General features: G+C 39.8%; 49 protein-coding genes (2 of these 49 only partly in view). 25 read left to right on the forward strand and 24 right to left on the reverse strand.

What is annotated here, in order from left to right:
- Positions 1 to 78 carry the final stretch of a MiaE family protein gene (locus ACPZ3T_RS08765; protein WP_490275275.1) on the forward strand. Its footprint begins 522 nt before the window's first position, so only the last 78 of its 600 coding nucleotides appear in the window; its start codon lies beyond the left edge, outside the window; it ends in the stop codon at positions 76 to 78.
- 18 nt (positions 79 to 96) lie between these two features.
- Positions 97 to 504, forward strand: coding sequence for a VOC family protein (locus ACPZ3T_RS08770; protein WP_490275277.1), 408 nt, complete (start codon positions 97 to 99; stop codon positions 502 to 504).
- 76 nt (positions 505 to 580) lie between these two features.
- Here the strand turns inward: ACPZ3T_RS08770 and ACPZ3T_RS08775 are convergent, their stop codons facing one another.
- Complete coding sequence (locus ACPZ3T_RS08775) at positions 581 to 865, reverse strand: HigA family addiction module antitoxin (protein ID WP_490275279.1); 285 nt, start codon at positions 863 to 865, stop codon at positions 581 to 583.
- 11 nt (positions 866 to 876) lie between these two features.
- Positions 877 to 1,176 (reverse strand): type II toxin-antitoxin system RelE/ParE family toxin, encoded by a 300-nt coding sequence (locus tag ACPZ3T_RS08780; RefSeq protein WP_490275281.1) that lies wholly within the window; start codon positions 1,174 to 1,176, stop codon positions 877 to 879.
- Positions 1,177 to 1,441: 265 nt separating this feature from the next.
- Here ACPZ3T_RS08780 and ACPZ3T_RS08785 point away from each other — a divergent pair, with 265 nt between their 5' ends.
- From ACPZ3T_RS08785 to ACPZ3T_RS08795, 3 genes are all read left to right on the forward strand, one after another.
- The gene (locus ACPZ3T_RS08785; protein ID WP_490275283.1) at positions 1,442 to 1,927 is read left to right on the forward strand and encodes a GNAT family N-acetyltransferase; all 486 of its coding nucleotides are present in this window, start codon (positions 1,442 to 1,444) and stop codon (positions 1,925 to 1,927) included.
- Positions 1,928 to 2,026: 99 nt separating this feature from the next.
- Positions 2,027 to 2,698 carry a ComF family protein gene (locus tag ACPZ3T_RS08790; protein WP_490275285.1) on the forward strand — a complete coding sequence of 224 codons (672 nt, stop codon included), beginning with the start codon at positions 2,027 to 2,029 and terminating at the stop codon, positions 2,696 to 2,698.
- A 69-nt stretch (positions 2,699 to 2,767) separates the two neighbouring features.
- Complete coding sequence (locus tag ACPZ3T_RS08795; RefSeq protein ID WP_490275287.1) at positions 2,768 to 3,229, forward strand: PPC domain-containing protein; 462 nt, start codon at positions 2,768 to 2,770, stop codon at positions 3,227 to 3,229.
- Positions 3,230 to 3,310: 81 nt separating this feature from the next.
- Here ACPZ3T_RS08795 and cobS read toward each other — a convergent pair whose 3' ends face one another.
- From cobS to argS, 4 genes are all read right to left on the reverse strand, one after another.
- Positions 3,311 to 4,084 (reverse strand): adenosylcobinamide-GDP ribazoletransferase, encoded by a 774-nt coding sequence (cobS, locus tag ACPZ3T_RS08800; RefSeq protein ID WP_490275289.1) that lies wholly within the window; start codon positions 4,082 to 4,084, stop codon positions 3,311 to 3,313.
- A gap of 17 nt (positions 4,085 to 4,101) precedes the next feature.
- Complete coding sequence (locus ACPZ3T_RS08805) at positions 4,102 to 4,293, reverse strand: hypothetical protein (RefSeq protein ID WP_490275291.1); 192 nt, start codon at positions 4,291 to 4,293, stop codon at positions 4,102 to 4,104.
- A gap of 83 nt (positions 4,294 to 4,376) precedes the next feature.
- The gene (locus ACPZ3T_RS08810) at positions 4,377 to 5,012 is read right to left on the reverse strand and encodes a DUF4351 domain-containing protein (RefSeq protein ID WP_490275293.1); all 636 of its coding nucleotides are present in this window, start codon (positions 5,010 to 5,012) and stop codon (positions 4,377 to 4,379) included.
- A 265-nt stretch (positions 5,013 to 5,277) separates the two neighbouring features.
- Positions 5,278 to 7,044 carry an arginine--tRNA ligase gene (argS, locus tag ACPZ3T_RS08815; RefSeq protein ID WP_490275295.1) on the reverse strand — a complete coding sequence of 589 codons (1,767 nt, stop codon included), beginning with the start codon at positions 7,042 to 7,044 and terminating at the stop codon, positions 5,278 to 5,280.
- A 157-nt stretch (positions 7,045 to 7,201) separates the two neighbouring features.
- Here argS and ACPZ3T_RS08820 point away from each other — a divergent pair, with 157 nt between their 5' ends.
- Both ACPZ3T_RS08820 and ACPZ3T_RS08825 read left to right on the forward strand, forming a co-directional pair.
- Positions 7,202 to 7,426: a hypothetical protein gene (locus tag ACPZ3T_RS08820; RefSeq protein ID WP_490275297.1), complete on the forward strand. Its 225-nt coding sequence runs from the start codon at positions 7,202 to 7,204 to the stop codon at positions 7,424 to 7,426.
- 475 nt (positions 7,427 to 7,901) lie between these two features.
- Complete coding sequence (locus ACPZ3T_RS08825) at positions 7,902 to 8,756, forward strand: hypothetical protein (RefSeq protein ID WP_490275298.1); 855 nt, start codon at positions 7,902 to 7,904, stop codon at positions 8,754 to 8,756.
- Positions 8,757 to 9,007: 251 nt separating this feature from the next.
- Here the strand turns inward: ACPZ3T_RS08825 and ACPZ3T_RS08830 are convergent, their stop codons facing one another.
- Positions 9,008 to 11,977: a PAS domain-containing protein gene (locus ACPZ3T_RS08830; protein ID WP_490275300.1), complete on the reverse strand. Its 2,970-nt coding sequence runs from the start codon at positions 11,975 to 11,977 to the stop codon at positions 9,008 to 9,010.
- 840 nt (positions 11,978 to 12,817) lie between these two features.
- Here ACPZ3T_RS08830 and gvpA (ACPZ3T_RS08835) point away from each other — a divergent pair.
- The 4 genes from gvpA (ACPZ3T_RS08835) to ACPZ3T_RS08850 all read left to right on the forward strand — a co-directional run bounded on the left by gvpA (ACPZ3T_RS08835) (position 12,818) and on the right by ACPZ3T_RS08850 (position 16,141).
- Positions 12,818 to 13,033: a gas vesicle structural protein GvpA gene (gene gvpA, locus ACPZ3T_RS08835; RefSeq protein WP_010996411.1), complete on the forward strand. Its 216-nt coding sequence runs from the start codon at positions 12,818 to 12,820 to the stop codon at positions 13,031 to 13,033.
- Between the two features lie 103 nt (positions 13,034 to 13,136).
- Positions 13,137 to 13,352 (forward strand): gas vesicle structural protein GvpA, encoded by a 216-nt coding sequence (gene gvpA / locus ACPZ3T_RS08840; protein WP_010996411.1) that lies wholly within the window; start codon positions 13,137 to 13,139, stop codon positions 13,350 to 13,352.
- 1,200 nt (positions 13,353 to 14,552) lie between these two features.
- Positions 14,553 to 15,752, forward strand: coding sequence for a GAF domain-containing protein (locus tag ACPZ3T_RS08845; protein ID WP_490275302.1), 1,200 nt, complete (start codon positions 14,553 to 14,555; stop codon positions 15,750 to 15,752).
- Entirely contained in the window at positions 15,749 to 16,141 is a 393-nt protein-coding gene (locus ACPZ3T_RS08850; RefSeq protein ID WP_490275304.1) for a response regulator, read from the forward strand. Before ACPZ3T_RS08845 ends, ACPZ3T_RS08850 begins: the two co-directional genes overlap by 4 nt.
- On the opposite strand, the gene ACPZ3T_RS08855 is transcribed toward ACPZ3T_RS08850, so the two are convergent.
- The 6 genes from ACPZ3T_RS08855 to cysT form a co-directional block, all read right to left on the reverse strand.
- Positions 16,134 to 17,939: a WD40 repeat domain-containing protein gene (locus ACPZ3T_RS08855; protein ID WP_490275306.1), complete on the reverse strand. Its 1,806-nt coding sequence runs from the start codon at positions 17,937 to 17,939 to the stop codon at positions 16,134 to 16,136. The two genes, ACPZ3T_RS08850 and ACPZ3T_RS08855, sit on opposite strands and share 8 nt — an antisense overlap.
- Positions 17,940 to 18,078: 139 nt before the next feature.
- Positions 18,079 to 19,017: a TRAFAC clade GTPase domain-containing protein gene (locus ACPZ3T_RS08860; RefSeq protein ID WP_490275308.1), complete on the reverse strand. Its 939-nt coding sequence runs from the start codon at positions 19,015 to 19,017 to the stop codon at positions 18,079 to 18,081.
- 66 nt (positions 19,018 to 19,083) lie between these two features.
- A complete protein-coding gene (locus tag ACPZ3T_RS08865; RefSeq protein ID WP_490275310.1) occupies positions 19,084 to 20,031 on the reverse strand; it encodes a phosphatase PAP2 family protein in 948 nt (315 codons plus the stop codon).
- A 289-nt stretch (positions 20,032 to 20,320) separates the two neighbouring features.
- Positions 20,321 to 22,987, reverse strand: a complete 2,667-nt coding sequence (locus ACPZ3T_RS08870; RefSeq protein ID WP_490275312.1) for a DUF4114 domain-containing protein — start codon at positions 22,985 to 22,987, stop codon at positions 20,321 to 20,323.
- Positions 22,988 to 23,964: 977 nt separating this feature from the next.
- Positions 23,965 to 24,822, reverse strand: coding sequence for a sulfate ABC transporter permease subunit CysW (cysW, locus tag ACPZ3T_RS08875; RefSeq protein ID WP_490275314.1), 858 nt, complete (start codon positions 24,820 to 24,822; stop codon positions 23,965 to 23,967).
- Positions 24,809 to 25,678, reverse strand: a complete 870-nt coding sequence (gene cysT, locus ACPZ3T_RS08880) for a sulfate ABC transporter permease subunit CysT (RefSeq protein ID WP_490275316.1) — start codon at positions 25,676 to 25,678, stop codon at positions 24,809 to 24,811. Before cysT ends, cysW begins: the two co-directional genes overlap by 14 nt.
- Positions 25,679 to 25,758: 80 nt before the next feature.
- Here cysT and ACPZ3T_RS08885 point away from each other — a divergent pair, with 80 nt between their 5' ends.
- Complete coding sequence (locus ACPZ3T_RS08885) at positions 25,759 to 25,896, forward strand: histidine kinase (RefSeq protein ID WP_490275318.1); 138 nt, start codon at positions 25,759 to 25,761, stop codon at positions 25,894 to 25,896.
- On the opposite strand, the gene ACPZ3T_RS08890 is transcribed toward ACPZ3T_RS08885, so the two are convergent.
- The 7 genes from ACPZ3T_RS08890 to ACPZ3T_RS08920 form a co-directional block, all read right to left on the reverse strand.
- Positions 25,886 to 27,031, reverse strand: coding sequence for a sulfate ABC transporter substrate-binding protein (locus ACPZ3T_RS08890; protein WP_490275320.1), 1,146 nt, complete (start codon positions 27,029 to 27,031; stop codon positions 25,886 to 25,888). The two genes, ACPZ3T_RS08885 and ACPZ3T_RS08890, sit on opposite strands and share 11 nt — an antisense overlap.
- Positions 27,032 to 27,057: 26 nt before the next feature.
- A complete protein-coding gene (locus ACPZ3T_RS08895) occupies positions 27,058 to 27,186 on the reverse strand; it encodes a hypothetical protein (protein WP_490275322.1) in 129 nt (42 codons plus the stop codon).
- A 91-nt stretch (positions 27,187 to 27,277) separates the two neighbouring features.
- On the reverse strand, positions 27,278 to 30,520 hold the full coding sequence (locus ACPZ3T_RS08900) for a PAS domain S-box protein (protein ID WP_490275324.1): 3,243 nt from the start codon (positions 30,518 to 30,520) through the stop codon (positions 27,278 to 27,280).
- 223 nt (positions 30,521 to 30,743) lie between these two features.
- Positions 30,744 to 31,517, reverse strand: coding sequence for a class II glutamine amidotransferase (locus ACPZ3T_RS08905; RefSeq protein ID WP_490275326.1), 774 nt, complete (start codon positions 31,515 to 31,517; stop codon positions 30,744 to 30,746).
- A gap of 720 nt (positions 31,518 to 32,237) precedes the next feature.
- Positions 32,238 to 32,741, reverse strand: a complete 504-nt coding sequence (locus tag ACPZ3T_RS08910; RefSeq protein WP_490275328.1) for a 2TM domain-containing protein — start codon at positions 32,739 to 32,741, stop codon at positions 32,238 to 32,240.
- Positions 32,742 to 32,956: 215 nt separating this feature from the next.
- Positions 32,957 to 33,754, reverse strand: a complete 798-nt coding sequence (locus ACPZ3T_RS08915) for a creatininase family protein (protein ID WP_490275330.1) — start codon at positions 33,752 to 33,754, stop codon at positions 32,957 to 32,959.
- Between the two features lie 7 nt (positions 33,755 to 33,761).
- Positions 33,762 to 33,941 (reverse strand): hypothetical protein, encoded by a 180-nt coding sequence (locus tag ACPZ3T_RS08920; RefSeq protein ID WP_490275332.1) that lies wholly within the window; start codon positions 33,939 to 33,941, stop codon positions 33,762 to 33,764.
- A 63-nt stretch (positions 33,942 to 34,004) separates the two neighbouring features.
- On the opposite strand from ACPZ3T_RS08920, the gene ACPZ3T_RS08925 reads away from it, so the two are divergent.
- Positions 34,005 to 34,712, forward strand: coding sequence for an ROK family protein (locus ACPZ3T_RS08925; RefSeq protein WP_490275334.1), 708 nt, complete (start codon positions 34,005 to 34,007; stop codon positions 34,710 to 34,712).
- Positions 34,713 to 34,817: 105 nt separating this feature from the next.
- Here ACPZ3T_RS08925 and ACPZ3T_RS08930 read toward each other — a convergent pair whose 3' ends face one another.
- Complete coding sequence (locus tag ACPZ3T_RS08930; protein ID WP_490275336.1) at positions 34,818 to 36,155, reverse strand: hypothetical protein; 1,338 nt, start codon at positions 36,153 to 36,155, stop codon at positions 34,818 to 34,820.
- A 512-nt stretch (positions 36,156 to 36,667) separates the two neighbouring features.
- Between ACPZ3T_RS08930 and ACPZ3T_RS08935 the strand changes: the two genes are divergently transcribed.
- The 6 genes from ACPZ3T_RS08935 (at position 36,668) to ACPZ3T_RS08960 (ending at position 45,570) form a co-directional block, all read left to right on the forward strand.
- Entirely contained in the window at positions 36,668 to 37,972 is a 1,305-nt protein-coding gene (locus ACPZ3T_RS08935; protein ID WP_490275338.1) for an acetyl ornithine aminotransferase family protein, read from the forward strand.
- 56 nt (positions 37,973 to 38,028) lie between these two features.
- A complete protein-coding gene (locus ACPZ3T_RS08940; RefSeq protein ID WP_490277163.1) occupies positions 38,029 to 38,931 on the forward strand; it encodes a DUF1338 domain-containing protein in 903 nt (300 codons plus the stop codon).
- A gap of 389 nt (positions 38,932 to 39,320) precedes the next feature.
- Positions 39,321 to 40,700 carry an aromatic ring-hydroxylating dioxygenase subunit alpha gene (locus ACPZ3T_RS08945; protein WP_490275340.1) on the forward strand — a complete coding sequence of 460 codons (1,380 nt, stop codon included), beginning with the start codon at positions 39,321 to 39,323 and terminating at the stop codon, positions 40,698 to 40,700.
- A 241-nt stretch (positions 40,701 to 40,941) separates the two neighbouring features.
- Positions 40,942 to 41,691, forward strand: a complete 750-nt coding sequence (locus ACPZ3T_RS08950) for a dienelactone hydrolase family protein (protein ID WP_490275342.1) — start codon at positions 40,942 to 40,944, stop codon at positions 41,689 to 41,691.
- A 475-nt stretch (positions 41,692 to 42,166) separates the two neighbouring features.
- Positions 42,167 to 44,371, forward strand: coding sequence for an NHL repeat-containing protein (locus ACPZ3T_RS08955; RefSeq protein WP_490275344.1), 2,205 nt, complete (start codon positions 42,167 to 42,169; stop codon positions 44,369 to 44,371).
- A 107-nt stretch (positions 44,372 to 44,478) separates the two neighbouring features.
- On the forward strand, positions 44,479 to 45,570 hold the full coding sequence (locus ACPZ3T_RS08960) for a glycosyltransferase family 4 protein (protein ID WP_490275346.1): 1,092 nt from the start codon (positions 44,479 to 44,481) through the stop codon (positions 45,568 to 45,570).
- Between the two features lie 213 nt (positions 45,571 to 45,783).
- Here ACPZ3T_RS08960 and ACPZ3T_RS08965 read toward each other — a convergent pair whose 3' ends face one another.
- The gene (locus ACPZ3T_RS08965; RefSeq protein ID WP_490275348.1) at positions 45,784 to 48,333 is read right to left on the reverse strand and encodes a CHAT domain-containing protein; all 2,550 of its coding nucleotides are present in this window, start codon (positions 48,331 to 48,333) and stop codon (positions 45,784 to 45,786) included.
- Between the two features lie 273 nt (positions 48,334 to 48,606).
- Here ACPZ3T_RS08965 and ACPZ3T_RS08970 point away from each other — a divergent pair, with 273 nt between their 5' ends.
- Positions 48,607 to 48,951: a hypothetical protein gene (locus ACPZ3T_RS08970; protein ID WP_490275350.1), complete on the forward strand. Its 345-nt coding sequence runs from the start codon at positions 48,607 to 48,609 to the stop codon at positions 48,949 to 48,951.
- Between the two features lie 230 nt (positions 48,952 to 49,181).
- On the forward strand, positions 49,182 to 49,931 hold the full coding sequence (locus tag ACPZ3T_RS08975) for a helix-turn-helix transcriptional regulator (RefSeq protein ID WP_490275352.1): 750 nt from the start codon (positions 49,182 to 49,184) through the stop codon (positions 49,929 to 49,931).
- A 10-nt stretch (positions 49,932 to 49,941) separates the two neighbouring features.
- Here the strand turns inward: ACPZ3T_RS08975 and ACPZ3T_RS08980 are convergent, their stop codons facing one another.
- Both ACPZ3T_RS08980 and ACPZ3T_RS08985 read right to left on the reverse strand, forming a co-directional pair.
- Entirely contained in the window at positions 49,942 to 51,249 is a 1,308-nt protein-coding gene (locus tag ACPZ3T_RS08980; protein WP_490275354.1) for a TonB-dependent receptor plug domain-containing protein, read from the reverse strand.
- A 177-nt stretch (positions 51,250 to 51,426) separates the two neighbouring features.
- Positions 51,427 to 52,413 carry a helix-turn-helix transcriptional regulator gene (locus tag ACPZ3T_RS08985; RefSeq protein WP_490275356.1) on the reverse strand — a complete coding sequence of 329 codons (987 nt, stop codon included), beginning with the start codon at positions 52,411 to 52,413 and terminating at the stop codon, positions 51,427 to 51,429.
- 245 nt (positions 52,414 to 52,658) lie between these two features.
- Here ACPZ3T_RS08985 and ACPZ3T_RS08990 point away from each other — a divergent pair, with 245 nt between their 5' ends.
- The 4 genes from ACPZ3T_RS08990 to ACPZ3T_RS09005 all read left to right on the forward strand — a co-directional run.
- Positions 52,659 to 52,832 (forward strand): hypothetical protein, encoded by a 174-nt coding sequence (locus ACPZ3T_RS08990; RefSeq protein WP_490275358.1) that lies wholly within the window; start codon positions 52,659 to 52,661, stop codon positions 52,830 to 52,832.
- 176 nt (positions 52,833 to 53,008) lie between these two features.
- The gene (locus ACPZ3T_RS08995) at positions 53,009 to 54,004 is read left to right on the forward strand and encodes a helix-turn-helix transcriptional regulator (protein WP_490275360.1); all 996 of its coding nucleotides are present in this window, start codon (positions 53,009 to 53,011) and stop codon (positions 54,002 to 54,004) included.
- A gap of 174 nt (positions 54,005 to 54,178) precedes the next feature.
- Positions 54,179 to 56,824, forward strand: a complete 2,646-nt coding sequence (locus ACPZ3T_RS09000; protein ID WP_490275362.1) for a TonB-dependent receptor domain-containing protein — start codon at positions 54,179 to 54,181, stop codon at positions 56,822 to 56,824.
- A gap of 294 nt (positions 56,825 to 57,118) precedes the next feature.
- Positions 57,119 to 57,671: the 5' portion of an iron-siderophore ABC transporter substrate-binding protein gene (locus ACPZ3T_RS09005; RefSeq protein ID WP_490275364.1), read on the forward strand. 440 nt of this gene lie beyond the right edge of the window; the window shows 553 of its 993 coding nt (coding positions 1-553); its start codon is at positions 57,119 to 57,121; the stop codon falls past the right edge of the window.

Raw genomic sequence — 57,671 nt, forward strand, 5'->3', positions numbered from 1 at the left:
CAACGGCTAGATGAATTATCAATAGTTGAAAGTGAATTACTCGCAAATTTACATCCACAACCTAGAATCCATAGTTAGTAGAATCACACTTTATTTATGTTGCTACAGTTAACACATATTAGGTTACTTGTTTCCAATTACAGAGAATGTTTTTTGTTCTACCGTGATGCCCTAGGTTTTGTGATTGATTGGGGTGATGAAAATAGCGGTTATGCTGAGTTACACACGGGAGACTATATTAAACTGGCTTTATTTAGAAAAGAGTTAATGGCGGAAGCAGTACCGAGTGCTTATCAAGCTTCAGCTATGGAATGTCAAAATAAAATGGCTTTGGTGTTTGCTGTCGATAATGTTGATGAGTTATATTATCATCTCAAACAAAACAATGCCATGATTGTAACTCAACCAATGGATCGTCCAGAATGGGGATTAAGAACAGCCCATTTTCGTGATCCTGATGGTAATTTGATTGAAATTTTTAGTAATATGAGTAACTTAAATTAGGCTTTTGTTGTTGAGTCGTTGAAACACAGAGGTACGCAGAGAATTTGCAGTGATTTCAGAGGATAAATTAATAAACTCAGACACGAGGAGAGATAGTTTGCTGAATTTCCTTTCCCACTCTTTGTTCAGCTAACCTTAATTCATAATTTTTCTGGAGATTGAGCCAAAATTCTCCACCAGTTCCAAAATATTGCCCTAGTCGTAATGCTGTGTCTGCTGTTATTCCTCGTCTGCCATTAATGATTTCGGTAATTCTATTTTTGGGAACATGGAGGACACGAGCTAAATCACTAGCTGTCATACTAAGTTCAGCAATTTCATCAGCTAGAATCTCACCGGGATGAATTGGTGGGCGTGACATTTAACTCTCCTTTAGTGATAATCTATAATCTCTATGTTGAATGGTTTCAAAAAATCATCAGGCCAATTAAAACAAATTCTCCATTGTTCATTGATGCGAATACTGTATTGACCTTTTCTATCACCTGCTAATGATTCAAAACGATTACTAGGTAATTGCATCAAAGCTTCTTTATTAGGGGCGGCTTCTAAAATATCCAGTCTTTTTTGTGCTTGTCTCTCAAAAGATTGAAACTCTTTAACTCTTTCTCCTAGCGCAAATCTCTCCGTTCTTTTATCCTTGTATTTAGGGTATTCATCTGACGGAGACATAGTTAAATCATCATAAAACAGTAGTTTTGTTATGGGTTACGTAACTTATAACAATTAAAAGTAATATTAGCACAAAGAATTTATCGGATGGCATTTGGTTGTAAATATCATGCCCAAAACTCAAGTCGCTGACTCTTAAGCATAGAGAAAATTCATGCCTTCAGGGTGTCAGGTGAGTTAAAATCAGCTAGAGAAGCTATATGCTGGGTAAAATTCGGGAATCAATCCAGAGACTTTTCTGTACACACCTGACCCACACACAGTAATGCACAGCTACTACAAAGATTTCTTAATTCGTAACTGGCAAAAAAGCGATCGCACTAAAGCCGCCGCCATTATTAGTTACGTGTTATCAGAATACGGTTTGGGTTGGGAACCTAAAGGGGCTGACCGTGATGTACTAGAAGTAGAAGAATGCTACTTAAGTACAGGCGGCGAGTTTTGGGTAATTGAACACCAAAGCCAAATAGTTGGTACGGGGGCATACTATCCCACCCATCGGGGAAAAAAAGCGGTAGAAATAAGGAAAATGTATCTTTTACCGAGTGTTAGGGGTTTGGGATTGGGGAAATATTTGTTACAACAGTTAGAAGCAGCGATCGCTAACCGTGGTTTTGAGCAAATTTGGATTGAAACCGCTAGCGTGTTGGTAGAAGCAGTCAAATTATATGAAAACAACGGCTATCAGTCAGCTACAGGCTTGGAAACACCACGGTGCGATCGCGTTTATGTGAAATATCTAGATAGGTGACAGGTGACGGTGAGGAGAGGGGTATAGGGGTGTAGGGGTATAGGGGTGTAGGGGTTTTGAATTATACCCCTGCCTATCTATCAATGAGGCTCTCAAATTATGCTTAAAGGCTTGCTAGATTTATTTTTGCAGTCTAACTGTCCTTTGTGTCAGCGTGCTACATCCGGGGTGTTTTGCGAAAACTGCACTCGACAATTACAAAAATGCCATCACCCACAGCCTCAAGCTTTATGGAAACCGCCAATACCCGTATTTAGTTGGGGGGTGTATGGTGGAGTGATCAAAAGAGCGATCGCTGTGATGAAATATGATCATCAACCCCAAATTGCTCGTCCTTTGGGACAATGGCTAGGGGAAACTTGGCTATTACATTCCCTGCATCAAAATCAACGAATTTTAGTAGTGCCAATTCCCATGCACGCCAGCAAGCAAAAACAACGGGGTTACAATCAAGCAGCATTAATTGCTCAGAGCTTTTGTCAAACAACTGGATTACAATTAAAATCAAACGGCTTAATCAGAGTCCGTGAAACTCAAGCACAGTTTGGTTTATCCGTATCAGACCGAGAGAAAAACTTGGCTGAAGCCTTTGCTATTGGTGCAGATTTTCCCAAAATCCATCAAAACGCGTCAATATTATTAATAGATGATATTTACACAACTGGCGCAACTGCTAAGTCGGCTGTGCAAACACTCCGTAAATCAGGAATTACCGTCTTAGGATTAGCCGCCGTTGCTACTCCTCTCAAAGACACAAGTATTAAAAATTAATGCTCAAGTTATCTCTGGAAAATCTATAATTAACCAAATTGCCCCGTGATTTTGGGAACATCACCTACTATGCTTAGTCGAAATATTATTAAAAACTTCAGTAGAATCATCGTATTGCCTGCAACATTATTTGTAATTGGTATCAGCACAAATACAAGTTTTGCTCAAAATAATAAACTTTACAGTCCTATTCTCTTAACCGATTTTAAAGAGATTAGTGATACCCTTTCAGAAAAAGATATTCCCACTGGTCAAGGTGGATTTGCTCGTGATTACGCAGTCAAGCTAAATAAGGGTGATAATTTAGCAATTGATTTAACTTCAGATAGTTTTGATAGCATTATCACACTGTTAGCTCCCGATGGTTCAACACTAGCAGAAAATGATGATGGCCCTGATGGTACTAGTAATTCTTTATTATTTACCCGCATCAACGAAACAGGGACATTTATTATTCGTGTCCGCTCCTTTGGCGAAACTGGAGTTGGGCCTTTCAAACTCAAAGTCACAAAATTACAACCAATGAAATAAACCGCAAAAAATCATCGCTCGTGGCGAACTCTCTGCGTAACTTTGTGTTTAAATTTCTCCCCTCAATTCGCCACGACTTAATTATAAAAATGTCACTGCACAAAGCAATAAAGCCTCAGTCCACTCTACAACTGCACCATAAGTATCCCCTGTGTGTCCGCCTAATTTATGGTTAAACCAAGCACCTGTACAAAAAGCGATCGCACTCCCCAATACCACCATCGTTAGTGGTAAAACTAAACTGTATCCATCTAGAACCCAAACCAAACCACTCACAGCCAACATTAACAACAACCCTGGTAGTAAATCTTGGTAAGAACGAATAGCTTGTTTGTGGAATGCACCTTTACCCGTGGGTTTTAAGTAAGGATAACAGCAAATTGCTAGCTGTTGTCCCCAACGTCCCCAACCACAAGCAGCCATCAAGACTAACCACCGATTGTCTGTGATATCTGTTAAGGCTGTGGTTTTTAATAATATTAAGGCGATCGCTACCATTGCCCCAAATGCACCAGTAGCACTATCCGCCATCACTTCTAATCTGCGTTCGGGATTTCCCACAGCCAACCCATCAGCCGTATCCATCGCCCCATCTAAATGCAACCCACCAGTGATAGCCATCCACACACAGACTATTAAAGCACTACGAGTCAGGATAGGTACACCCAAATAATTCATCCCCACATCGAAACAGCCCAAAATTCCGCCAATTATTAATCCCACAAAAGGCGCAAATCGGGATACATTATGAAATTCTAAACCCTGGATATAAGGCAGAGGAATAGTTGTATAAAATATAACACTTGCTAATAAGTTAAAGATAATTTTCTTCCACCAATCGAATAACTTAAACATCTTTATTGATTATTGACTTACCCCAATCTTTGCCGTAACCACAAAGCCAATAAAGGCATCGCTAACTTATAACCTTTAGGACTTACGCAACTGGCATATTTTTTCCATAGGGGAGGCAAAAAGCGGTGTGGATTTTTCTTCCCACCGAACTTCAGAGCGGCGGCTTCCGCCGCTCTGAGTTCTCGCTTTATTGTCGTTGCGTGACGCAATGAGAAGATTTGAACGTAGTCATCAAACTTATAGCGTCACGCACCCACCACCGATTGTGACACTTGCGTAAGTCCTAATATTTTTATCTATTTTCTAACCAAGCTTCTAAATCAGCAGTAGTCCTAAAATCCAGTAACGCTTCCCCTAAATCTTCCAATTCAGCAGTTGATAAACGTTGAATCCGTTCTTGCAATTGAGGATTCACTTCACCTAATCGGCGGTTAAGTTGGCGTAGGATTAGCGTCAATTCTCCCTGCTGTATACCTTGCTGTATACCTTGTCTCATCCAACTGGTAACGATTTGCATCACTCTTTCCTCCTGCTGTGGTTCAATACTAGCAAGTTGTTCTTGAAATATGCGTTCTTCTACTGCATTCAAATTGAGATAGGTATCAATAAAGCCGGAAATTAACTGGATTTGTGCGGGGTTTAGTCCCAAATTCGCTAACAACTGTAGGGAGCTTAACTTGACTGTAGGACGTTCTTGAACATCCATCTGCATTTTAGCCATCAAAGCACTCGCTACAGGATTATTCTGATTGACGAAATCTTGCCATCTTAATTGATTTAACTGCACAACTTCATAATTAAATTCCAGCACCTTTTTGTTGGGGAAATCAAGGCGATAAGAATTAGGTTGTAGTGTTTTTGGCGAGTCATGAGAATAAATCACTATGGGATAGATAGGAAGAGCATATTTTTCATGCAGCCGTGCCAAATAGTTTCTTAATGAAGATGCACTTTATTCTGTACTGTAGAGACGTTGCATGCAACGTCTCTACATCATTTATTTGGCGCAACTTCATAGAGAATTGGTATAACATCTTTGCTGATATCAACATCTAGTCTGGCTCAAACAACAATCCAGTAGGGTGCGTTAAAGCAACGCGTAACGCACCGTGTGATTATGATGCGTTACGGCAATTTATAAATAGGCTCTTAGGGATGGGTAAAATACTGTGCAGCTTCAATGTAAATTGATATTACATCCTTTCTAATACTTGAATCCCCAATAAAGATAAACCTAACTTTAAAGTTCTCGCCGTTAAATCACACAAAACTAAACGAGATGTCCGCAGTGGTTCTTCTGCATTTAATACAGGGACTCCTTGATTGCGGTCATAAAACACATTAAACTTCTTACTTAATTCATAGAGATATTCACATAAACGATTAGGTAATAAATCTTCTTCAACAGTGCTAATAACTTCACCTAATTGCAATAAGAATTTAGCTAGTGCAAATTCTGTTTCATGTTGCAAGATAACTTTGGCGTTATCACCTAATTCTTCAAAGTTAATCTCTCCTTTGCGGCTAATTCCTTGAATCCGCGCATAGGCATACAACATATAAGGAGCAGTATTACCTTTTAAATCCAGCATTTTATCATAGCTGAAAATATAGTTACTCGTGCGGTTTTGACTTAAATCAGCATACTTCACCGCACTAATACCAACTACCTCCGCTACTTTGTCAATAAATTCTGCTGTTTCTTCCCGTTGTTCTGCTGTTAATCTTGTTTCTAAATCAGCACGAGCGCGAGCAACTGCTTCATCTAATAAATCCCGCAATCTGACAGTATCTCCCGAACGGGTTTTGAATTTCTTGCCATCTTCACCTAATACCAAGCCAAAGGGAACATGAACTAATTCCACATCATCAGGAATCCATCCGGCTTTACGTGCTACTTGGAAGAATTGAGCAAAATGATTGGCTTGTCCCGCATCGGTAACGTAAATAATCCGTTTAGCTTGATCATTTTGAATGCGGTAATTTAATGCCGCTAAATCTGTTGTAGCATAGTTATAACCACCATCTGATTTCTGCACAATTAAAGGTAAAGGTTCACCCTCTCTATTAGTAAAACCATCCAAGAAAACACATTTTGCACCTTGGTTTTCTACTAATAAACCTGATTGTTCTAAACCTTCTACTACTTGGGGAAGTAAAGGGTTATAAAAAGATTCACCACGCTCAGTTAATTTAATATTCAACAAATCATAGATCACCTGAAATTCTTGGCGTGATTGTTCACATAACAATTTCCAAGCGTGGAGGGTATCTTCTGCGCCTGCTTGTAATCTGACAACTTCCTGGCGGGCTGTTTCTTGGAAGGTTTCATCCCCATCAAATCGCTGTTTAGCTTGACGGTAAAAACTTACTAAATCACCGATATCTAAAGCATTGGCAGTAGTTAAAGCTTCTGGGTAGACTTCCCGCAGATAAGCAATTAACATTCCAAATTGTGTACCCCAATCACCGACATGATTTAATCTCAAGACATCATGTCCGCGAAATTCCAGAATCCGGGCGATGGAATCACCGATAATGGTAGAACGCAAGTGTCCGACGTGCATTTCTTTGGCAATATTCGGACTAGAAAAATCGACAATTTCCCGTTCGGGGTGTTTAGCTGGGGGGACTCCTAAGCGGGTATCTGCGTGAATAGCGTTTAGTTGCGCTTCTAGATATGCTGTTTTTAGCTTCAGATTAATAAAACCAGGCCCCGCTATTTCTGGAGTTTCACAGATTTGGGAGATATCTAATTTTTCCACAATAGCAGAGGCGATCGCTCTTGGTTGCTGTCCTAATTTTTTACTCAGGGATAAAGCAACATTGGCTTGATAATCCCCAAATTTGGGATTGCTAGCAGGAACTAAAATCGGATCTACTCCGGCGTACTCATCGCCAAAAGCAGCCATCAAAGCCTGTTGCAGTTTTAGTTTTAGTTGTTCTTGTGTAGCGTTCATATCTAGATGTGATCTGTTTAAGAGGGCTAAGGGCTGCCTACTGGACTTTCTTCCAGGCTTGATCATTTTACCTTTAAAATCTAATCAGGTAATCTTACTAAAAAACTCCACCCACAAGGGTATGGAGTTTTTAGGCATTGGGAATTGGGCATAGGGCATGGGGAAGAAGCTACCAATGCCCCATGCCCTTGCCCCAAGAGGCGGGGCGGCTGTCCCTCTCCACCCGCAAGAGGATGGAGTTTCCCGCCGCTTTCAATACAACTTATCATTTACACCCGACTTTAGCGGGAAACTTGGTAGCCTCGCATCTTTAGATCGAGGTGGAAAAGTGACTTGTGCAACTTTAGTTGCAGTCAAAAAAAATGGTAAAATAACAGAGTGAGTAAGGTAATACTCCTGCACGTTGAAGCTTCTTAGTACGGCGAACTCCCGGCATCTTCGGAATCGCATTGAGTCGATATCCCAAGAATGTAAGTAATGGCAAGTAGCTGAGTGTACCGCAACATTGGCTTAGTGGAGAACCCCGGAAAGCATTTAATTAATTGAATAACGTAGCTGCAAGACTCATGGGTGTCGTATGTTCAGTGATGTCGAGCAGGTAGTGGGACTTTTGACTGTCCCTTCTAAGTGCTTCTTGGAGAATCCCCCGACTTTTTGCTTAAACGAGCGTAGCGAAGTTTAAGCGGTCGGGGGAGTGTCAATCTCAGTAGAAAGAGGTAAGATTTTTAAGATTTCATGTGGCAACCTGATCTTTTTAACCATAAAATCGAAGACAAGGTAAAGTTCAGTAGAACAGCAGCCTTAATCGATGACTCAGTTAAAATAATCAGGGTTCAAAAGCCATCAATATATATAAAATGGTAGATCGGATCAACGATATCGCCTGGCAAGCTCATCAAGGTAGCGTTGCAGCGATTATTCAACTATTAAACGATAACCTCACTAAATCAGGTGTGAGAATCAGGGCTGTTTTTGCCGATGGTGTCTTACAACTGTTGTGTGAAGCCGCTAAAGTAGAGCTACTTGAGCAATCTAGCCTAGTAGCACAAATCCACCAAATCCTTGAATCTATTGCACCGCGTAATATTCGCCGAGTCAATATTAATAGTCGTATCGTTCGGGAACAACAATTATTATGGTTGACAGAAATTGAGCGGGAAAATCAAGTACTCTGGTCACAGGAAATTACCCTCACTCAACCAAGTGTCGTGCAGCAAATCATTAAAGATTTTCAAGCATCTAAAGAACTCGGACAACATAATTTACCTGAATTTTCATCACTAACTCATAAAGATAAATCGAGAAAATCACCCAAAATTAAATGGCAGTTAGCATTAGGTTTATGCTTATTGCTCCCCTTGGGTTGGATTATGTATACCCAATTTGGTGAACAACTGAAAAACTTAGTCAAGCTAGACAATAACACTAATTTTGCTAACGTTAATAGTAATTCGACACCATCAGCAGACAATAAATCTGATGATTCATTTGCCGCAGCTGTGCGAATTGCCAATCAAGCCTCTGCTGCTGGTAAAACAGCAACCACCTCAACCCAATGGTTAGAGCTAGCAGCTATGTGGCAAAGAGCCTCTGATTTAATGGCAGCAGTGCCATCAGATCACAGTCGCTATCAAGAAGCGAAAATACGCACACAATTGTATAAAAAATATAGTGAAACAGCACAACAAGAAGCAGCTAAAAGTAAGTTGTAAGTTATGCAAACTACAAGACTGTCATAGCAAGTGAAAATAAAATATACTTCCGATAATTTAAATAACACACAATAGTTTTGTGTGTAAAAATCCTATATATTTAAGTACATCTGCTTTGGCAGTAGAAATATGAGTATATAAAATTTATTTATGAATTATTTTACTTGTAGTAAAGGACACCAAAGCGCAGCCGGATCTAAATTTTGTTCCACCTGTGGGGAAGCCTTACGAGATTGGGGCTTGGTAAACCGCTATATTTTGACTGGTAATGTAAAATAAAAGCTGCTGCCTTGACCAAAAACGCTTTCTACCCAAATTTGGCCGTTATGCTGCTCTACGATGCTTTTACAAATAGCCAAGCCTAATCCAGTTCCCCCTTTTTGGCGAGCGTCAGAAACATCAACCTGTTGGAAACGTCCAAAAATTTTCTCTAACTTATCATCGGGAATACCCCTCCCCTGATCTTTGACAGTAAATAAGACATAAGTGTTCTGCTGTTCTCCTATTTCTTTTTGGATCTCTGCGGTTAACCAAATTTTGCTATCATTAGGAGAAAATTTGATGGCATTACTTAACAGGTTAATCAGAGTTTGAACGATCGCATCAGGAGCAGCAGAAATTGTCACCGATAAGGGGGTAACTTCTAGGATAATACCAGCCTGTAATGCGATCGCCTGCACAGCATCTACAGCTTGCTGCATCAGCACATCCACTTGGCAAGACTCCATCACTAACTGAGTTTTCCCAGATTCCAACCGTTCTAAATCGAGAATATCGTTGACTAGACGTACTAAGCGATCGCAATTATTCAATGCAATGGTGAGCATTTCTTGACTTCGTTGGGGGCGTTTGTCAAAAACTCCTGATGCTAGCATTCCCAATGCGCCATGAATAGCTGTCAAGGGTGTGCGAAGTTCATGGCTGACGACGGAGATAAATTCATTTTTCATTTGATCGATTTGTTGGCGTTCAGCTTCGCTATGCTTGCGATCGGTGATATCTGAGGAAATGCCAGTCACAAACCAGCAGTTTTCTGCTGCATCCCAACGAGAATTTAAAGTTTCGGATATCCAGCGCACACTCCCATCTTTGTGATATATACGATACTCATAAGTTACTGTCCGTTCAGCAAAAATATTGTCAAACAACACAGATGTCATACTTTCTCTATCTTCTGGAGCAATGCGACTTACCCACAGATATTTATCATTCCTTAGTTCTTCAGCTGTGTAACCAGATATGACTTCACAACCCGCCGACACATGATTAATATCCCAAGAACCATCTTGATACACTCGCATACTCGTAATGCTTGCACTGGCACTGTTGAGAATATCCTTCAATTTAGCTTGGGAAGCTTGCAATGCTAGTTCTAGTTGTTTGCGATCGCTTACTTCTTGAACTATCCCATGCCAAGCAATTTCTCCATTTTCCCGCAATTGAGGGCGAGAATTAGCTTGAATCCATTTGATTTTACCCGTAGGTGTAATGATGCGCCATTCATGTTTAAACGGTTGCATCTTGTCTATACTCTGGGCAACTGCTTGCTGATAACTTAAAATATCTTCTGGATGAATCTGGCGAAAAATAATACTAGGATTGTCGATAGCCTCCCCCACTGAGATTTCATGAATTGCCTCAAAGACTGGACTCAGGTATTCATAACGAACGGGGCCACTTGGATATTCTACAACGGTATACATGACGGCTGGTGAAGCATCTGCCAAATTTTTTAGCTGTGCTTGACTTTGTTGTAGGGCAGTAGCGATGCGCTTGCGTTCAGTAATATCCGTCAATCGGACAAGATACATTGATTTTCCTGCTACCTGAATCATCTTGGCTGCTAAATTACCCCAAAAGGTGTTTCCTTTTTTAGTTAGGTATTCTACTTCCCGACTCCAAAATCCTTGCTGTTCAATCTCAATAGCAATCTCCGCCAATTCCTCCTGTGTAAACTGTCGTTTTTGGAGGATATTTCCTTCAATGCCAATTAATTCCGCTTTACTCTCAACCTCAAATAGTCTGACAGCTTGCTGATTACAATCCAGAATCAGTCTTTTCGGGGGAGGTTCTACCAAAAAAATCGCATCGGTAGATTCATTAAAAATTGCTTCTCGCAAGTCTCGCACTTGTTTGAGTTCTAGTTCTGCCTGTTTACGTTCAGTAATATCTAAAACCGTTCCGACTATCCGCACCACTTTTCCCTGGTGATCAAAAATCGGTTTACCTTTAGCCGCAACATAGCGCACAGAGCCATCCGGTAAAATAATCTGAAAATCTCGCTCGGCTTTTTTCCCCCGATACAGTTCTTCAATATAGGATTGATAGGCTAAATGATAGTCAGGATGAATAATTTGATTACCTAGTTCTTCAGGAGAAGGGGGAGGTTGATTAATATCGCGCTGATGAATGTGATAAAGTTCTTCCGACCATATAGTAATTTCACTGAGAACATCAAATTCCCAACTACCAATATGAGCAACTTCCTGGGCTGCTCTCAAAGCTGCTTCACTCCGCGCTAAAGCTTGGCTGGCATAACTGAGATTTAAAATCGGTTTGCTGATCAAATTCGCAGTAAATATACTAGTAATACTAGCAGAAATTAGTATTAAAAAATACAATTCAAATATCTGGGTTTTATTAGCCTCAATTGCGGTGACGAATTTGGCGGCTGGCACAGATATAATTACTAGCCAATCTACTCCATTGCGATCGCTATAGGGAGTAATTTGTACAAACTGCCGTTCTTGGTTAATATTTAAATCCAGTAGTGTAGTTGTTTGAATATGACGAAAACTACCGTATTTTTTTAGCAGTGTTTGGGTTAGCGATCGGGTTTGTATATCCCCACTCTGCACACCTGGCAATCTCGAAAGTTGATCATTTACCTGAGTTATATCAGTAGAAGCCGCTACCAAGTCTCCAGAACGCTCAATAATCAATACATTACCTAAATCTGAGAAATGCAACTTTAAAAAAACGCTCAGACTACCCTGCTCAACTGCTTGCTGTTGTCTTGCCAAATAAGTATCGAGCCGATCTTGAATGCAATGGCTAACTTCCCCCACCAACTGATTAGCTAAGTTCTCGACTGCTTGCTCTCCACTGCGATGAGACAAATAGCTCACCAACCCAACTGCTCCTAATGTTTGCAAAACAACAGGAATCAGTAGTATCCATCGCAGGGAAATTTTGATTCGGGATAAAGAGCCAGACAACATACTTCATACAATTTCCGACTTAGAACTTAGCCATAGCAGTTTTAATAGGGGTAAAGAACAGACATACTCTCAGGCAGTATACAAGGGCTTGGTAGATACTGCCAATCAAGTTAATAGATTGATTGACAGGGATAATTTGATTTATAGTTCCCAAATTGGCGGCGGTTTTAACGGATACTAAGTTTTCAACAAAGATAGTATCTATGAAGTAGTTTATTTGATGAGCGATCGCACCCAGACAGTCAACTTTTCAGGAACTTCCAGATCACAAAATATCCAAAATGTAGGGTGCGTCAGTATGAATAACTTTTGGGTATAGTTGGTTTTCTCAAACTGATGTACCCTACCAATCCATCCAGTGCGGATAATCTATTTTCTAGTGACTGCCAAAAATTAAACGCTATTTGTAGATGAAGATGACTTTGAGCAACTCATTATGTTATTTATTTCTGTTTTGATAACCGTATAATTACTTAATTTTGCTAATTTATTGTAAAAACCCTGTAAGCCCAATGGAATCAGCACTTTCATCTATGTTGACAGGTGAAATCCTTCTCCAAATTGTTGCAATAAAAAGAATTACATTAAAAATTACAAAATCAACAAAAAACAACCTGAAAACTTATATTTAAAATCATCAGGAAATTGAACACATACATTTCTCACAAGAACCTGCTATTTTTTACTAACATTCTCCCGGATTTTACATTTGTTAAACAATTTTTCTCTGGTCAAACTATTTACATACATAAAAACGTATGTTTAATATAGATTCAGTGGTGAGACAAGACAAATGTCTAGCTCCTACTAAAAATCAACAATGAGTTCAAGTGTAAAAAAATGGCAGTCGAAAAAACCAATTCTTCTTCAAGCTTGGCAGAAGTTATTGACCGTATCTTAGACAAAGGTATCGTTGTAGATGCTTGGGTACGTGTTTCTTTGGTTGGTATTGAATTATTAGCTATTGAAGCTCGCATCGTGATTGCGTCTGTTGAAACCTACTTGAAATATGCAGAAGCTGTAGGTCTAACTCAGTCCGCCGCCATGCCTGCTTAATTATTAAGCAAACACTCAAATGTCAGGATTAATTTAAGTGATTCTGGCATGATAATTTCCAGCGAATTAAGTTCAATAACGCAAATATTTAAGGTACAAAAAAATGGCAGTCGAAAAAACCAATTCTTCTTCAAGCTTGGCAGAAGTTATTGACCGTATTTTAGACAAAGGTATCGTTGTAGATGCTTGGGTACGTGTTTCTTTAGTTGGTATTGAATTACTAGCTATTGAAGCTCGCATCGTAATTGCGTCTGTTGAAACCTACTTGAAATATGCAGAAGCTGTAGGTCTAACTCAGTCTGCTGCCATGCCTGCTTAATTATTAAACAGATGCCAGAAATTCAGCATTGTTAATTTGGTAATTCTCATATTTATCTGCTTTTCTCTAATTATCTAAGTAAGGAGAGACAAGCAGATATTTTTTCATTGTTACAAGTAAGTAGAACGGTGTAGATAATTCAAGGTTTGTAGTCAGGACTTTAGTCCTCTAATAAGAACTGTTTGCGGAGCGTTCCCGTAGGGAAGGAGAAGGTTAGTCCTTACTACGAACTAGATGTCAATCTTTTTACATTACTTCACATAGTTTGGTTTTTTCAAGTCGTTCTAACTATTTGAGAATTTCGATCTGTTTGATGATTTTGGTGAATTGGTATTAGCAGCTAGAGTACGGTATACTCCAGAATTTTCGGTGCGTTACGGCTTACGCCTAACACACCCTACATTGCAGGTGTTTCGCCAGTATGATTTATCATTCTTAAACAAGAAAATCCCCTAATCGTGTAGCCAAAAGCTAGTAAGAATAGGGGAAGATATAATTCAACAATGAGTTCTAATTTATCAATTCAGATATAAGGATGCTCATACTATCAATTACTGCACTATAACAGTTGTAAAAATTGATAATTTTATTCAAACTCTGCTATATTAATAACAATAAACTCCTGTATCATTGAGGAGTTAGTTGGATGTTTTCAATTGCTGTATACAGCATAACATAATAATTAAAATTATATATTATTTTTTCAGATTTTGATTAAAATTACAAATTTTCTATTGGGGCTTTGGCAAGATAAAAATATGTATTAACTGAATATTGTGCGTTTTTTATTATAGGAGTCATATTTAATTTTTGGAACATAAATAGTGGCATGGCAAAGCTAAAGTAGTGCAAAAAATATAGTTATTTTGGCGTGGGCTAGATGACCATCCCTCAAGGGAGTTTTAATGTTGCCATAAAAAATTTGTTTCATCGGCGTTTATCTGCGTACATCTGCGTTTTTTATCCAAATCTAATCCACTACAATTTGAGAGTAAAATATATTGCATCTGAGAATTAAAGAACATTACCCAAAATTTTTGAAGCCCTGTATTTACACTGATACAAAATGACGGGGTTGCTAGATTTTTCAGTGTTTATGCCCAGGTTACAAGTACCAATATCTATCTATTCTTGGACAAATTCCTGTAAAATCGAGAGTACAACTAATCTTTAAATTAAAATATATACAAATACTCAGCCATGTCTTTTCCAGTAACTGATGTATTAGAAGCAGGGCGTATATATAGAAGTATAGGTAAAATACCTACTGATTTGTTGCGCGCAGAGATTTATCGTGCTTGGGAAAGATCACATCTACAAGGAGCAAACCCTTATGCTTTACAAGCAGAAAAGCTTTCAGGGTTAGATACTGAACGTTTAGTAAAGTCAAGTACTTATTTAATTAATGCGGCTCGGCCTTATTTCCGCATCTTATCAAAAGCCGTAGGCAGAGAACGTCATGCGGTAATGTTAAGTAATCATCATGCTGTCTTATTAGATGTATTTGGGGATCAGGAAACCATACACGGGACAGAAGGATTTCCTGTACCTGGAACTTTGATGTCAGAAGCTGTGGCTGGTGCTAATGGTATTGGTACACCGCTAGCTGAAGAAAGTTATGCAGAAATTGTAGCAGCCGAGCATTTTATTGAGGGGTTTCATCCTTTTAGTTGTCAGGGAACTCCTCTGCGTAATGAGCAAGGGGAAATAGTTGGAGTGTTAAGTATTTCTGCACGTAGTCCAGATGTGAGACAACGATTGAAAGAGATACTAATTTGTGCTGCTCATGGTATTGAAGCAGAATTTTTGGTAGCAAATTTAGAAAAAGATGTTCACCGTGTTTTAGAATCAAATGCTGATGACTATCAACCTTTAGAAAATCTGCGTCAAGACATTATCCAGGCGCATCAAGCAACTCGCTTACAACTAGAAGTTGTATCTCGAATGGTAATGGTTAATCGTATAGATTATGCCAGGCAATTGCTTCAGCAGGCAGAAAAATCAATTGAATTATTTCGCCACCGTGCTACACTTTGGCGCAGGTTAGCATCTTGTGAACGAGATGTTCCTGAGACTTTGTTACTTACGAATGTCATCTGTAATTTAGTTGATTTGTTATCGACTGAGGCGAAAATTCGTGAGGTTGAAATTGTTCTGGACTTGACAGAGCCAATTATGGTAGTGGCTGATTTAAATATTCTTTTACGCAAACTGTTGCGCTATTTTTTGCAAGCTTTGGAGATAGCAAATAAAGGCGGGACAGTAGTAGTAGCAGTGAATAAAATATACAACTCTGATTTTGTAGAAGTGAGTTTAAAACCCACTCCAATATTCAATATTGCTCAATTAGATATTGCTCCTTTTACTTTTACTATACCAAGAGGGGAAAAAAGGGAATGAAATCTGAGAATTTAGCTAGGCGAAAAGTGCTGATTGCAGATGATGATGATGATAGCCGTACTCTTCTAGCTTTTTTACTAGAGGAAGAAAACTGGGAAGTTATAGAAGCACGGGATGGCAAAGAAGCCTTAGAACAAGTGCTGCAAGAAAAACCAGATTTACTAATTTTAGATTACAGAATGCCTCAACTCACAGGAACTGAGGTGTGCCAACATTTAATGTTAAAAGGAATTAATTTAGTAACTGTGTTAGTTACAGCTCATAAGCATATAGATGAATTAAGCTCATCTGTAGCTACTGCTTATTTTGTGAGTAAACCGTATGATATTATAGAATTATTGAATGTGATTGAGTCAGCATACGCAACATCTTTCAGTCGAGCTAGTTAGTATTGATTTGGGGTTGCCAAATTTTGATGGTTTTGTCTTTACTACTACTGACGAGGATTTGTCTGTTGGGGCTAGTGGCGATCGCTAAAATCCAGTCAGAATGGCCAGCTAAGGTACGCAGTAATTCACCGCTTTGCCAATCCCAAATTTTGATATGATGATCGATGCTGCCACTAACGAGAGTTTGCTGATTACTGCCCAAACTGAGGGTAACTACCCGTGAACTATGACCAACTAAGGTACGTAGGAGTTGACTAGTTCGCCAATCCCAAATTTTAATAGTTTTATCCCAACTAGCACTGGCGAGTTTTTTACCATCGTGGCTAAAGATGACTGAGCGTACAGCGTCTTGGTGTTGAGCGATCGCACATATTAGTTTGCCTGTATGTATATCCCACACTTTGATGGTTTTGTCAAGACCTCCAGTCGCTAAAGTCTGACCATCAGGACTAATAGCTACAGAGAACACCCGACCCTGATGTCCTTGAATGGTGCGGATGAGCTTATCTGTGTATAAGTTCCAAATTTTGATGCTACCATCTTCATTGCCACTGACGAGAATCTGTCCATCATGGCTAAGAGCCACAGACCAAACCGGGCCTGCATGGGGAGTCAGTTGCTTCATCAGCTCAAAAGTTTGAAAATTCCAAATCTTGATGGTTTGATCTCCACTGCCACTAGCCAGAGTTTGTTCATCTGCACTAAGTGCGATCGCTCTGACAGTATCTCTATGTCCTGATAGTGTGGCAATATTTTTTTTAGTCTCTAAATTCCAAACCTTAATAGTTTTATCTGCACTGGCACTTACCAAAGTCTGGCCATTATTGGTTAACACCATCGACCATACCGGATCTGCATGGCCAGTTAATGTTTGAGAGAGAGTAATATTTTTGGGACTAATAACAGGACTGCGCTTAGGAATAGAATCGGGAATTTTGGGAACAGTAGTCAAGGGTGCAACTTTGAGAAAATAGTAACCGATCAATATTAATATCAGTAAAAAAACATTGCTAGCGATGATTCCCAGGAGCAAAGTTGATTTTTCAGGGGAACTAGCAGCAGCTTTGTGACGATCTTGAATGTTAGCTTTAGCTAAAAGTATCTGTTGATAATCTGCTATTGAGGGGATAATTAAGGGCAAATCATGCTGAATGATTGTTTGGTGGGAACTTGGCTGAGAATATCCCACGGTTTTGATGACAGCAGGTTTTTCCTCAGACTTTTCTCCCCTGCTCCCGGCTAATAAATTTTGATCAGCAATTGCACTATCTTGTATTTTCTCCTCCACAGTAAAAACAAACAAATTGAGTAATTCTCCCTGCTTCAGAGCCATTTGGTTATGCTTGATCATATCTTGGGGAATTTTCACCCCAGTCCGCACAGGTTGGTAACTCCATAAGTCTGGAATTGTTAAGGTTTCTAAAGACATCGGCAGATTTTGCCTATCTATCAAGTTGACTGGCCCTGTGCATAAGCAAATAAAAATATTTTCTAGTTGGGGAGGCTGTAGTTGACCTGGGAGATAATAAGCAATGAAGTAGGGAACGTCACTACGACCAAAATCATCTAATCCATCGTTGTATAACCAACCGAACAAGCTATGCTCGGGGGTTAGCTGGTGTAAATAAGCGGCTCGATACCCAGCCGTTGGTGGATTATAGGAATCCCAGTACTGATAGACTACCTGTTCAATGAAGACTTGTTTAATTTCCGGGGGGATATCGTGACTCACCACCGTTTGAAATCCCACTACAGGAAAGCTGGTATGTACAAGTTGACCTAGAAGCAAAGAGTCCATAGTAATCTAGGAAACCTATTGGCTAAGACTGAAAAAAAACAAACTATATGAAGTAATGTAAAAAGATTCGTATTCATTTCGTAGTCAGGACTTTAGTACTCTCATCACTACAAACCTGGAATTATTAACGCTGTTGTATTTAATTTTCTTGAGTAGTGTTTGGTGATGAGTCTAGTTGTTGGGGAGTATTTGTCAATCTATTTAAGGACAAGAAAATTAAACTGATCGACCCTAGTAAAATTGCCCCAACCAAAGAGATAATAATTATAGACTTGCGGTTGATTGCTGGTAATATTTCACTCTCGGTTGATTCTGTGGTTGACTCTAGCTGTGATGATAAATTTTCAGTATTATTTATATGTGATAATAGCCACAGTAGGGGATTTGCCGCACCTTTAGCACCGAGACGAGAAACACCTGCTACAGAAACAATCGGTATAGCCGAATAAAAGATTTTATGGGTAGCTTTCACCGTATCAAGATATGTAATTAGGGGTTGCAGATTCTGCTCAATTTTTTCCTGGGTAGCTGGATTGAGTTCAATCAAGTCACACTTAGTCAAAACTATCGCAAAGGCATATTTGATATTATACTTGTAGACTACAGAGGCGATCGCCGCTACTTGATTATAAATGTCCTCAATCACACGTAAATAATCTGACTCCTGAATTAAAGCATTAGCATTAATAAATACACAGCACCCATGAGAATTAAAGATCATGTCTTGAAACTCAGGATTATGTATATTGCAGATTTCCCCAGGAATGTCCCACCAGCGAAAATCACATACTGTTTTTGTCCCTTCTGGAGTTTGAGTTTTCAAACTAAAGTTAAAATTAGTGATTTTAATTGTCGGTGGTGGATATGAGTTGGTACGAGCAACATGGTTTTTAATTTTTTCCAGGTTGGCTTGGACATCGCTATCTTGGCAATCAAACCATAACTGCTGCGGATGATCTGAGTGATGATCAGGATGTAATTCTGCGTAGCTACCAGCTAGAAAAACTGTTTTGCCTACTCCTCGTTGACCAATACTTAACAGACTAAATGTTTCTGGGGTAGTTGCGGATAATATCATATCATCAGAGTTCTTTTTAATTCGTAATTCGTAATTCGTAATACCTTACTCAGAAGCCGTATGTTATTACGAATTTTCCAAGTAGAGAATACACACAATTAACCACAATAAACCTGCTGCATATCCAGCTAAAACATCAGTAGGCCAATGTACTCCTAAATAAAGTCTACTAAAACCTATTGCCAAAATAATAACTGTTGTTGAGCTTAAAATTTGTTTACGCCATTGGGGGAATTGCTGCGCCAAAATATAGCCAATACAGCCATAAACTGCTGTAGAAACCATTGCATGACCACTAGGAAAACTATAGTGAACTGCATTGACAATATAATCCCAAAGTGCAGGACGCGCCCTTCTAAAAAATTCTTTAAACAGTACATTTAAGCCCACTGCGCCGAGTGTAGCCATAGCTAATGTAGTGGCTTGCCGACGGTGTTGATTTTGCCAAAAATTAATTCCTAATGCCGAAGAAATTAGCAGCAAAACTACTGGCTCACCCAAAAAAGTTATTCCCTGCATGATGGCATCGAGTACAGGATTATGCAGTTTTTGTAGACCTAACAAAATCCTAGTATCTAAACCATTTTGATATAAAAGTCCAGTACTTAAAACTAAAGCCGTAGTCGTGGCAGCCCCTAAAATCATTTGAGTGTTAAGTTGTGCTAAATTCGGCTGCATAGGGACAGTTACAAGTTGTATTGGTGCTGTAACTGTAGTGATAGATAGATTTTTGGGAAATTTTTGATAATCTAAAATAATATCTTCGAGTTGGGAAGCGATCGCGCTATGTTTCAAGTCAGGATGAAAAATCACCAACACATTACCCGTTAAATGATTCGCCTTGACTTGGACAATATTTTTCGCTGCTAATAGGCGTGATTCAATATATTTACCCATCAGTTCGGAAAGATGCACTCCTTTTACCTTGAATCTAGCTCTACCTTTAACAGAAGTATGTACTGGCTCAATCAAACCATACTCATGTGAGAGATTGTTAAAATACCCATTCATCATCCCACCAACCCATCTCAAATGATTAATACATTCTTGTAGAGACGCGATTCAACTCGTCGAGAAGCCGCTCGATAAGCGTCTACGCATCTGAACTTAATCCCACCGTATTTTAGTATAGGCGATCGCACCAACAACAAAAAACCTCCCCTAGCAAAGAGGAGGTAATACCAATTATCCAAAATAAAGCTACATATAGACAGCAGGGGGCAGGGGGCAGGGGAAGAATGATCTATCTGTAGCCGGGATTTAGAGAAATGGTGTAAACTACAACAAACTTGAATTTTCAACCCTAAAAAGCAGTCACAACCGATTGGGAGACTTGCGGTTGGACAATATCACTATTAAAGTGGTTGACAATTTGATCTCCTATTACCGTATCCACCCAATTATGGTAATGAGCCATTGCATCTTTAATATCAGTAATGCCGATGCTCTGAACTCCTTGAAGGGCAATCACAAAATCATTGTAGTCTCGGTCAGAAGCATTTTGCAGGACAACATCTTCAAAACCAATAATTGTTCCTTGAGAACCTGTCAACACGTCTGCTACTTGCACATTATTGTTTAAATTAGCAGCCGACATCGAGAAAATAGGACGGTTGTTATCTGTTAAACGTTCTCCAGTTAAAACATCATTAAGACTGCCATTAGAAGTGAGAACAAAACCAAACGCATCTCCTGTATTCATCTCATAAATTTTCTCCCCTTGATAAACCCCATCATTAAAGTTGGGTTCCCAGTAGAGAATGTCATTATTGTCACTATAAAGCGCACCTTGTTCAGCGTCTTTGATAATAACGTAGCCATCTGTAGAATTGCTGGTGGCGCGGCGAAGTGCTTCTCTAATAAATCCGTCTGAGCTAGTTTCGTACATATCCATGCCTTTGAGGCTAAAGATACCTACTTCTCCTTGAGTATACTCACCACCATCATAGAGCAGGTCGATTTTTACTTGGCCACTTTGATCAACACGGAAAACCCCTTCATCAAAAATTGCTCGGTTAGAATATTCGAGTAATTGTTTTCCTACTTCTGTAGTGCGCCAATTACGCTCAGAGTTAGAAAAGGTATCTATTGACTGAGCAATTCCCGTAGCTCCTTTGATTTGGAAAATAAAGTCATTGTAATCACGATCGGAAGTAGATGAACCGGTGGGAATATCTTCAAAAGCAAATGTGCCGTTACCATCTACATCTACAATCTGTCCCACGGCTACATTAGGATTAGCTTGGGGAATAGAGAACAGAGGGAGCTTACCATGTTTCCACATCTGACTCATGCTATTAATGCCCTTGGTTTTATTGATTTCCGCAACACTAGTATTAGGTACGAACATCAACGCAAATTTATCCCCTGGATTCATCTCGAAGGTTTTTACTCCTAGATAATTTCCAGCATTAAAATTGGGTTCCCAAGGCATTTTTTCCGTAAACCGCGCCCCTTCTGTGGGGTCTTTAGCTAAGACATAACCTGATGTAGAATTGCTGAGAGCGCGAGTAGTCGCTTCTTTAATAAAAGCTTCTGAACCAGGTGCATAATTTTCCATGCCTGCAAGACTAAAGACAGCGAACTCTCCTTGATACCATCCACCATCATATAGAAAATCAAAAGTTACCTGGCCAGTTTCGCCAACCTGAAAAACTCCTTCACTATATGTAAATCTGTCAGCATACTTGAGTAACTGTTGTCCAGTAGCACTAGTTCGCCAATCCCGGTTAGGATTAACTTCAACATCCATATCGGCGATATTATTACCTGTTAATCCTTGTACTTGGAACACCAAGTCATTGAAATCTTTATCTGATCCTCCAGAGGTAACGCCGATATCTTCAAAGGCTAAAGTCCCATTTGTATCTACAGCAACAATCTGATTTTTATCGGTAGAGAAAATAACTTGTTTACCTGCTTGTGCTGTGGCGTAGGGTTGACGATAAATCTCATCAAAGGTGGTATTCTGCACTAACATAAATGCTACCTCGTCCCCGGCATTCATCTGGAAGGATTTCAGTCCTTGGTAATCGCCAGCATTAAAGTTAGGTTCCCAACTAGCATTGCTGTTAAAACGCGCTCCTTCGGTGCGATCGCTAACTAAAATCCTACCTTGTGTAGAATTACTTAAGGCGCGAGATGTTGCTTCTCGGATAAATTCCAATGAGCCTGGTTGGTAGTTTTCCATACCTTTGAGGCTAAAAACAGCTAATTCTCCCTGATACCAACCGCCATCATAAAGATAGTCAAATTGAACTTGACCAGTACCATCAACTGTAAAAGTACCTGTTTCAAACAGAGGACGATTAGCATATTGTGATAATTCTTGTCCTAGTTGGGTATTTAACCAATCCCGGTTAGCATACACAGAATCTTTTAGTTCAGGTGCGGTGGCTGTTGCACCCAATACCTGAACTACCATATCGTTAAAGTCACGATCATTGGCTTTTAAAGTATTAATATCTTCCCAGCCGAAGGTATTTCCCTGACCTGTGATATCTGCAATCTGCGGTGACAGTGTGCCTGTTTTTTGATCTATTGAACCAAAGGAAAACAGAACTTTATCTGTATTAATAGATGTACTTTGAGCAATCTTCGCTACTGTAGTATCACTAACTAACATCATGGCAAACTTAGTTCCTGCTGCCATGTTAAATAGCTGTGGCCCTTGGTAGACACCACTGTTAAAATCTTTTTCCCAGGATAATTGATGATTTGAATCGCTAAAACGAGCGCGATCGCTTTCATCCTGCACCACTACATAACCACTCTGAGAATTGCTCAAAGCACGTCTAGATGCTTCCAAAATAAATTCTGTTGAACCTACCTCCATGTCTTCCATACCATCAAGACTGAAGATAGCTAATTGCCCCTTATTTAAACCCCCATCATATAAATAATCAACGCTAATTTTTGCTGATGAATCTACAGTAAATATTCCGTTATTTAACTCAGAAATTGTTACCATTTTTTGCTCCTATTGCTTTTCTCGAAGAAGGCAGACAGCAGAGAGCAAAGCCACCCAAAGGGTAGACACAAGGTTTCATTGATTAAATTTAGTGAACAGTAAACAATTTAGACAGCGTATAGTGAAGAATTTATACACGCCACTAATACTTATCACCAATTGGTGTCTGAGTTAAACCGAGGGACTGAAACGATAGATAACTGATAACTGATATTTAAAGCTTTGCTCGCACACTGTCTTACTATTCAGGGGTTCATTAGAAGAAGTCGATAAAATCCTTCCGCTCTCTGCCCTCTGCCTTTCTTAATCATTTGTTCTCATATTTGTAACTTTTTGTTGCGGTACAAATGAAGTGTAATTTTCCGGTTTTTTATGTGAATTTTCTATTAAGACAATAGATAAAAGTCAATAGGTAAATATCAAGCAGGGTAGGACATTCATCCCATGCTCGGCGTAGCCCCAGACGTGGAGCTTCTAAGAGGATGTTTAGAAAGTCATCAATGATACTAAAAACCCCTCTCCAAACCTCTCCCCTACAAGGAGAGAGGCTTTAAAACCCCCATTCCCTTGTAGGGAAGGGGGGCTAGGGGGGTTAGGTTAGAGAGAGTTTGGTGTTAATAACAATACTTTTCAAACATCCTCTAAGTAGAACGACTTGAAAAAACCAAACTATGTAAAGTAATGTAAAAAAAATTGCATTTAGTTCGTAGTAAGGACTTTAGTCCTCTCATAAGGACTAAAGTCCTTACTACAAACCTTTAATTATTTACACCGTTCTACTTAATTCTCCAAAATAAAGCTACACATGGGGCAGGGAGCAGGGGACAGGGGAAGAATGATCTGTAGCCGGGATTTAGAGAATTGGTATAACTGAATGAGCTAAAGAATTGATGAAGAAAAGTAGAGACGCAGAAATACTACGTCTCTATTGATACAGAAATACAATATTCTTTAGTTGCCACTGCCTAGTACAGCAATTAATCCACATCTTTAATGCGGGTTTTCCGTTCGACAATCTCCTTCAGAATTAAGGTGACAACGGCGAGTAAGGCTAACATCACAGCCGCAGAAAAGGCAGCTTCTGTTTCGTACTGTTTGTAAGCTTCTTCTACAAACAAAGGTAAACTTTGAGTAATATTGGCAATGTTGCCTGAAACTACCGAAATTGCGCCAAATTCGCCCATTGCTCTGGCATTAGTCAAAATTAAACCGTAGAGTAAACCCCAACGAATCCCAGGTAAAGTGACGCGCCAAAATATCTGCCAATCATTTGCTCCCAGAGTTCTAGCGGCTTCTTCTTGATCTTGACCAAATTCTTCTAAAACAGGGATGACTTCCCGTGCTACAAAGGGCATACTGACAAAAGTTGTTGCTAATACCATCCCCGGTAAAGCAAAGACAACTTTAAAATCATGGGCTTCCAGGATAGTACCAAACCAGCCATTTCTCCCGTAGAGTAAGACAATCATCAAGCCTGCAACAACAGGGGAGATGGAAAAAGGTAAGTCAATTAAACTTAAAACAAAAGCGCGTCCAGGAAATTTATACCGTGCGATCGCCCAAGCTGCACACAAACCAAATACTGTATTTAAAGGTACAGCAATTAATGCCAGTAATAAAGTTAATTTGGCAGCATAAAGGAAATCAGTACGGCTGAGGTTGTCAAGAAATGGCCCGACTCCTTTACTGAAAGCCTGGGCAAAAACGTTAATAGCTGGGATATATAGAATTAGAGCCAAATACGCGATCGCTATCCCAATTAACAGGGTGGGAATCCAACTCTTTTTTTGTCTGGGGAGAGAGGGACTAACCTTCGACTCCTTATTTATTGTCATATCTTCTCGCCCAAGATTGTAATAAATTAATTCCTAAGAGCAATACTAGGGAAATAGCCAGTAGCACTACCCCAATGACAGTTGCACCAGAATAGTCATACTGTTCTAAACGTTGAAAAATCAATACAGGTGCAATCAAATCTTTGAATGGTGTATTAGATGCAATAATCACCGTTGAACCATACTCCCCGACTGCACGGGAAAAACCCAAAGCTACACCAGTCAAAATTGAAGGTAATAAGGGAGGTAAAATTACTTTCCAAAAAGTTTCCCACTGGGAAGCACCCAAAGACCAAGCAGCCTCCTCAATTTCTATTTCCATTTCTTGTAGTACAGGTTGTACTGTTCTCACAACAAAAGGTAAGGAAATAAACACCATCGCCACCCAAACACCTAGACGGGTAAAGGAGACTTTAATCCCCATTGGCGCAAGTAAAGAACCAATCCAGCCATTATTACTGTAAACCGTCGCCATTGTTAAACCAGCTACAGCAGTTGGCAAGGCAAACGGTAAATCTACGGTAGCATCTACTATTCTTTTCAGGGGAAAGTCATAACGAACTAACACCCAAGCCACCAAAGTCCCAAAGACTCCATTTAGTAAAGCAGCTAGTAAGGATGTGACAAAAGTGACGTTATAAGTAGCTAACGCAATATCACTAGTAGCAATTGCCCAAAACCTAGCAGGTGGTTCTGTACTAGCTTTGAAAAACAGAGCCGCCATTGGGAGAAACAACATAATTGTTAGATATCCCAAAGTAATGCGCCATGTCCAAGGAATTTGCATCACCGGACGCAGGAATTTTTGCCAAACCGGGATTTTATGCTCAATTTTCGCACTAGAAGTTACAGTCATAGATTTCAGAATGGGGAAGGGGGCGGGGAGCAGGGGAGCGGGGGGCAAGGAGCGGGGGAGCAGGGGGCAGGGGGGCAGGGGTGCAGGGAGCGGGGGGAGACAAGGCAGATAAGGCAGACAAGGCAGACAAGGGAGATTTTATCCCGATGCCCAATGCCCAATGCCCGATGCCCAATGCCCGATGCCCGATGCCCAATGCCCAATGCCCTATCTTTTAATACTGGATTGAATTTGGTCAAACACGCCGCCGTCAGTGAAGAATTTTTGCTCAATGGTTTGCCAGCCACCAAGGCTTTCGGCTGTACCTAGGGTTTTGATAGCGGGAAACTTATCTTTGACTTCTTTGGTTTGAGCTATGCTCTGTTCTACTGGCCGGAATCCTAATTTGACAAACTCTTGTTGTGCTTCTGGGGTGTAGAGGAATTTCACAAATGCTTCTGCAACTTCTCTATTTCCGTGTTTATCAACATTTTTATCAACGACTGCAATGGGATTATCAATGGAAATATTCACGTCGGGGATAGTATACTCTAGTGTTTTACCTTTTTGTTGTGCCAAAATAACTTCGTTTTCGTAGTTAATTAAAGCGTCTCCTTGTCCTTGTTTAGCAAATGCGTCTATAGCTTCTCTTGCATCTCTACTCAAAATTGGCACATTTTTATAGACTTGAGTGACAAATTCTTGGGCTTGAGTTTCATCGCTACCAGTCTTAATTGCAGCATTCCATAGTGCTAGGAAGTTCCAGCGAGCCACACCAGAGGTTTTGGGGTCAGCAGTAATTAATGTCACATCATCTTTAGCTAAATCTGCCCAAGTTTTAATTCCTTTGGGGTTGCCTGGGCGAGTAATGATTGCTGCTACAGATTTAGAAACTATACCGTTATTTGGGACTTCTTTTTCCCATCCTGGGGCAATTAATCCAGCTTTTTCAATTTTTTGAGTATCTAGAGCTAGTGCCAGGTGAACTACATCTGCATCTAATCCATCGATGACGGCACGGGTTTGAGAACCAGAACCACCATAACTTTGTCTAAAGGTGACAGTCTGATTATGTTCTTGCTGCCACTTTTCGATAAATTTAGGGATAATCGCCTCATGCGCCGCTTTGGTAACAGCAAAGGAAACTAGGGTAAGTTCGACATTGGGCTTGTTGGCAGCAACTGTATTTGCTCTAGGTGCTTGGCCAGTGGTATTATTCTGATTCCCCCCAGAGCAGGCGGCAACGCTCAGGCTCAACATTACTCCTAATATCATCAGTGAAATAAAGCCTTTTAAGGAACTCAATCTGAACAGCCTGTTTCGGTGTCGTGTAATCAGTTCCAGTTGTTTGAGAAGTTGCTGCCACAAGCTCATACCCAATTCTCCTAAATAAAATACGGTTAGCCGATGCAATTACAGTTGTATATACCAATAATAATTGCAAACTGGTTATACACTTGACAAGTACAAACTTGATATTTTCTATCGGGAATGTGGGAATTGGGCATTGGGCATTGGGCATTGGGCATTGGGCATTGGGATAAAATCTCCCTTGCTCCCTGCTCCCCTGCCCCCTTGTCTACCTTGTCTCCCTCTGCCCCCTGCCCCCTGCCCCCCTGCCTAGATCCTCCCGGCGAGTCTGGCGACGGCTGAAGCTAAAGCTTCTGGTTCTGTCGGTTTGGGTATGTGCATCTGAAAACCTACTGATAGTGCCTGCTGTTGGTAAAATTCTCCGGCGTAGGCACTTAGCGCGATCGCGGGAATTTGTCGGTTATTATTGGGTATGCTATTTCTAATTTGTTGTAATAGTTGATAGCCGTTCATTTGTGGCATTCCCAAATCACTAACTAAGACGTTGGGTTGAGAATGTGCCAATACTTGCAAGGCTTCTAAGCCTGATGATGCTGTCATAACTTCTGCATGATACATTTGCAGCACAAAGGTGACAAATTCTAGTGAGTCAGCATCATCATCGACGACTAAAACCCGAATTTGACTTAAGTCTAAGGACATATTGGGCTGTTGATTCTGCTCAGAAATTTCGGCATGATCTGTGATTGGTAGTTTAACTGTAAAAGTTGCCCCCTTGCCAATACCAGGGCTATGAGCTGTAATACTACCACCATGTAATTCTACTAAGTTACGGACAATTGCTAGCCCTAATCCCAAGCCACCAAATTTTCTGGTAATGCTGCTATCTTCTTGCCAAAAGTAATTAAATATATGTGGTAAAAATTCTGGACTAATGCCTTTGCCTGTATCACTGATAGTAATTTGAATAGAGGATGCAATCTGTTCTAAATTGACTGTAATCTTGCCCTTTGATGGGGTAAATTTGACTGCATTAGATAATAGATTCCATAGGATTTGTTGCAGGCGGGCTGGATCTCCTGTTACTTGTCCTATATTGGGTTGAATAATGGTTTGCAGTTGAATTTTTTTATTTTCTAATGCTAAACGTACTGTCTCTATAGCGGCTTGAGTAATAGATATAACATTAACTGTAGAGGTATTGAGGGTGATTTTGCCCCGGATAATTCGAGATATATCTAGTAAGTCTTCAATTAGTCGCGCTTGTAATTCGGCATTGCGCTCAATAGCTGCTAAAGCTTCTGCCTTTTTATCTGCTTTTAATCTGCCAGTTTTGAGTAGTTTAGTCCAACCGAGGATGGGGTTAAGGGGAGTCCGCAGTTCGTGGGATAATATAGCTAGAAATTCATCTTTAATGCGGTTGGAGTCTTCGGCTTGCTTGCGTGCGGCTTGTTCTTTTTGTAATAATTGTTCGCGTTCAATTTCTAGCTGTTTGCGATCGCTAATTTCTTCACAGACAATATTAATACCAATCACCTGTCCATCATCATCCCGCAAGGGATACCAACTCTCTCGCCATGTGCGCTGTACACCAGGTTGAGCAGCAGTTTCACCACTCAATTCTATATCAAGGACGGGTTCGCCTGTTTGGATAATGTTACGCAATATGGGTTCGACTTCCTTGGCTAAATCTGGGACAACCTCTCGCACGGTACGACCTAAATGTGCTTCTATGGAAATGCCATTAATTTCTGCTAACCGTTGATTAATCCGCACAAAGCGCAAGTCTGTATCTAAAGCACCCAACCCAATGGGTGCAGTTTGGTAAATTGACTCAATTTCCTGGAGTTGACGGCGAATTTTTACCTGATTTTGTCGTAAAGTTGCTTCTGCTTGTTTTTGGTTTGTAATCTCCTCGGCAACATAACAAAATCGGGTATAGGCAAATTCCGAGGAATTAATCGGAGCAACTGTCACTGATAAGTAAACAGGATATCTGTATTTATCGTCGTGAACATACTCAAATTTGACTGGTTGATCTCGTAACTGAGATTCGCGGTATTGGGTGAGCCATACTTGAATGACAGTTGGTGATACGCCTAACTCACTAGCTAGTTTTCCCCTGGTACTACCTGGTTCATGACCAAAGAAACGACAGGTAGCAGAGTTATCATAAATGTGCAGAATATCATTGTCAGTGATCTCTACGACTCCCATGAGCATCGGTGCATAGTCATAGTAACTCCGCAGGATGGCTTCTCTTTCGGCTAAGGCAGAATTAGCTTTTTGTAATTGGGCGGTTCGTTGTGCTACTCTCTGCTCTAATTCCTGATTGGTATTTTGCAGTAGGGCTTCTAATTGTTTACGCTCAGTAATATCTGTGTGCGTTCCTGCCATCCGCACCACTTGTCCAGCTTCATTCCACAATGCTTGACCCCGATCTAAAATCCATTTATACGTACCGTCTTTGCATTTTACCCGATGTTCAGTGCTGTAAAACGGGGTTTTGTAATCAAAGTGGTCTTGAATTGCTTGCATTACCCAATCAATATCTTCCGGGTGTACCCGTTTTGCCCATTCATCTACATGGTTGTCAATTTCGTCATCTGCATATCCCAGCATTTCTTTCCATCTGGCTGAGAAAAAAACTTGATTGGTAAGGACATTCCAGTCCCAAACACCATCGTTGCTACCCCGTAGGGTTAATTGCCAGCGTTCTTCACTCTCCCGCAGTTGCCCTTCTAAATGTCTGCGTTCACTTTCGGCACGTATTTTATCGCTAATGTCTCGTCCTTCTGGAAGTAAGAAAATTATTTGTCCCGACTGATCTAGCAAGGGTTTGAGGGAAAAATCGATGGTAATATGTTGATTGTCAATTCCTAACACCTCCACTTCATAGCGGACAAATTCACCCTTGCCAGCTTGGGCGATCGCATTTTTTAATTGTTCTTGGGTAGCTGCTGAAATTGTCCACCACCGCGCTTCCCAAAAGGGACGATTGATTACATCTGCCTGGGTTAAGCCAGCAAAATCTAAGGCTGTCTGGTTGGCTTCTAGGAGAATACCATCAACGCTCACTAACCCAATAAATTGAAATGTGTGGTCGAAAATATTACGGAATCGTTCTTCTCTGGAGTATCTTACTTGATGTATTTTGGCTTTCTCTATGGCAGTTTGGAGAGCGCAGCGCAATTCTTCCGGGGTGAATTGCTCTAAAATCAAATAGTCGGCTGCACCGGCTTTCATCGCTGCTACTGCTACAGTTGCATTGTCTTCACCAATCATTACCACTGGAGGACAAGTTTCACCCCATTCAGATTTAAGCCTTTGTAATACTGTTAAACCATCTTGATCACTGAGTTGATATGACAAAATTATTGCGTCGATGGTGTGAGGCTGATGACTAGACAAATCCCAGACAGCTTGTGCTGATTTGGCTGTAATTATGGTATGATTTCTCTCTGAATCAAGATTTAAATAATTACCATATTTCTGTTGATTGATTTCCACTTCATCAATGATCAGGATTTTGTATAGAATTTTTCTCTGCATGGGGTTAAAGTAGAATCAACGATAAATGATTCAGTGGCACGCTTTAGACTTATTTGGGAATAGTTGATGTTGGTGGCAATTAACTAACCATCTAAAATATAGCTGATCAGGCGGTATATTAGTTGACAGTTGAGAGAATTGAAAGCATTTGATAATTCAGGTTGATATTGACTGGATTTCCACAAAATTGAGAATAACATTTTTCATCTCAACTCAGTAGATTCTAGAAATGTTGTAGTGGCATTCCATCTTGAAATATTAACAATTCTCCTGGCTCAATTGGTGTCCAAACCTCGTTATCGGTGAGGGGAGTAGTAGCGATGACAGCAACGCGATCGCTGGATGTCGTCAATTCGCTAAAATCTACAGTCATATCTTGGTCTATGAGGTGAGCAGCTGCAAAGGGAGCTTGACGGATTATATAACAGAGTTTAGTGGAACAGTGTGTAAAAAAATGTTCTCCATCAGAAAGTAAGTAATTGAAAACACCTATCGCTGCTAATTTTTCTGTAATTTTTCTTAATATAGAATACAGTTGTTCTAGGGGGGGTTTACCTTGAGGAAAGCTTTGTCTGAGGGTTTCCAATATTAAGCAAAAGGCTTTTTCACTGTCAGTATTCCCCACAGGTTGATAAAAACCTTGATATTCTGGCTCAAAATCTGGCAAGTTGCCATTATGGGCAAATACCCAATATCTTCCCCAAAGTTCCCGACGAAACGGATGACAGTTTTGTAAGGCGACTTCCCCTTGGGTAGCTTTGCGAATATGGGCGATAACGTGGGTAGAGTGGATGGGATAACGCTTTACTAAATCTGCTATCGGAGAATCAATAGAGGGTTTGGCATCTAAAAAGATTCGACATCCTTTACCTTCAAAGAAGGCAATACCCCAACCATCACTATGATGATCTGTTCTGCCTCCCCGTGCAGAAAACCCTTCAAAGGAAAAGCAGATATCAGTTGGCACATTGCAATTCATTCCTAGCAGTTGACACATTAATCAGGTTCTCAATTTTTGACTGATGCCTCAAAATCAAGATACTTCAGAATGGCATGAATATTTGGTGCGATCGCTGCATTTTATTTACTTTGTCAGAGAATTTTTTGGCATTGAGCATAGTTTATGACATGACAACAAACTAAGGAACAATACTTATGCAAACTATTTGATTCCTTGGGGTTATTTCTGATCTCAGTCATATAAATCTTGATCCCTAAATTAAACCAATGGGTATTTATGTAAGCAACTCTACTGATAAATAATGGTTTTCATATAACTTAACACTTATTTTAAGTGTTTGTACCGAAGCTATTACTTACGAAAACAATAATTATAAAAACAGTTATGTAACTCATAAATTTGTTACATAAGTATAGATTTTTCTTGTGAAATTTCATTTTTATAAACTAAAAAACATCATGAATACTTGTCCTTGCTGTTCTCATCGGCTTTTACGGCATATCCGCAGTCATGAAGTTTATTATTTTTGCCGACAATGTTGGCAAGAAGTGCCTGTTTTAACACAGAGACATAATCATAAATTTCAACCGATGTTTGTGGATAAAAAACGGCATCTTACATCAATACAATCTAATTGATGCAACCAATAGAAATTCTGTTTGGCTGACTGTGGATAAAAATTGATATTTAACCGATTGCATCAATAATCAGAATCTAGATTTTTTCAGGCAACTCTCACTGAATACTCCTGCGCTTTTAACTAGTTAGAAGTTTAAACCACTTATTTACAAAGCTATTAATACCTTGTTTAATTTGATGTTTGCGATACCATCTTTGAAAGGCCATTTCATATTCTTCGCCTTTAGTAAGAAAAGTATTCCAAACATCAAGTCCGAGTGCCAAACCACAGAAAAGTAATAGGTAAAGTGACCATGAAATAGTACCACCACCTAAAAAATCGACCAAGATTAAAAAAGCATTAAAAATTGTGTAATTGCCTAAACGTTTTTTAAATTGGGTGAAACGGTAGGTATTAAAGGCTTGCCGTTGCTTTAGTTCGTGGTTTTGCGATCGCCAATCCTTTTCCGCTAATATTAAACTCTCAGGAGAGATATCTAACTCCTGGGCAATTTCTAAGATTTGCTCATAGGTAAACTCTTTATCTTGGTCATTAGCTTGCCGAGCGATCGCCAGCTGTAAAATCTTTTGTACATCGTCTTGGCTATAGGAACGGTAGTTTTGAGGATCAAAGGCCGTCATAGTTGCTATCTCTCAGGTATTTTATTCATCAAGATTGATCGCCCGTTAGCTATCAGCTACGTTAACTCTACACTAGCAAATATTTATGAAAGAGAGGGGTGTGGGGAGTGTGGGGGTGTAGGGGTGTAGGGGAAGACAAAAGGAGTTTTTCTATATTTTACCGTTTGCTGAGTCGCGGTAGTAGCAGACTGATAACTGATAACTAATAACTGAATTTACTGTGGTTGACGAAAAGCGTAAATTTCCTGAATCACAGCTACCCAACCATCAGAGACAGATTCTAAAATGCGATCGCCTTTTTCTTTGTTAGCCGTGGTAGGATCACCAATTACACCACTTTTACTAATATCTTTTGTTACCCAAGCTACAGGTAACTTCCCTTCCCAGCTCAACAAGCTACCCTCTGGTTGTTCTGGGGGATACTCCGCAACGGCTTGATCTAATCGCACCTGCTCAGGTAAAATAGCTAACATAATACTAGTTTCTGCGTCTCCGGCGTGCATCCCTTGAGTTGCTTCTTTGGGTGTGAGCAATTCTTTAGTAATATGAGGTACACGCCAAGTAAAATGAGGAAATACCCAAAAATCGTTATACTTAACGTGTAAATCCCGCGCTGCCATTTGCATAACTTGGGGTTGTCCCCCGTGGGAGTTCATCAACACCAGCTTTCTAAAACCAGCACGATAGATACTTTCTGCCACTTCCATAATTGTAGCGGTGAGTGTTTCTGTAGAGAGAGTAATTGTACCGGGAAAGTGCCAGTGTTCATTAGACTTACCATAGTAAAGAGTAGGCAAAGCATAGGCAGGAATATTAGCGTCTAACTTAGATAAAGCCTTACCTAAAACTCCCACACTAATAGCAGCATCAACAATCAATGGTAAATGAGGCCCGTGCTGTTCAATTGCCCCCACCGGCTGAATAATGACTACATTTTCCTTATTCGGCATAGCCTGAATATCCATCCAGGTGAGGTAGGGAAAAAACCGTTCTGGGGGAATAAAACTGTGCATTTTATTACTATCGCGTCATTTTTATATTAACGGGAATTGGGCATTGGGCATTGGGCATTGGGGTAAATATTTCTCCCTTGTCTCCCTTGTCTCCCTTGTCTCCCTTGTCTCCCTTGTCTTCCCCTGCACCCTGCCCCCTGCTCCCTTGCTCCCCTGCTCCCCTGCCCCTCTGCACCCCATTCCCCATTCCCTAAATACATAATTCAGAGCATAATAACCAAATCTTAAACTTACACGAGGAGGATAATCAATGGTTGAAGATAATGGTTCAATTCGCACGTTATCAGTTGATATTGGTGGTAGTGGTGTGAAAGCAATGGTATTGGATATCACTGGCAACCCTGTGACAGAAAGGGCGCGTGTTGATACACCCCAACCTGCAACACCGGAGGTAGTGATTAATGCGATTATGGTACTAGCGGCGGCTCAAGGTGATTTTCATCGGGTTTCAGTGGGTTTTCCTGGTGTGGTGCGCTCTGGGGTGACAGAAACAGCCGTGAATTTACATTCACATTGGATTGGATTTGACTTAGAAACAGCATTGTTACAAAAATTAGGTAAACCCGTGCGAGTGATTAACGATGCAGATATGCAAGGGTTTGGGGCAATTAAAGGTAAAGGTGTGGAATTGGTAATTACTTTAGGCACAGGCTTTGGTTCAGCCTTGTTTGTAGATGGTAAATTAGTGCCGAACATGGAAATGGGACATCATCAGTTTCGCAAGGGTGAAACTTACGAAGAACAGTTAGGCAGGGCAGCCTTAGAGAAAGTTGGGCAAAAAAAATGGAATCGTCGTTTAGAAAAGGCGATCGCATCTTTGCAAAGGTTGTTTAATTATGATTATCTCTATATTGGTGGCGGTGAAGCAGTAAAAGTAAATTTTCAGCTACCTTTAAACGTGCGACTTATTCCTAATGTCAGTGGGTTGTTAGGTGGCATTGCTTTGTGGCGAGATTAGGGAATGGCTGGGGGCTGGGGTGCAGGGGGCAGGGAGCAGGGGGAGTAAAATTCTTTAATTTTGAATTTTGAATTTTGAATTTTGAATTTTTCTGCCCCATTCCCATTACTTCTTAACTAAAAAATAGGCATTAGCATATTCTGGTAACTTCCTGATATATTGCCGGAATGATGTTTGATTGGGGAAAATACCTGCTAAATAATCTAGTTGATACAGGTTGGGTAAAAATGCGCCGCCTGTATCTGCAATTACACCCATTTGTAGCTGTTTGCGTCCATTTCGAGTATGTTCCATGACAACAACTCTACCTAAACCAATATTCAAAACATCACCGGCAAATGTTACTCCAGGTTTAATAGAAATCTTGGCATCTATTTTGTATCCATAACCTTTAATGGCATCAACTTGTCTAAAATACCAATAACGTTTTTGGGCTGTTGCTTTTAAACCCCGGATGTAAGAGATACCATTATTTCTATCAACGTTAAAAAATGCCTGTGAACCATCTAAGAAATTGATCAGGATTGTTCCCTGCATCAAGGCTTCTTCTAAACCATTGCGAGTTAAATAAGCTAAGGGTACAACTTTACCAAATTCCTTGCCCCCTGGTTCATAAATTCCCGATAAAACATCTTGTTTTGTATATCTAGTGTAGAATTTATCTGTGGCTGCATTATCTTTTAAACTGTAGATTGGTGTGTTGTAGCTTGCCGTTTTCTTACGTGAACCTGTATGGGTAAATACAGCATATTTGGTAATCCGTAATTGCTGTTGTTTTCGGTTTTCTGGTTTATAAGCTCTCCAGCGAATGACGCGAAAGTTTCTATTGATGAAATTGGGATCTTGTAAGCGGGTAATGCGATTTTTAGCAATGTCCTCCCTCAAAACTACAATCATGAAATCTAAAGTTTTGAGGATATCTTCTGTAGTAACTTTTTGTGTACTCAATAATCCTGGTCTAAAAATATCAGGATCTGCTGCACCATGCTCTTGAAAATATTTTCTAGTATTAACAAGTACGCTTAATAAATCTGATTGATTAAAATTAACTTTAGTGGTTGGTAGTTGTGCGGCTGATAAAATCTGATTACCATTGACACTATATTTATATTTGCGCCATTCATCAATAATGGGATAGCTGACAGATGTAGTTGCCAAATTTTGGTCAGATTTAGATGTATTATCTTGGTTTACTTGTTCATTAGATTTCTGAGGAAAACTGGTATTAACAGGAGTGGATTGCCAAGAAACCTGAGAAATGTGTGATGCAGTGATAGGATTATTTAATTGCTGATTTAAAGATAAACTCTCGATTTCCTGAGATTGGTTGGCTATCTCTTGATTGTTGCTGTGATTATATAGATGGCTACCCGTTAAACCTACCAGTAGTAACGCCCCAATACCTAATGTTACCTTGAGTTTTGGGCTAAATAGAATACTCATAATTTAAAAAAATTCCCCATCTATAATTCTGTCATGTATTAATAGCACATTTGCAAGGGGATTGAACCTGAGCAACTTTGCATCCCTTGAGTTTGAAAGAAGGGTGTAGGGGTGTAGCTGACTTTTCACGCTATGTGGAAAAGCTAACGCGAAACCTAACCCCCTAACCCCCTTCCCTGCGAGGGAAGGGGGAAAAATTAAAGCCTCTCTCCTTGTAGGGGAGAGGTTTGGAGAGGGGTTTTCCAGATCCCGTGAAAAGTCAGAGGGGTTTAGGGGTTTAGGGGTGTGGGGGTGTGAAATTTTTTTATTGGAACTTCTTTAAAAAATCAACTCAAATCAAAAAATCCTTCTGAGGATTCATGAAAAATGATCTGTATTTTTCCATAATCGCTAATACATATTATTGCTATTCTGTCAATGCGTAAGTTATATAGAGAATAGAATCAAATGCTACTGTTACTATTTGCACATTGCAGTTTAATGATCCGTATTTAGAAAAGAATTAACACAAAATGCTAAGTATTCCTATTCATCAATCTTTACCTCGTGCGCCCCATTTAGTGACATCCTTACCAGGAAAGAAAGCTTTAGCTATTGTAGAACGCGATCGCCAAGTTACATCACCTTCTTATACCCGCGACTATCCCTTAGTGGTGGCTCGTGGTGAAGGTTGTATGTTAGAAGACGTAGACGGCAATGTATTTCTCGATATGACCGCAGGTATTGCTGTTACTGCCACCGGTCATGCTCACCCGGAAGTAGTCAAAGAAATTCAGTCCCAGGCGGCGCGGTTGCTGCATATGTCGGGGACAGATTTTTACTATGAACCAATGGTAGAACTCGCTGAACATCTAGCCATTCGCGCTCCCTTTCCCCACGGCGGCAGGGTATTTTTTACCAATTCCGGGGCAGAGTCTAACGAAGGAGCAATGAAACTAGCTCGATATTACACCAAGCGATCGCTCATGGTGGCCTTTTTAGGAGCATTTCACGGACGCACCTACGGCGCAATGTCTTTGACTGGTTCTAAAACAGTGCAACGGGCTAATTTTGGCCCATTAGTACCAGGGATAACTCACATTCCCTACGGTACTCATGCCAGCTTAGACCACCTAGAACAACAATTATTTAACACTATTCTACCGCCCCAGGAAGTAGCCGCCATTATTGTAGAACCCATTCAAGGAGAAGGGGGTTACATAGTCCCGGAAGATGGATTTTTAGCCAGAATTAGGGATATCTGCAATCGTCACGGCATCTTAATGATAGTTGATGAAGTGCAATCAGGCATGGGACGCACCGGGCGTTTATTTGCCATTGAGCATTGGGGTGTGATGCCTGATATTATTACCACAGCCAAAGGTTTAGCCAGTGGTTTACCATTAGGCGCAATTATCACCCGTCCCGAATTAATGACTTGGCCGCCTGGTTCTCACGCCACCACCTTTGGCGGCAACCCCGTAGCTTGTGCGGCTGCTATTGCCACATTGCGACTATTAGACAGTGGTTTAATGGCTAACGCTACAGAGATGGGAGAACTACTAAAAGCAGCACTCACCAAACTACATGAACAATTTCCCAGAATGTCCCGACCGAGAGGCAAAGGCTTAATGGTAGCAGTAGATTTATACGATGCTGCCGGAAATTATGATAGCAAACTGCGCGATCGCATCATTCAATCTGCATTTTTAAAAGGTTTACTATTATTAGGCTGTGGCAAAGCCGCCATTCGTTTCTGTCCCCCCCTAGTCATTGAAAGCGACCAAATTCAAACCGCCTTAGATATTCTCACCCAGATTTTACCAGCAGAGAGTTAACTTTTTTCTGCCCAATGCCCAATGCCCAATGCCCCATGCCCCAATTACAAATTAAAATGATTCCTCAAATTGCTGCTCATCTTTGGGAATTACTTTGGCAACAATACAAAGCCAGAGTTAGTTACGCTCAAACCTATGAAAAAATGATTACTGCGGCTGGTGGAACTGTCGCCAATGACCATATTGCTTTTCGGTCTTTGCGGTTAGTTGTTAATAGTCCTCAAGGTAAAATTGACTTAGGAATTAACTATTTAGGACAAATTGCTCAAGCTTTGGGTTATCAAGTAGCAGGGGAATATCATTTTCCCCAAACTCACCTTTATGCCCGTCATTATTACCATCCCCAACAAACAGAATTTGATTTACCCAAGCTGTTTATTAGTGAGTTAATTGTTGATGAATTACCTGATAATATAATTCAATTAATTAATCAAACAGTCTCTAAAATTGAGCATCAATTTAGCTATCCCATTCTACCAGCCGAGGGAGATGATCAAAGTATGACTCAAGAATTAGTAAAAACTTTCACTCGTCCTTGGCAAACTCCTCTACGTTCTACAATAGAAACAGTCAATCAAGTTAGCCAATATGGTGCTTGGGTGCTGTTACATGGTTACGCGGTGAATCATTTTACAGGTTACGTTAACCGCCAAAATACCCCAACATATCCAGATATAGATACTACTGCCAGTGCTTTGGCTAGTTTGGGTGTACCGATGAAAACCGACATTGAGGGTGATGTTACCTGTGGTTTACGTCAAACCGCTACCCAAGCAGTAAAGGAAATGGTGACAGTAATTGATGATGCTAGCGGTAAAGAAATACAAATTCCTTGGACTTATGCCTATTATGAAATTGCCCAGCGTTATCTAGTAGAAGTAGCACCAGGTAAGCAAGAACTTTTTCCAGCTTTCTTAGGAAAAAATGCCCAGCAATTATTTGAAATGACTAGGCGTTAGGTAAATAATTCAAGGTTCGTAGTAAGGACTTTAGTCCTCTAATAAGGACTGAAGTCCTCACTACGAACTATAGGAATCAGATTTAATTTCTGAAAAAATTTAAGTATATGTACCCGGATTTCTCACAAGATTCTTGCAACCTCATCCCAAAGCCTGTAGGGGCGGGTTTAGCGAGATATTCATGAGCAATTGAGCTTATCTGTGAACCCGCCCCTACTGTTTGTGAGAAATGCGCGATGTAGGGTGCGTTAGGCGTAAGCCGTAACGCACCAATGGCCTCGGTGCTAGGTGCGTTACGCTGTCGCTAACACACCCTACGTATCTGTTCAACTCGCTCTACTAACTTACGTGTGATTTTGTAAAATATAATAAAGATTTATAAATAAAAAATGCTAGAGATTAAATCGACTGTAGAAGAAATATTACCAGGTGGCAGTGACCCCCAATTTTTTGACTGGAATGAAGCTTGGTATCCTCTGCACTACCTAGAAGATTTAGATAAATCAAAACCCACTGCTTTTACTTTATTAGGTAAAGATATTGTCATTTGGTGGGACAAGCAATGTCAGTCATGGCAAGTATTTATAGACCAGTGTCCCCATCGTCTGGCACGACTTTCTGAAGGTAGAATTAATGAAGAAGGACTATTAGAGTGTCCTTATCATGGTTGGTCTTTTGCTGGTGATGGAAATTGTCAACGCATTCCCCAGCAGCCGGAAGGCGGACAAGCGGAGACTTCTAAACGTGCTTGTGTGGCATCATTGCCTACTATTGAAAGGCAGGGTATGTTATTTGTCTATGCTGGCAACCCAGAAAATGCCGACAAAACTAAGATTCCCCTGATTGAACCATTAGAAACATCTCCTGATGGCTGGGTCATTATAAATACTTTTAGAGATGTACCTTATGATGCACTCACACTACTGGAGAATATACTAGATCCGAGTCATGTAGCTTTCACCCATCACCGCACAGTAGGCAATAGAAAAAACGCCGCCCCCTTGGAATTAGAGGTAGCAAAATCTGACAAAAACGGTTTTAAAGGCATTTGGAGGCAAGGGTTAAAACCTGGACAAACAGGAGAATTATCTACAACCTTTGTTGCACCGACTTTAATGTGGCATGATATCAACAGCGATCGCGGTAGAATTTTGACTGTTGTCTACGCTACACCCATTCGCAAAGGTGAATGTCGTTTATTCGCCCGTTTCCCCTTTAAATTTCCTGCCAAACTCCCTGGTATATTTATTAAGTTAAGGCCACGTTGGTATTATCACTTAGGGCAGAATCGCGTTTTAGAAGATGACCAGATTTTTCTTCACTATCAAGAACGCTATCTAGAAGCTCAAGGCGGTAGTGGGAATTTTTCTAAAGCCTTCTATCTCCCCACAAAAGCCGATAGTTTTGTATTTGAATTGCGCCAGTGGGTGAATAACTACAACGCTGAACCATTTCCAGGAGAAGCTTTCCCCCCACCAATTCCTAAAGAAGATTTACTAGAAAGGTATTATTCCCATACCGAAAAGTGTGCCAGTTGTAGAACTGCGTTGGCAAGGATTGAAAAATTAAGGTTCTGGAGTGGTGTAATAGCTGCTGTGTCTTTAGCCAGTACGCCTATGTTGTCATTCTTCTTAGATATCAAATCAGTTCCGGTGATGGTTTTGGCAACACTAACGCCAATTATCTTCGGTGCAGCGTGGTTAGGGTTAACCAAACTCCGCCAGCAATTTTATGAGGGGCAGACTGTGCCACCGCGTAATTTAAGGTAGGGGGCAGGGGGCAGGGAGCAGGGGGACAAGGGAGACAAGGAGGACAAGGGAGACAAGGGAAAGAATTTTAGATTTTAGATTTCGGATTTTAGATTGAAATCCAATCCAAAATTGAAAATCCAAAATCCAAAATTGAATTGCCCCATGCCCAATGCCCGATGCCCGATGCCCGATGCCCAATTCCCGATTTCTTAATTCACTCATGTAGAAGCTATTGAAAGTATGAGATGGAGTGAGAAAAGTGCAAATTACTAAGCGTAATGTGGAGTTGAGGGTAGATGATAGTTTGATGCGGGTTTATGTAGCTGCGCCTAAACCAGCCGGGGTTTACCCTGGGATTTTGTTTTACAGCGATATCTATCAGTTGGGTGATGCCATGCTGCGTTTAGTTAATTACTTAGCAGGGTTTGGTTATGTGGTAGCAGCACCGGAAATTTTTCACCGTCTTGAGCCAATTGGTACAGTGATTCAGCCCGATGATTTGGGTAGAATGCGGGGTAATGATGATGCACGACGAACTGCGATCGCAGAATATGATGCTGATTGTCGTGCTATGATTGATTTTCTCAAAGCTGAAAGTAGTGTGAATCCTGATAAAATCGGTACTCTTGGCTTTTGTATCGGTGGTCATTTAGCATTTAGAGCCGCCTTTGCTAGCGAAATTAAAGCTTGCGTCTGCTGCTACCCTACAGGTATTCCTAGCGGTAAACTCGGTAAAGGAGTTGCTGACAGTATCCACCGAGTTAATGAAATCACCAGTCAAATGTTATTAATTCTTGGTACACTCGATCCCCACATCCCTGAAAATGACCGTCACACCTTAGTTACAGCCCTAGAAACGGCTAAAATTACCCATCAAGTGCAACTGTATGAAGCAGAACATACATTCATGCGCGACGATGGTTATCGCTACGATGCCGCCGCCTCTACCGCAGCTTGGGTGGAAATTATCGCTTTTTTAGGAAAGGCCTTTTATACCAATTCTCTATGAAGTTGCGCCAAATAAATACTGTAGAGACGTTGCATGCAACGTCTCTACAGTACAGAATGAAGTGCATCTATGGCTACGCCAGGCAAGCTACATCAAGGAACGGTATTATATCAAGTTCGGATAATTAGTTATAATTCTTTGACCTGTGCAGAAACAAAAAACTCTTTCTTCCCCCTGCCCCCTGCCCCCTTGCAGTCTTAATTATAAGTCTTTAACCGAACACGATATTAGAGGCAGGGGAGGCAGGGAGAGTAAACTGTTAAGACTCACCCTCTTTAAAAAAATTATGTGATTTTAATAAATAATATGTGAATAAAAAAAAATCCTATTAATCTTCTGTTAGCTTTATTTACGTGTTCTACCAAAAATCAGCTTAATAATTCAGTTGTCAAAAATCAAACATTGTTCATCTATTTGACTGAGAAAATTATTCAGGGTTTGGATGAATGGAAACTAATTAACACTGAAGCTAACTATGGAAAATAAAATAGGAACACAGTTAAGCAATATTTATCACAACTGTAATCAATATCTCAATAAAATATCTCGTCATAGAAATTTTCGGGGTTTAAAAATATATCTTTTTATACTAGCTTTAGCTATAGTAGTTATTATTAATCCCCTGGCTAGTCCTATATCTTCGACTTTAAATAAAGTCCCAGCTACTAGTTACAAAGTATCAACTCAACCAGCTTACAAAACTTCTTGGATAGGTAACACATTTGGCGGTAAGAAGTGGGTACAAATCCAAATGGAAGGGATGTATGTTTCCCCAGATGGTACGGTTTACGTCAATAGTCGTTGGGATGAAGCGGGGCGAGAAGTAGGTATTTATAAGAATGGGGATGTGATTGGTAAAGTCGAGGATTTACATGGCTGGGGTAGATTGGGAGGTATAGCAATTACCGCCAATCAAAAATACATTTATGTAGGGATGAAGCAATCTCCTGAAGGGAAACCAGAGGATGATTATCCACCTCAAGGTACAACTTGGTATTGTGTCAGACGCTATGATTTATCCGGTAAACCTGCCCCTTTTACTGGGGGGCGTGGTTGGGATAAAAGTATGTTAATCATTAATACTAAAAACGAAGTTACGGGATTAGCAACTAGGGGTAACGAGTTATATGTCAGTGATGTTGGTAGTAATAGCATCCGCGTTTATCATACCGACACTATGCAGGAACTACGCAATTTTAGCGTGACTAATCCAGGAGCGATCGCAATTGATCGCCAAAATAATTTATGGATTGTACAGCATAAACAAAACAAAACCCCAGCGAAAATTGTCCGTTATACTCCCCAAGGGCAGAAATTACCACAACAAATTACAGACGTAGTGCAACCAACTGCGATCGCTATCACTCCCAAAGATCAACTCTTAGTTGCAGAAAATAGCCAGCGTCAACAAGTATTAATTTACAATAATATTGCCAAAAAACCACTACAGACAGGCACTTTTGGCGATAAGGGGGGCATTTATAGCGGTATTCGTGGACAAGTCAAAGACGCTAAACTTTACGGCATTACCGGAGTAGGTACAGATACAGCCGGAAATATCTACATTAGCAATCATGGTTTTAATAGCACTGGTGCAGACTTAAGGAAATTTTCCCCAACCGGAAAACTCCAGTGGCGATTACTCGGCTTACAATTCTTAGATAACGCCGATGCAGATCCTGATACTGATGGCAAAGATGTGTTTACTAAAAATGAACACTTTGTCATGGACTACAGCAAGAATAACGGCAAAGAATGGACATATAAAGCCTATACCTTAGATAAATTCCGCTATCCTGACGATGGTAGACTACATACCACACCCACAGCCGCCTTTATCCGCCGCCTAGGGGGAAAACGGTTAATGTATCTCTCCTCAGAAATGATGGCAGAACGTCTATTAATCTACCGTTTTGATGGGGAAATTGCCGTTCCCTGTGGTATTTTCGGCAAAAACCACCTGAAATGGCCAGCAAATCAACCCAAAAACAGTAGTTGGTTGTGGCGGGATGTCAATGGGGATGGTTCAATTCAAACCAATGAATATAAAGTTTTGGGGAAAGAAGATGCTTCTGTTTGGGGTTGGGAAGTTGACAGCAAAGGAGATATTTGGCAAGCCGCCGAAGCAGGCTATATCAAACACTATCCTTATCAAAAATTAGATACTCATGGTTGTCCGATTTATGGCCAAGGTACTGGGGAAAAAATACCCATGCCAGCACCTTTCACAACCCTCACCAGAATTAAGTATATTCCTAAACAAGATGTCATGTATCTAGGAGGTTATACTAGCGATCGCCCCAACTTAGACGGTGATTGGGGGTTACTTGGAACAGAAATCATCCGCTACGACAATTGGAGTAAAAAAAGAAACCTGCGTTGGCGTATAGCCTTGCCTTATAATCCCAACACCAACCCCAAACTACATATCAAATCAATGGATATAGCCGGAGACAGGGTTTTTGCTGTAGATAGTAAAAAGGCCGAAGTTTATGTATATAAAGCCACTACAGGCAAACAACTGCAAATATTAAAACCAGGCCCGGAAGTCAACAATGAAACTGGCTGGGTGGATGTACCCTATGGTATCCGTGCTTTTCAACGCTCAAATGGTGAGTATCTAGTATTTGTAGAAGAAAATGCCAAAGGCAAGGTGATGATGTATCGCCTACCGGGGTGAAATGAGGGGTGTGGGGAGTAGGGAGCAGGGAGCAGGGGGCAGGGGGCAGGGGGCAGGGGAAGAATTATCACTCATTATTTAAACTGAAACAAAAGATTGGGAAGTAAATGCGTGTACTACATATTTTAAATCACGTCCGAGAAATAGGTAATGGCATTGTAAATGTAGCCGTAGACTTAGCTTGTTTGCAAGCAAAAAGTGGTCATGATGTTGCTATTGCCTCTGCTGGTGGAGAATATGAAATATTATTGGCACAGTATGGTGTTCAGCACTTTAAATTAGATCAAACTAGAACACCAATTAATTTAATTCATGCGGTGAGGGGTTATCGAGAAATTATTAAAGAATTTCAGCCTGATATTGTCCACGCCCATATGATGACAGGCGTTGTATTAGGAAAAATTCTCAAAGCTGGTGATAGTTATGCTTTAGTAGCGACAGTACACAACGAATTTCAACGCAGTGCCATACTGATGGGAATAGCAGATAGGGTAATTGCTGTCAGCAAAGCCGTAGCTAAATCAATGGCGAGACGGGGAATACCAGAACATAAGTTGCGGGTGATATCCAATGGCACATTAGGCAGCATTCGCACCCGTAATATTAAAGAATACCAGCCTGTAGAACTAAAAACACCAGCGATCGCCACAGTTGCCGGGATGTATCACCGCAAAGGTATCAGTGAACTAATTGATGCCTTCGCTCAAATAGCCGCCGAATTTCCCCCAGCACACCTGTATATAGTAGGAAACGGGCCAGATAGGGAAATTTTCTTCCAAAAAGCCCAAAATACACCTTGCAAAGATCGCATTCATTTTGAAGGGTTTCAACCAGAACCACAACGTTATCTATTAGCAGCTGATATCTTCGTTCTCGCTTCCCATCGTGATCCTTCCCCGCTAGTCATTCCAGAAGCCAGAGAAGCCGGCTGTGCTATTGTTGCCACCAACGTAGATGGCATTCCTGAAGCCTTAGAAGGTGGACAAGCAGGTATACTAGTTCCACCTAAAGATAGTCAAGCTATAGCCCAAGCCTTAGCAAACTTACTCAGAAATCCTCACATACTATACCAGTGGAAACAGCAAGCACAACAAAACTTAGAATGGCTCACCGTTGGGCGAGTGCATCAAGAAACTTTAGTAGTATATGGTGAATTGATTGCTAAAAATTTTCAAGAAACAGAGGGTGTAAGGGTGTAAGAGTGTAGGGGTGTAGGGGTGTAGGGGTGTAAGGGCTTTAAGGACTTATGCAAGTGTCACAATTGATGGTTGGTGCGTGAAGCTATCAGTCTCGTGACTACGTTCACATACTTTCGCAGCGTCACACACCCTACATCTATATCTTGATTTTTGTTTAATTGCCGATAGAAGGTTTTCCTAATTCACATCACGCCAGGCTGAATTACGAATTATTCAAGTCCAATTACCAACTAACACATAGGCAGCCCAATAACCAGGGCGACTATAATTAGGATAACTTCTTAATAGTTTGACTTGAGCGCGGCGTAAAGCTTCCGCTTTAGTTACTTTACTATTGATTAACTCACTATAAAATTCACCAATTAAGATAGCAGTAGATTGATCATTAATGTGCCATAGGGAAGCGAGTGTGCTACGTGCGCCTGCTTTAACTGCTGCGCCTGCTAACCCTAATGTAGCACGATTGTCACCAGTGGCAGTTTGACAAGCACTCAAAACTAATAATTCTAAAATTTGTGTATTAGTTTCGCTCTGAGAGCGCAGTAAGTTATCAAATTGTAAAACATTAATAGAACCATCACTGGCTAAAATAAAGGTATCTTCTGGACGAGAACTAAATTGGCCGTGAGTTGCTAAATGTAAGACATTAAAAGGAACAGTATTAACGTTTTTTTCGAGAGTGGTACTGGTAAAATCTTGATTTAGTAATTTTTTGGTAGATGCTCCTGTTTGAGCTATCAAGTCAAATTCTAACTTGATTCCTGGTAAGGGCGGAAATGTGGGAAATTGTGGTGGTGGTTCTACTAAACCGGCAGCCAATACACTCACAGGGTTTTCTGCTAAAGGTTTGGGTGCTAATAGCTGAAGCCCTAAACTTAAAGCCACAGCGTATTTTTCAACTAAATATTTTTCACCGTCGTATAAGGCAGCTAGGGGTATATTTCTGAATGCTCCATCTAATACGAATACCAAAGTATTAACTTGACTGGTGGCTAAATCAGAGGCAATAGGTTGAATTAACCAGTTATAGACTTCTTGTGATAGGGTTTGGACTTCCTGTGTTCTATCCGGTTCTAAAATATATTCTTGTATTTGTGCCAAATTACGCTCAATTTCTGCCTGGGATTTGTTAATTGTAAAATGGCGCAGTGGTTGCTGAGGAATTTTCACAATTACTTGCAGTTGTTTTGGCAGAATAATTGGATAAAGTATGGCAGTGTTGGGATTGTCTTGATCTACTATTTGATCTAAGATTACTCTCTGCCCTTGTAAACAGGCTTCCCGCAAAAAGTTATCTAGTTCTGCTAACTGTAACGCCTCAATGCGGTTTCTGGCTTTCTCTAATGTGGAAATATCAGGTTTTTCTCCAGAGTTTTCTAGTAGTAAAGCCACCGACTCACGATAAACTGGCTCGACATTATCGCGGAAATTAAACTGAATATCTTGATTAACTGCTGCTAAATCAGTACGCAGTAAATCTAATGTTTCTATAGTTGCGTCATAAGCTGCGATCGCTCCTGTAAAATTACCTTGGGCTTTTAATAATCTACCTAATTGCCATTGCCATAAATATATAATTTCTGGGGCGTTGCTGCTTTGTGCCAATATCAAAGCCTGTTGTGTAAGGTTAATTGCTTCAGAAATTTGTTGTGTTTTTTCATACAGGCTACCAAGATTACCTAAAGCATAAGCTTCAGCGCGGATATCTTCTATACTCCGGGCTTGTTGTAAAACTGTAGCTAGGAGTTGAGCAATTTGGGATGTGGGAGTATTCAAACTACCTAAACTGTGAGCAAAGTTAATCCGGGCATAAATTGAAGGGCGCGACGGTGGCAGTTGTGAGAGCAAAGATTGAATTTCAGGGATTAAAACTTGTGCGGCTGCAAGTTGTTTTTGTGCAATTAATAAATTGAGATGATTAAGCCTAGCTTTAACTTTTGTTAGGGGTAAAGGTGAGATATTAAATGCTTGTTGATAAAATGCGATCGCCTGAGATTTTTTTTGTTGTATGCGCGCATTATTTCCTAAACTGAGTAGAGTTAAAGCAATATTCTCTGGATATTCTAACCGTTGATAAATTGCTAAACTTGCTTCTAAAGCTAGACGAGATTTTTCTAACTCTCCCACATTTTCTAATGTATCACCCAAAGACAGTAAAACGCCTGCCTTTGCTAAAGAATCATCTTGAGGTTTGAGAGTTTGATTAACCTGTTCTAATTGCTTAATAGCTTGCTGATTAAAACCTTGATTGCGTAACGCTTGAGCTTGATAAAGTCGTGCCAGTGCAATACCATTGTTATCGCCTAGCTGAGTGTAAATATCTTCAGTCTGTTTCCAAGTAGTTAAAGCTAATTCTGGCTTACCTGTCGATAGTTGTAAGCGTCCTTGAATATCTAGTGTTTGTGCTAAAACTGCTAAATTCTGACTGTGATTTTTTTGTAACTCCAAGCTTTTAGTGATAGCTAATTGTGCTTGATGCCAATCACCAAGTTGTTGATAAGCTAAGGATAAATTACTCAAAGCCACAGCTTGTTTTAAATTATCTCCCTGGTGTTGATATTCTTGAACTGCTTGCTGTAATATTTGTACAGCTTCAGCAAATCTACCACTTTCATATAATTTTTGACTTTCAGCAATGTTTGATTGTGAATCTTGATTGATGATTGTCTTTTGAGGAATATTTGCAAAAGTTGGAGTTACTAAAACACATATTAATATATTTAATAAAACCGACAACCAAAAATTAAAAAATTTTTTCTTCATCTTTTCAAGACTGATTTTGAATTGAAAGCCTAGATTCATATTACCTAGAGGAATCTGGTTTCATTATCTGAAAAAACCTCAATATATGTAGTAAAATAACACAGCTAAGGGACTTCCACAAAAAAAATATCCCAACTGTAGGGTGCGTTAAAGCAACGCGTAACGCACCGCATAATCATGGTGCGTTACGGCAATTTATACTGTCGCTCATACTCAAATCATCACACTGCCGTAACACACCCTACTTAACATTCACTTTATAAATATTTCCCGTTGAATGGTAGTTCGGATAGTGCTATTTGGTTAGCGAAAGTACCCCCCGATGTGCAAGGAAGAGTTTTTGCAGCGCGATCGCTACTTTTACAGATCGGTTCTGCGGTAGGCTATTTAATAGCAGGGCCATTGGCAGATCAAGTTTTTACACCTGCCTTACAATCAGGTGGTGTTCTAGTTGCTCTTCTCGGCGGATTATTTGGGACTGGTACTGGTGCAGGAATTGCCCTGTTATATGTGATTTGTGCTGTGTGTATGTTGCTAGTTGGTTTCCTGGGTTTCTTTGTACCTGTGCTGCGGGATGTGGAAAAGATACTTCCAGACCATGATCAGGTGATTGTTTAGCGAAAATGCTGAGTGCTAGTTTTAAGATTCCTCAAGTATTTGGGTAAAATTGTTACGGAGTCTTAAGCTTACTATCTATTTACCTCGTCTTGAGATATATTTTTTTACGAGTTTTTTTATTTGTTTAAGTCTTATGAGCAAAATATAATTAATTTTTGGAAATTAAATTAATAAAAACGATATTTAATTTAATACTTTTGCCTATGTTTTTTATAAAAAGTAAGTGATTTATGACAGAAACACAACAACAAATCATTGATTTACGGGCATTAAATTTAACACCCAAGCAAATAGCTCGAAAACTAGGTATTAAAGTATCAGACGTTAACACAGCACTGAAAAATCAAGCAGAGCAAACCACATTAGATAGATTGGCAAAAGGGGAATTAGACCCAGTTTACAAGTGTTTAGCAAGCGATAATCTAGTCCAGTTATTGCCTAAAGACTCATCAGATAATAGCATCAAAAACCTGCTGTCCAAAATTGTACCTGCAAAGGACAAGGGGTCTATTGAGCGCGGTTTAGGACTAGTTGTTATTGCCAGAACTGCTCGGTACAATCAAATCGCAGTTTGCAGTTATCTTTTAGATGTCTGGTGCTTAGGGATTAAAGATGCCACAACACCGCGTACATTAGACAAAAGAGAATTTCAAGAATTTGCAGAACTACTATTCCAGCCATTTCCTGAAAAACCGCAAGAGATTTCTCTTGAAGTCGCTCAAGGTATGATATTTAGTGCTTATGAATATGCACAAAGCTTAGGATTTCAACCACACAAAGACTTTGAAAAATCACGTTCACACATCGGAAATTGGGATGGAAGCATTCGTATTGAATGCGGTCGTGATGGCAAACCATGCTATGTTAGTGGCCCCTACGATAGCCCACAAAAAATTATAGAAACGCTTAAACAAAGCAGAGGTGAAGGTAATTTTGATTTTCTGATTGGTTCAGAACCTATAGATAGTGATTTTTGGTAGATGCAATCAATTATGCTTGTTTTAGTAAATACTTAAATAAATCATCAACTATGGCATTAGCTGAGAGAATACTACCAAAAATCCAGTAACTAGAATCAACACTATAAACTCGCTGATTCTGAACTACATTCAAAGTTTGCCAAAGACGAGTATTTTGATATTTCTGAAATAAATCCCTAGCACCAGGATCGACAGCCACAAATAAAACATCAGCATCGAGTAAGTTTATCCGTTCTAAGTTGAGGATGACTAAAGTATCATCAGGAGTTTTCATTAACTGACTTTGAGCATCTGGCATAGAAATACCGAGTTCGTGCAGAATACTGCCAGGGAAGGAAAATTGAGAACGAAACTCAGGTAACTGTACACCACCAGGACTAGTAGCACTACCATACAAAACTGATGCAGGGCCTTTGAGAAATTCTACACGCTCAATATTAGCGACATCACGGGGACTAAAAAAACCAAAATCTCTAAAGCCATCCCGCAAGGTTTCAAAACTTGTGCTAAAACCACGAATGAAATAACCTTGAGATGCTAGTCCGCCATAGGTTTCTTGAGGACGTACACCACTGACGTTATCTGCTAGTTCGTTAAGTCTGATGACTTGTCTATCCTGAATGACTTCTTTGGGTATGACTTGCACTGATGCTGGAACATCCCGCAGTGGTACATCCAATTTTGTGGCGGTTGATGCTTCCGTGACTCGATATCTATCCTGTTCACCTGTAACTACCAGTTCAATGGGTGCATCAGTTTCAGCTGTTGGTTGTGCTGTGGGAGTTTCTGTAGTTGGTTTTTCCTGTGCTGGCGTTTCTGGTTGAGATGCGGAAGGTGATACAGGTGTCACACTTAATATCAAACCTGCATCACTATCGAATAGTTCATAAGTGGGTGTTCCTACCTCACCCGTGACAGTGATGCTGATAGTATTACTATCTTTATTAATAACTGTAATTTCAGTAATACCCGCAACAGGTTTTTCTTGCCGAAACGTATTTCCTGAAGGCAAACTCAATTGAGCATTGGTAATCTCAGCTATGAAGCTATTCCCTGAACTGCTATTTACTACTTGTAATTTTTCGCCTTGCTTAGTCTCTAAAATTACTTCTATGCCTTGGTTTGTTGTATCAATCCGCACTCCATTAATCAGAATTGGAGATTGAGGTGTGGATGCTTGAGATAGTAATTTTTGAGGGTTTGTAGAGGTACTACCGCCTTCAGACAAGGGAGGATTTCCACTACCCCAAGCTGGTTGTACAGTAATTACTACCCCTGCTAACCATAAACCCATCAATAATTGCGGTTGTCTCCTCATAATCTCCTCACCTAGACCAGCCTCTCATCCCAGAGGGTGTAATTTTTATAGCTAAGAATCTTTTTCAAGAAGCTTAATCTACAATGAAGGTGATTTTGAAGACTTGATTGAACCGAAGACGGATTTTTTTGAACCAAAGACGGATTTTTACTAAAAATAACAGGTAATAGCTGTATTTCAGGCTCTTAGTAACAAATCATAGGATTTAGGGTTAGTGCCGAATTGCTTACGAAAAGCTGTAGCAAAATGGCTTTGATTGGTATAGCCAACAGCACGCGCTACTTCTTTGACATTCATTTGGCCTTCTAAAAGTAATTGGCGTGCTTTTTCCATGCGTTGTTGGTGTAAATAACTGAATGCAGTTGTACCAAAGACTTGGCGAAAACCTAGCTTGAGTTTATAGTCGTTTAATCCTACTTGCCTGGCTAGTTCTATTAAACAAGGAGGATTGTCTAAATTTTCGGTTAAAATTTCTTTGGCATAATGGATTCTATCAATATCATCTCTTTTTAAAGCAGTGGCTTTTGTAGAATTATTTTCATTGGTGGCTAATTGTTCCAGTTTCAAGGCAATTATTTCTAAACATTTACTTTCTAAATAAATTTTTTTGGTTAAGCCTGTAAAGGGACAATTGATAATTTGTTCTAGGGCAACTCGCATTTCTGGAGTGGTATAATCTATTTGAAAATATGGCTCTTGATCAGGTTCAAGGAGATTTTTAATAATTTTCGGCGATATGGAATTTAAGCCACCTGTAATGAAACTATGCAGTAATTCAGGGGATTCGGGATGGATATCTACTTTTAAAAGTCGCTGCGATCGCAAAATTTCTGATTCCTGATTCTGGTGAAAATCTCCACTTTGAAAAAAATTATTTCCTCCATGAATATTATTCCAAGAACCTAAAAGATGAAATCCAAATTCTAACCCACCAGTAAAACTATCTGAAGAGTTTTTTTCTATCACTAAATCATGATGAAATTCCGCATCGATAATTAATAAACTAATGTCCCGCAGTTCAATCCAACGTTCATATCCACTACCAAATTGTTGAGGACAGATATTAATAATATCAGATGGGTCTGATGGATCTGGTTGTCTAGTGTTTTGATTGCGTTCTCTCCAAAATTCTTGGTAATCTGCCAGTGAAATAATATTCGCCATGCGCTACCCTACAAAACGCCTCATCTCAATTAACTGAGAAGGCTATAGATAAACTTTCTCAAATATCTGTAGGATTTAGTGTATCAAGATGGAACTATCTTGTCTAGTGCAGACTCTGCTTCCATGACACGGCATATTATATCTCCTGCTGTTGCAACTCTGAGACTTACCAAATTAATGATATAATTTCTTATCAGTCTCTATTTTCTTAAGTAAATGGTACTCATCCTTCAGGAATCAGCAGATTGTTGGTAGTAACAGGACAACAAGATAGCTATAGTGTACAAAACGCTGCAACGGCTACTAAGACTGATACACCTGTATATAAAGAAACTGTCAATATTGAACGCATAGAAGTGTTAAAAGGCCCTGCTTCGGTGTTATTTGGACAACTAGTAGTCCACCAAGGCAACAATTAGAGGTATTACTTAGCAAAATTATCTTGGTGGACTATTAGGTGTTTTTTGCAACATTAAGTTTGGTGTTGTTCTACTTACCATAGACAATATTTGTAACGCTTGATACTCATTTCCACTCTAATTAATGATATTATTTCTCATCTATACTATGTAATTAATGCCAAATCCCAAGTTTCATGACACTTGTTTTACAAGAATCAGCAGATTGTCACCATTTATGGTCTACAAATCTGCTGAACAATTGCACTTCTTTTCAACCAAAAACTTACGAATTTCAGATACATGACCCCAAGGGGATGAGTCATGGCTACAGACATTGGTATCACCTGCGTCCGGGAATATCTATTTTAATCGATGACTATACCCTGCATGATGATTTGGTGATCAAAACATCTTCTGCTCAACCAATGAAATATTTAGAACTGAGTTTTAGTCTTTTGGGTAATAATTATAATGAAAGAGTGCGTTCTGGTCAAAATTTTTTATCTTGTTATGCAGATTCGGGTCAGGAAGATTTGATTAAATGGCAAAATCAAAATAGAATTTTAAAATTTGATATTCATATTGAGTGGTCTATATTTCAAAGTTTAATTACCAATCAAATTGATTTATTACCTGCACCATTAAAAGATGTCATAGAAATAGAAGATGATGAATTAGATTATCTGCATATAGATATGACAACACCAAAAATACAGAGTATCATACGTGAAATTCTGCATTGCCCCTATCAAGGTTTAACTAAGCAATTATATTTGGAAGGTAAAATATTAGAATTACTAGCTTTGCGGTTAGAGAATTTTACGAAACAATCTCAGCGACGGGGAGCTAAACAACTTAAATCCTATCAAATAGATAGCATTTATCAAGCTAGAGATATTCTAATTAGTAACATTAACAAACCACCATCTTTATTATCTTTAGCTCGTCAAGTCGGCTTGAATGACTGTAGTTTAAAAAAAGGATTTCAAGAAGTATTTGGCACTACAGCTTTTGGCTATTTACATAAATACCGTATGGAAAAAGCTCAAGAACTATTACGGGAATATCAAATGAATGTGACTCAAGTTGCTCAAGCTGTAGGTTACGAATCACGTAGTTCATTTGTCAGGGCTTTTTCCAAACAGTTTGGCGTGAGTCCTAGTGCTTACATCTCCAGAAGTTCCGTTTGAGCAACAAAAAGTTCCGTTTGGGACACACTTTTAACTTTCGCTGTCTATGTAATTAACGTAAAATATTTGACAATTATTACTAATAACAGTGTGCAGCACTGCTGAATAGATTTAGTCTATCTTGGTCAGTGTTGCAGATGATCTTGCGTCTGAAAACATGGAGTGTGGGGTAGGATGAGGACTTGCAACGGATTATTAAATTGTTTATGTTTAGGTGCTGTATTATCCATCTTAGTAGCACATCAATCAGCGAGGGCAGAGGAGCAGCAAAAGCTTACTCAGAGTAATATACTTCAGTCGAATATCACTCAAAAGTTAGCACAAACACCAACACCGGGAGTTATCACTGGAGTCGAACTCAATTTAACAAATCAAGAACTAGAGGTAATTTTACAAACAAAAAATTCAGATAAGTTAGAAACTGTGAATCGGAGTGAAGGGAATAGTTTTATTATTGATATTCCTAATGCTCAGTTAAATTTGGCATCTGGTGGAGAATTTCGTCAAGAAAATCCTGGTAGTGGTATTAGTTTGGTGACAGTCACCAATATTGATGCAAATACTATCCGAGTGACAGTCACGGGTGAAACAAGTTTACCCAAGGTAGAATTATTTGATAATGATGAGAGTTTAATTTTTGCTGTGTCTCTCCAAGAGTCTACGCAAACAAGTATCACTCCTACTCCCACACCCCCAACCAGTGAAACACCATCAGAACAGCCAACAGCAGACAATGATGAACCAATTGAGTTGGTGGTGACAGCGACAAGAACTGAGGAAGATATACAAAATGTACCGCGTTCTGTGACAGTCATTACCCGCGAGCAACTCGAACAACAAACTACAGTCAATCGAGATTTACAAACAATTTTGAGTAATACGATTCCCGGTTTAGGAGCTAGTTCTGAATCACAACAAAGTTTTGCTCAGACCTTGAGAGGAAGACCACCATTAGTATTGGTGGATGGAGTACCCATTAGTTCTAACATCGATAATGATACCTCTGTAGCTAACTTACGTCGGATTGATGTTGTGGCGATTGAACGGATCGAAGTGGTACGGGGGCCGAGTGCGATTTATGGTGATGGTGCTGCGGGTGGGGTGATTAATATTATTACCCGAAGACCTGACCAAGATAAAGTAGTGTCCAACGCAGAGATTGGTATACGTTCCGTTGGTAACTTTAAATCTGGTAGTTTTGGTAACTTTGTTAATTACGGTATTTCCGGTCAAAAAGGAGGAGTAGATTTTATCGCATCCTTTACCCGTGATAGCTTTGGAACACCCTTTGATGCAGAAGGCGATCGCATTCCATTATTTGGTGACGCAGAAGCCGAGAGTGCTTCAATTAACTTTTTAGGAAAATTGGGTTTTCAATTGGGTTCGGAACAGCGATTGCAAATTACAGCCAATTACTTTAATGATGATCAAAATCAGTATGGAGATTATGATTTAACTGTAGGAGAAATACCAGGCATTCAAAAAGCACGTCTCTTAGATAGACCAGTCGAATTTGTTAATTCCTCAAATCCTTTTAACCGAGGCACAGTAATTCAACTCGATTACACCCACAATAATATCCTGAATAGTCAACTACAAGCACAGGCTTATTATCGTCAAACTAAAACAGCCGCAACCCTATTTGATAACCGCATATTTGATCCAGATAGCATTTTAGATATTGGTCGTTCGGTAGTTACCTCAGAAAGATTTGGGGGACGTTTACAGTTGGATACACCTTTATCCAGTAACTTGAACTTACTATGGGGTGCAGATTATTCAAGCGAAGATAGCAAAGGAGATTACGATTTATTCGATGTTGAAGAATTTGACAACAGTGGTGGAAGAATAGCACGAAAAATCGGTTCATCAATTCGTATTGCTCCTTTCACTATTAAAAACTTGGGTTTATTTTCGCAAGTAAAATGGGAAGCCAGTGAACATATATCCCTGAGTGGTGGGGTACGCTATGAAAATATCAATGTGTCTGTAATTGATAATTGGGTAGATGGACAAACTGCATTATCTTATCGAGGTGGGGAGAAAACTTTAGATGATGTAGTCTTTAATGCTGGAATAGTTTACAAAGCCACACCAACAATTAGTCTATTTGCTAATTTTGCTCAAGGATTTTCACTTCCTAATATTTCGCGCATAGTACAGCGTCCCCAAGCGGGTTTCAATTTTGCTGAAGATGTGGAATTATCAGCACCACAAAAAGTTGATAGCTACGAATTAGGGATTCGCGGACAGTGGAGAAATTTTCAAGCTTCCCTAGCTGGATTTTATAGTTATTCGAGTTTAGGTACTACAATTCAATTTGAAGATTTTGGTAGCGATTTTAGAATATTACGCGCTCCTCAACGCAATTATGGTATTGAATTAGCAGTAGATTGGCAACCGAATGATCAATGGAAATTGGGAAGTACATTAACTTGGAGTGAAGGGGACAGGGAGGACTCAGAAACAGGTGAATTTGTGGCAATTACTGGCTATGAAATTTCACCTCTGAAACTCACAGCATATTTGGAAAATGAAACTTTGCCTGGTTGGAATAACCGACTGCAAGCATTATATATTGGTAGTAGAGACCGTGCTTTTAATGCAGGAATTGACCCTGTTGGTATAGATAGTTATTTGGTCATGGATTTAATTAGTAGTTTGAAACTTGGTAATGGGACACTGAGTTTGGGTGTCAGGAATTTGTTGAATAACCAATACTTAAATGTTGTTAACCAAATTAATGGAGGTTATGACGATTCCTATGCTGTTGCTTCCAGGGGTCGAACCTTTACTTTAAATTATCGTTGGACTTGGTAAGCCTGAGAAAAGCACAAAATCAATTTTTGACGCTCATACTTACATTAAAATCACCCATGTAATTCGGTATTTCTCACCAATTTTTGCAACCTCAGTTCAGAGTCCGTAGGGACGGGTTGAGCGAAATATTCGTGAATGATTCGAGGATATCTGTGAACCTGCCCCTACTGTTTGTAAGAAATGTGGGGTAATGTATAGTGTTAGAGTGCGTCAGTATGAATACTGTCTTGTTATAGTTAGGTTGGCTCGGACTGACGCACCCTACATTTTGTATATTTATTGACTTGGAGGTTAATGAGAAAAAATAAAATTTGGGCTTTAATTGGGAAACAATCTGTGTTGAGATGGATATTCATTCCTATTTTTACATCTATTGTAATTTTGGCTTGTAGCCATATAGTAATTAATCATGAAAATAGCAAAGTACAAACTATCAAATTAAATCCTACATCCTGTCATGTAGTTAAGCACGAAATGGGAGAAACTTGTGTTCCCCATAATCCTCAACGTATTGTTGTTTTAGCTCACACTACCTTGGCAAATCTTCTAGCTTTAGGTGTGAAACCAATTGGTATACTTGGTGCTGATTTACCTCCATATCTCCAACAAGCAAAGGATATTCAAGTTGTTGGTGAGGGTTGGGAAGCTGATTTAGAAAAGATTTTGCTGCTGAAACCTGATTTAATTATTGCTAAAGGATATCATAGTCCAATATATAATACATTATCACAGATTGCCCCAACAGTAATATTAAAGTGGAGTGGTACACCTTCTTGGAAGAAGCATTTAGAGGATGTTGCTCAGGTGTTAAATAAAACAGATCAAGCCAAATTATTAATGCGAAATT

This window comes from Aliinostoc maniaoense, assembly GCF_058172895.1.

What these genes read in the sequence shown, in the direction of transcription:
- ACPZ3T_RS08770 (WP_490275277.1), top strand. Translation starts at nt 97, where the DNA reads ATGTTGCTACAGTTAACACATATTAGGTTACTTGTTTCCAATTACAGA.
- ACPZ3T_RS08775 (WP_490275279.1), bottom strand. Translation starts at nt 865, where the DNA reads ATGTCACGCCCACCAATTCATCCCGGTGAGATTCTAGCTGATGAAATT.
- ACPZ3T_RS08780 (WP_490275281.1), bottom strand. Translation starts at nt 1,176, where the DNA reads ATGTCTCCGTCAGATGAATACCCTAAATACAAGGATAAAAGAACGGAG.
- ACPZ3T_RS08785 (WP_490275283.1), top strand. Translation starts at nt 1,442, where the DNA reads ATGCACAGCTACTACAAAGATTTCTTAATTCGTAACTGGCAAAAAAGC.
- ACPZ3T_RS08790 (WP_490275285.1), top strand. Translation starts at nt 2,027, where the DNA reads ATGCTTAAAGGCTTGCTAGATTTATTTTTGCAGTCTAACTGTCCTTTG.
- ACPZ3T_RS08795 (WP_490275287.1), top strand. Translation starts at nt 2,768, where the DNA reads ATGCTTAGTCGAAATATTATTAAAAACTTCAGTAGAATCATCGTATTG.
- cobS (WP_490275289.1), bottom strand. Translation starts at nt 4,084, where the DNA reads ATGTTTAAGTTATTCGATTGGTGGAAGAAAATTATCTTTAACTTATTA.
- argS (WP_490275295.1), bottom strand. Translation starts at nt 7,044, where the DNA reads ATGAACGCTACACAAGAACAACTAAAACTAAAACTGCAACAGGCTTTG.
- ACPZ3T_RS08820 (WP_490275297.1), top strand. Translation starts at nt 7,202, where the DNA reads ATGGGGAAGAAGCTACCAATGCCCCATGCCCTTGCCCCAAGAGGCGGG.
- ACPZ3T_RS08825 (WP_490275298.1), top strand. Translation starts at nt 7,902, where the DNA reads ATGGTAGATCGGATCAACGATATCGCCTGGCAAGCTCATCAAGGTAGC.
- ACPZ3T_RS08830 (WP_490275300.1), bottom strand. Translation starts at nt 11,977, where the DNA reads ATGTTGTCTGGCTCTTTATCCCGAATCAAAATTTCCCTGCGATGGATA.
- gvpA (WP_010996411.1), top strand. Translation starts at nt 12,818, where the DNA reads ATGGCAGTCGAAAAAACCAATTCTTCTTCAAGCTTGGCAGAAGTTATT.
- gvpA (WP_010996411.1), top strand. Translation starts at nt 13,137, where the DNA reads ATGGCAGTCGAAAAAACCAATTCTTCTTCAAGCTTGGCAGAAGTTATT.
- ACPZ3T_RS08845 (WP_490275302.1), top strand. Translation starts at nt 14,553, where the DNA reads ATGTCTTTTCCAGTAACTGATGTATTAGAAGCAGGGCGTATATATAGA.
- ACPZ3T_RS08850 (WP_490275304.1), top strand. Translation starts at nt 15,749, where the DNA reads ATGAAATCTGAGAATTTAGCTAGGCGAAAAGTGCTGATTGCAGATGAT.
- ACPZ3T_RS08855 (WP_490275306.1), bottom strand. Translation starts at nt 17,939, where the DNA reads ATGGACTCTTTGCTTCTAGGTCAACTTGTACATACCAGCTTTCCTGTA.
- ACPZ3T_RS08860 (WP_490275308.1), bottom strand. Translation starts at nt 19,017, where the DNA reads ATGATATTATCCGCAACTACCCCAGAAACATTTAGTCTGTTAAGTATT.
- ACPZ3T_RS08865 (WP_490275310.1), bottom strand. Translation starts at nt 20,031, where the DNA reads ATGATGAATGGGTATTTTAACAATCTCTCACATGAGTATGGTTTGATT.
- ACPZ3T_RS08870 (WP_490275312.1), bottom strand. Translation starts at nt 22,987, where the DNA reads ATGGTAACAATTTCTGAGTTAAATAACGGAATATTTACTGTAGATTCA.
- cysW (WP_490275314.1), bottom strand. Translation starts at nt 24,822, where the DNA reads ATGACAATAAATAAGGAGTCGAAGGTTAGTCCCTCTCTCCCCAGACAA.
- cysT (WP_490275316.1), bottom strand. Translation starts at nt 25,678, where the DNA reads ATGACTGTAACTTCTAGTGCGAAAATTGAGCATAAAATCCCGGTTTGG.
- ACPZ3T_RS08890 (WP_490275320.1), bottom strand. Translation starts at nt 27,031, where the DNA reads ATGAGCTTGTGGCAGCAACTTCTCAAACAACTGGAACTGATTACACGA.
- ACPZ3T_RS08895 (WP_490275322.1), bottom strand. Translation starts at nt 27,186, where the DNA reads ATGCCCAATGCCCAATGCCCAATGCCCAATTCCCACATTCCCGATAGA.
- ACPZ3T_RS08900 (WP_490275324.1), bottom strand. Translation starts at nt 30,520, where the DNA reads ATGCAGAGAAAAATTCTATACAAAATCCTGATCATTGATGAAGTGGAA.
- ACPZ3T_RS08905 (WP_490275326.1), bottom strand. Translation starts at nt 31,517, where the DNA reads ATGTGTCAACTGCTAGGAATGAATTGCAATGTGCCAACTGATATCTGC.
- ACPZ3T_RS08910 (WP_490275328.1), bottom strand. Translation starts at nt 32,741, where the DNA reads ATGACGGCCTTTGATCCTCAAAACTACCGTTCCTATAGCCAAGACGAT.
- ACPZ3T_RS08915 (WP_490275330.1), bottom strand. Translation starts at nt 33,754, where the DNA reads ATGCACAGTTTTATTCCCCCAGAACGGTTTTTTCCCTACCTCACCTGG.
- ACPZ3T_RS08920 (WP_490275332.1), bottom strand. Translation starts at nt 33,941, where the DNA reads ATGGGGAATGGGGTGCAGAGGGGCAGGGGAGCAGGGGAGCAAGGGAGC.
- ACPZ3T_RS08925 (WP_490275334.1), top strand. Translation starts at nt 34,005, where the DNA reads ATGGTTGAAGATAATGGTTCAATTCGCACGTTATCAGTTGATATTGGT.
- ACPZ3T_RS08930 (WP_490275336.1), bottom strand. Translation starts at nt 36,155, where the DNA reads ATGAGTATTCTATTTAGCCCAAAACTCAAGGTAACATTAGGTATTGGG.
- ACPZ3T_RS08935 (WP_490275338.1), top strand. Translation starts at nt 36,668, where the DNA reads ATGCTAAGTATTCCTATTCATCAATCTTTACCTCGTGCGCCCCATTTA.
- ACPZ3T_RS08940 (WP_490277163.1), top strand. Translation starts at nt 38,029, where the DNA reads ATGATTCCTCAAATTGCTGCTCATCTTTGGGAATTACTTTGGCAACAA.
- ACPZ3T_RS08945 (WP_490275340.1), top strand. Translation starts at nt 39,321, where the DNA reads ATGCTAGAGATTAAATCGACTGTAGAAGAAATATTACCAGGTGGCAGT.
- ACPZ3T_RS08955 (WP_490275344.1), top strand. Translation starts at nt 42,167, where the DNA reads ATGGAAAATAAAATAGGAACACAGTTAAGCAATATTTATCACAACTGT.
- ACPZ3T_RS08960 (WP_490275346.1), top strand. Translation starts at nt 44,479, where the DNA reads ATGCGTGTACTACATATTTTAAATCACGTCCGAGAAATAGGTAATGGC.
- ACPZ3T_RS08965 (WP_490275348.1), bottom strand. Translation starts at nt 48,333, where the DNA reads ATGAAGAAAAAATTTTTTAATTTTTGGTTGTCGGTTTTATTAAATATA.
- ACPZ3T_RS08975 (WP_490275352.1), top strand. Translation starts at nt 49,182, where the DNA reads ATGACAGAAACACAACAACAAATCATTGATTTACGGGCATTAAATTTA.
- ACPZ3T_RS08980 (WP_490275354.1), bottom strand. Translation starts at nt 51,249, where the DNA reads ATGAGGAGACAACCGCAATTATTGATGGGTTTATGGTTAGCAGGGGTA.
- ACPZ3T_RS08985 (WP_490275356.1), bottom strand. Translation starts at nt 52,413, where the DNA reads ATGGCGAATATTATTTCACTGGCAGATTACCAAGAATTTTGGAGAGAA.
- ACPZ3T_RS08995 (WP_490275360.1), top strand. Translation starts at nt 53,009, where the DNA reads ATGACACTTGTTTTACAAGAATCAGCAGATTGTCACCATTTATGGTCT.
- ACPZ3T_RS09000 (WP_490275362.1), top strand. Translation starts at nt 54,179, where the DNA reads ATGAGGACTTGCAACGGATTATTAAATTGTTTATGTTTAGGTGCTGTA.